At 72.0% G+C, this 56162-nt stretch carries 47 protein-coding genes and 1 tRNA gene (1 of these 48 running past the window's edge); 25 read left to right on the top strand and 23 right to left on the bottom strand.

The genetic code is table 11. The features are described from left to right. From queA to AC6H2I_RS23910, 3 genes are all read right to left on the bottom strand, one after another. Positions 1–965: the 5' portion of a tRNA preQ1(34) S-adenosylmethionine ribosyltransferase-isomerase QueA gene (gene queA / locus AC6H2I_RS23920; RefSeq protein WP_497503268.1), read on the bottom strand. The gene continues 67 nt to the left of window position 1, outside the view; only the first 965 of its 1032 coding nucleotides appear in the window; it begins with the start codon at positions 963–965; its stop codon lies beyond the left edge, outside the window. Positions 966–1204: 239 nt separating this feature from the next. After that, positions 1205–1951 carry a trypsin-like serine peptidase gene (locus AC6H2I_RS23915; protein ID WP_497503267.1) on the bottom strand — a complete coding sequence of 249 codons (747 nt, stop codon included), beginning with the start codon at positions 1949–1951 and terminating at the stop codon, positions 1205–1207. Then, a complete protein-coding gene (locus AC6H2I_RS23910) occupies positions 1926–3458 on the bottom strand; it encodes a helicase HerA domain-containing protein (protein ID WP_497503266.1) in 1533 nt (510 codons plus the stop codon). The genes AC6H2I_RS23915 and AC6H2I_RS23910 overlap by 26 nt, the downstream gene beginning before the upstream one ends. Positions 3459–3597: 139 nt before the next feature. On the opposite strand from AC6H2I_RS23910, the gene AC6H2I_RS23905 reads away from it, so the two are divergent. Together AC6H2I_RS23905 and AC6H2I_RS23900 are read left to right on the top strand one after the other, a co-directional pair. Then, positions 3598–4785 carry an ATP-binding protein gene (locus AC6H2I_RS23905; RefSeq protein WP_497503265.1) on the top strand — a complete coding sequence of 396 codons (1188 nt, stop codon included), beginning with the start codon at positions 3598–3600 and terminating at the stop codon, positions 4783–4785. Further along, positions 4782–5771, top strand: a complete 990-nt coding sequence (locus tag AC6H2I_RS23900) for a ParA family protein (protein ID WP_497503264.1) — start codon at positions 4782–4784, stop codon at positions 5769–5771. Before AC6H2I_RS23905 ends, AC6H2I_RS23900 begins: the two co-directional genes overlap by 4 nt. Before the next feature lie 19 nt (positions 5772–5790). Here the strand turns inward: AC6H2I_RS23900 and AC6H2I_RS23895 are convergent, their stop codons facing one another. The 6 genes from AC6H2I_RS23895 to AC6H2I_RS23870 form a co-directional block, all read right to left on the bottom strand. Beyond that, complete coding sequence (locus AC6H2I_RS23895; protein WP_497503263.1) at positions 5791–6006, bottom strand: formate dehydrogenase subunit delta; 216 nt, start codon at positions 6004–6006, stop codon at positions 5791–5793. A gap of 26 nt (positions 6007–6032) precedes the next feature. Further along, the gene (fdhD, locus tag AC6H2I_RS23890) at positions 6033–6824 is read right to left on the bottom strand and encodes a formate dehydrogenase accessory sulfurtransferase FdhD (protein WP_497503262.1); all 792 of its coding nucleotides are present in this window, start codon (positions 6822–6824) and stop codon (positions 6033–6035) included. Positions 6825–6828: 4 nt separating this feature from the next. Further along, entirely contained in the window at positions 6829–9654 is a 2826-nt protein-coding gene (gene fdhF, locus AC6H2I_RS23885; RefSeq protein ID WP_497503261.1) for a formate dehydrogenase subunit alpha, read from the bottom strand. A 20-nt stretch (positions 9655–9674) separates the two neighbouring features. Further along, on the bottom strand, positions 9675–11252 hold the full coding sequence (locus AC6H2I_RS23880; protein WP_497503260.1) for a formate dehydrogenase beta subunit: 1578 nt from the start codon (positions 11250–11252) through the stop codon (positions 9675–9677). Next, the gene (locus AC6H2I_RS23875) at positions 11249–11737 is read right to left on the bottom strand and encodes a formate dehydrogenase subunit gamma (protein ID WP_497503259.1); all 489 of its coding nucleotides are present in this window, start codon (positions 11735–11737) and stop codon (positions 11249–11251) included. The genes AC6H2I_RS23880 and AC6H2I_RS23875 overlap by 4 nt, the downstream gene beginning before the upstream one ends. Before the next feature lie 148 nt (positions 11738–11885). After that, entirely contained in the window at positions 11886–12824 is a 939-nt protein-coding gene (locus tag AC6H2I_RS23870) for a LysR family transcriptional regulator (RefSeq protein WP_497503258.1), read from the bottom strand. A gap of 191 nt (positions 12825–13015) precedes the next feature. Here AC6H2I_RS23870 and AC6H2I_RS23865 point away from each other — a divergent pair, with 191 nt between their 5' ends. From AC6H2I_RS23865 to AC6H2I_RS23855, 3 genes are read left to right on the top strand one after another with little or no spacing between them, the layout of a single operon-like run. Continuing rightward, positions 13016–13408 carry an NADH:ubiquinone oxidoreductase subunit NDUFA12 gene (locus tag AC6H2I_RS23865; protein ID WP_497503257.1) on the top strand — a complete coding sequence of 131 codons (393 nt, stop codon included), beginning with the start codon at positions 13016–13018 and terminating at the stop codon, positions 13406–13408. A gap of 25 nt (positions 13409–13433) precedes the next feature. Beyond that, positions 13434–13922, top strand: coding sequence for an outer membrane lipid asymmetry maintenance protein MlaD (gene mlaD / locus AC6H2I_RS23860; protein ID WP_497503256.1), 489 nt, complete (start codon positions 13434–13436; stop codon positions 13920–13922). A gap of 48 nt (positions 13923–13970) precedes the next feature. Continuing rightward, complete coding sequence (locus AC6H2I_RS23855) at positions 13971–14729, top strand: class I SAM-dependent methyltransferase (RefSeq protein ID WP_497503255.1); 759 nt, start codon at positions 13971–13973, stop codon at positions 14727–14729. Here the strand turns inward: AC6H2I_RS23855 and AC6H2I_RS23850 are convergent. Further along, a complete protein-coding gene (locus AC6H2I_RS23850) occupies positions 14716–18120 on the bottom strand; it encodes an SNF2-related protein (RefSeq protein ID WP_497503254.1) in 3405 nt (1134 codons plus the stop codon). The two genes, AC6H2I_RS23855 and AC6H2I_RS23850, sit on opposite strands and share 14 nt — an antisense overlap. Positions 18121–18272: 152 nt before the next feature. On the opposite strand from AC6H2I_RS23850, the gene AC6H2I_RS23845 reads away from it, so the two are divergent. Continuing rightward, positions 18273–20456, top strand: coding sequence for a DNA topoisomerase (locus AC6H2I_RS23845; RefSeq protein ID WP_497503253.1), 2184 nt, complete (start codon positions 18273–18275; stop codon positions 20454–20456). Positions 20457–20595: 139 nt separating this feature from the next. Continuing rightward, positions 20596–21297, top strand: coding sequence for a glutathione binding-like protein (locus AC6H2I_RS23840; RefSeq protein WP_497503252.1), 702 nt, complete (start codon positions 20596–20598; stop codon positions 21295–21297). A 32-nt stretch (positions 21298–21329) separates the two neighbouring features. Here the strand turns inward: AC6H2I_RS23840 and AC6H2I_RS23835 are convergent, their stop codons facing one another. The 10 genes from AC6H2I_RS23835 to AC6H2I_RS23790 all read right to left on the bottom strand — a co-directional run bounded on the left by AC6H2I_RS23835 (position 21330) and on the right by AC6H2I_RS23790 (position 33116). Further along, complete coding sequence (locus AC6H2I_RS23835) at positions 21330–22241, bottom strand: sugar kinase (protein WP_497503251.1); 912 nt, start codon at positions 22239–22241, stop codon at positions 21330–21332. A 10-nt stretch (positions 22242–22251) separates the two neighbouring features. Further along, positions 22252–24039 carry an IlvD/Edd family dehydratase gene (locus tag AC6H2I_RS23830; RefSeq protein WP_497503250.1) on the bottom strand — a complete coding sequence of 596 codons (1788 nt, stop codon included), beginning with the start codon at positions 24037–24039 and terminating at the stop codon, positions 22252–22254. Positions 24040–24148: 109 nt separating this feature from the next. Continuing rightward, entirely contained in the window at positions 24149–25963 is a 1815-nt protein-coding gene (locus AC6H2I_RS23825; protein ID WP_497503249.1) for a TRAP transporter permease, read from the bottom strand. Between the two features lie 49 nt (positions 25964–26012). Continuing rightward, the gene (locus AC6H2I_RS23820; protein ID WP_497503248.1) at positions 26013–26981 is read right to left on the bottom strand and encodes a TAXI family TRAP transporter solute-binding subunit; all 969 of its coding nucleotides are present in this window, start codon (positions 26979–26981) and stop codon (positions 26013–26015) included. 105 nt (positions 26982–27086) lie between these two features. Continuing rightward, positions 27087–27740, bottom strand: coding sequence for a LysE family translocator (locus AC6H2I_RS23815; RefSeq protein WP_497503247.1), 654 nt, complete (start codon positions 27738–27740; stop codon positions 27087–27089). 99 nt (positions 27741–27839) lie between these two features. Then, the gene (locus AC6H2I_RS23810; RefSeq protein ID WP_497503246.1) at positions 27840–28748 is read right to left on the bottom strand and encodes an LpxL/LpxP family acyltransferase; all 909 of its coding nucleotides are present in this window, start codon (positions 28746–28748) and stop codon (positions 27840–27842) included. Further along, positions 28748–29728: a tetraacyldisaccharide 4'-kinase gene (gene lpxK, locus AC6H2I_RS23805; protein ID WP_497503245.1), complete on the bottom strand. Its 981-nt coding sequence runs from the start codon at positions 29726–29728 to the stop codon at positions 28748–28750. Before lpxK ends, AC6H2I_RS23810 begins: the two co-directional genes overlap by 1 nt. Then, positions 29725–31011, bottom strand: a complete 1287-nt coding sequence (locus AC6H2I_RS23800) for a 3-deoxy-D-manno-octulosonic acid transferase (protein WP_497503244.1) — start codon at positions 31009–31011, stop codon at positions 29725–29727. The genes lpxK and AC6H2I_RS23800 overlap by 4 nt, the downstream gene beginning before the upstream one ends. A 309-nt stretch (positions 31012–31320) precedes the next feature. Beyond that, positions 31321–32334 (bottom strand): glycosyltransferase family 4 protein, encoded by a 1014-nt coding sequence (locus AC6H2I_RS23795; protein ID WP_497503243.1) that lies wholly within the window; start codon positions 32332–32334, stop codon positions 31321–31323. After that, positions 32331–33116: a UDP-2,3-diacylglucosamine diphosphatase gene (locus AC6H2I_RS23790; RefSeq protein ID WP_497503242.1), complete on the bottom strand. Its 786-nt coding sequence runs from the start codon at positions 33114–33116 to the stop codon at positions 32331–32333. Before AC6H2I_RS23790 ends, AC6H2I_RS23795 begins: the two co-directional genes overlap by 4 nt. Before the next feature lie 204 nt (positions 33117–33320). On the opposite strand from AC6H2I_RS23790, the gene AC6H2I_RS23785 reads away from it, so the two are divergent. Continuing rightward, positions 33321–34301, top strand: a complete 981-nt coding sequence (locus AC6H2I_RS23785) for a diacylglycerol/lipid kinase family protein (protein ID WP_497503241.1) — start codon at positions 33321–33323, stop codon at positions 34299–34301. A gap of 144 nt (positions 34302–34445) precedes the next feature. On the opposite strand, the gene uvrA is transcribed toward AC6H2I_RS23785, so the two are convergent. Beyond that, on the bottom strand, positions 34446–37298 hold the full coding sequence (gene uvrA, locus AC6H2I_RS23780) for an excinuclease ABC subunit UvrA (RefSeq protein ID WP_497503240.1): 2853 nt from the start codon (positions 37296–37298) through the stop codon (positions 34446–34448). 297 nt (positions 37299–37595) lie between these two features. Here uvrA and AC6H2I_RS23775 point away from each other — a divergent pair, with 297 nt between their 5' ends. The 9 genes from AC6H2I_RS23775 to AC6H2I_RS23735 all read left to right on the top strand — a co-directional run bounded on the left by AC6H2I_RS23775 (position 37596) and on the right by AC6H2I_RS23735 (position 45644). Next, positions 37596–38084 (top strand): single-stranded DNA-binding protein, encoded by a 489-nt coding sequence (locus tag AC6H2I_RS23775; RefSeq protein WP_497503239.1) that lies wholly within the window; start codon positions 37596–37598, stop codon positions 38082–38084. 80 nt (positions 38085–38164) lie between these two features. Continuing rightward, a complete protein-coding gene (locus AC6H2I_RS23770; RefSeq protein ID WP_497503238.1) occupies positions 38165–38653 on the top strand; it encodes a GNAT family N-acetyltransferase in 489 nt (162 codons plus the stop codon). 92 nt (positions 38654–38745) lie between these two features. Then, the gene (locus tag AC6H2I_RS23765) at positions 38746–38943 is read left to right on the top strand and encodes a hypothetical protein (protein ID WP_497503237.1); all 198 of its coding nucleotides are present in this window, start codon (positions 38746–38748) and stop codon (positions 38941–38943) included. A 64-nt stretch (positions 38944–39007) separates the two neighbouring features. Continuing rightward, a complete protein-coding gene (locus AC6H2I_RS23760; RefSeq protein ID WP_497503236.1) occupies positions 39008–40234 on the top strand; it encodes a YcaO-like family protein in 1227 nt (408 codons plus the stop codon). Next, a complete protein-coding gene (locus tag AC6H2I_RS23755) occupies positions 40231–40884 on the top strand; it encodes a TfuA-like protein (RefSeq protein WP_497503235.1) in 654 nt (217 codons plus the stop codon). Before AC6H2I_RS23760 ends, AC6H2I_RS23755 begins: the two co-directional genes overlap by 4 nt. After that, positions 40872–41651: a hypothetical protein gene (locus AC6H2I_RS23750; RefSeq protein WP_497503234.1), complete on the top strand. Its 780-nt coding sequence runs from the start codon at positions 40872–40874 to the stop codon at positions 41649–41651. Before AC6H2I_RS23755 ends, AC6H2I_RS23750 begins: the two co-directional genes overlap by 13 nt. Beyond that, complete coding sequence (locus tag AC6H2I_RS23745) at positions 41648–42886, top strand: cupin-like domain-containing protein (protein ID WP_497503233.1); 1239 nt, start codon at positions 41648–41650, stop codon at positions 42884–42886. The genes AC6H2I_RS23750 and AC6H2I_RS23745 overlap by 4 nt, the downstream gene beginning before the upstream one ends. Beyond that, positions 42883–43812 carry a class I SAM-dependent methyltransferase gene (locus AC6H2I_RS23740; RefSeq protein ID WP_497503232.1) on the top strand — a complete coding sequence of 310 codons (930 nt, stop codon included), beginning with the start codon at positions 42883–42885 and terminating at the stop codon, positions 43810–43812. Before AC6H2I_RS23745 ends, AC6H2I_RS23740 begins: the two co-directional genes overlap by 4 nt. Before the next feature lie 143 nt (positions 43813–43955). Then, complete coding sequence (locus AC6H2I_RS23735) at positions 43956–45644, top strand: methyl-accepting chemotaxis protein (protein ID WP_497503231.1); 1689 nt, start codon at positions 43956–43958, stop codon at positions 45642–45644. Between the two features lie 281 nt (positions 45645–45925). Here the strand turns inward: AC6H2I_RS23735 and AC6H2I_RS23730 are convergent, their stop codons facing one another. Next, complete coding sequence (locus tag AC6H2I_RS23730; RefSeq protein WP_497503230.1) at positions 45926–46078, bottom strand: entericidin A/B family lipoprotein; 153 nt, start codon at positions 46076–46078, stop codon at positions 45926–45928. Between the two features lie 214 nt (positions 46079–46292). On the opposite strand from AC6H2I_RS23730, the gene AC6H2I_RS23725 reads away from it, so the two are divergent. The 4 genes from AC6H2I_RS23725 to AC6H2I_RS23710 all read left to right on the top strand — a co-directional run bounded on the left by AC6H2I_RS23725 (position 46293) and on the right by AC6H2I_RS23710 (position 51377). After that, positions 46293–47675 (top strand): MATE family efflux transporter, encoded by a 1383-nt coding sequence (locus AC6H2I_RS23725; protein WP_497503229.1) that lies wholly within the window; start codon positions 46293–46295, stop codon positions 47673–47675. Between the two features lie 192 nt (positions 47676–47867). Further along, a complete protein-coding gene (gene gyrA, locus AC6H2I_RS23720) occupies positions 47868–50651 on the top strand; it encodes a DNA gyrase subunit A (RefSeq protein ID WP_497503290.1) in 2784 nt (927 codons plus the stop codon). Between the two features lie 21 nt (positions 50652–50672). Then, positions 50673–51218 carry a pantetheine-phosphate adenylyltransferase gene (gene coaD / locus AC6H2I_RS23715; protein WP_497503228.1) on the top strand — a complete coding sequence of 182 codons (546 nt, stop codon included), beginning with the start codon at positions 50673–50675 and terminating at the stop codon, positions 51216–51218. 83 nt (positions 51219–51301) lie between these two features. Next, positions 51302–51377, top strand: a tRNA-Lys gene (locus AC6H2I_RS23710). 310 nt (positions 51378–51687) lie between these two features. Here the strand turns inward: AC6H2I_RS23710 and AC6H2I_RS23705 are convergent. Continuing rightward, positions 51688–52341 (bottom strand): GNAT family N-acetyltransferase, encoded by a 654-nt coding sequence (locus AC6H2I_RS23705; RefSeq protein WP_497503227.1) that lies wholly within the window; start codon positions 52339–52341, stop codon positions 51688–51690. A 249-nt stretch (positions 52342–52590) separates the two neighbouring features. Here AC6H2I_RS23705 and AC6H2I_RS23700 point away from each other — a divergent pair, with 249 nt between their 5' ends. The 4 genes from AC6H2I_RS23700 (at position 52591) to AC6H2I_RS23685 (ending at position 56125) form a co-directional block, all read left to right on the top strand. Next, positions 52591–53637, top strand: coding sequence for a GlxA family transcriptional regulator (locus AC6H2I_RS23700; RefSeq protein WP_497503226.1), 1047 nt, complete (start codon positions 52591–52593; stop codon positions 53635–53637). 145 nt (positions 53638–53782) lie between these two features. After that, a complete protein-coding gene (locus AC6H2I_RS23695) occupies positions 53783–53941 on the top strand; it encodes a hypothetical protein (protein ID WP_497503225.1) in 159 nt (52 codons plus the stop codon). 188 nt (positions 53942–54129) lie between these two features. Then, on the top strand, positions 54130–55803 hold the full coding sequence (locus AC6H2I_RS23690; RefSeq protein WP_497503224.1) for a heparin lyase I family protein: 1674 nt from the start codon (positions 54130–54132) through the stop codon (positions 55801–55803). A 103-nt stretch (positions 55804–55906) separates the two neighbouring features. Further along, positions 55907–56125, top strand: coding sequence for a hypothetical protein (locus tag AC6H2I_RS23685; protein WP_497503223.1), 219 nt, complete (start codon positions 55907–55909; stop codon positions 56123–56125). Positions 56126–56162 lie beyond the last annotated feature (37 nt).

Here is a 56162-nt window from a genome sequence, read left to right as displayed (position 1 = left end):
TGGGCGTAGGCCGCGCGCATGCGGTCCATGCCGGCGAAGGCGCAGACCAGCATGAACAGGGTCGACCGCGGAAGATGGAAGTTGGTCAGCAGCAGGTCGACGACGCGGAAGCGGTGGCCGGGATAGATGAAGATGTCGGTCTCGCCGGCGAAGGGGGCCAGGGTGCCGTCTGGCGCGGCGGCCGATTCCAGCACGCGCAGCGAGGTGGTGCCCACCGACAGCACGCGGCCGCCGGCCGCGCGGGCGGCGTTGATGGCGTCCGCGGTCCCCGCCGGGATGACGCCGTATTCCGCGTGCATCCGGTGCTCGCGGATGTCCTCGACCTTCACCGGCAAGAAGGTGCCGGCGCCGACGTGCAGGGTCACCGGCACGCGGCGCACGCCGCGCGCCTCCAGCCGGTCCAGCAGGTCGGGGGTGAAGTGCAGGCCGGCGGTGGGGGCGGCCACCGCCCCTTCCTCGCGCGCGAAGACGGTCTGGTAATCTTCGCGGTCGCCGGCCTCCGCGCCCTGGTCGCGGCGGATGTAGGGCGGCAGGGGCACCGCGCCGTGGGCGTGCAGGCGCTCGAACAGCGCGGCACCGCCGACGTTGAAGCGCAGCAGCACCTCGCCGCCGTCGCGCTTGGCCTCCACCACCGCCTGGAAGCCCTCGGCGAAGACGACGGTGTCGCCGACACGCAGGCGCTTGCCGGGCCGGGCGAAGGCGGCCCAGGCGTCGGCGCCCTCGCGCTTGTGCAGCAGCGCCTCCACCCGCACGGCACCGCGCTGGCCGTGGAGCCGGGCGGGGATGACGCGGGTGTCGTTGTAGACCATGACATCGCCCGGGCGGAGCCGGTCGGGCAGGTCGCGGACGATGCGGTCGTGCAGCGTCCCGCCCACCTCCAGCAGGCGCGCGGCGTCGCGCGGCCGCACCGGATGGTCGGCGATGCGTTCGGGCGGCAGATGGAAGTCGAAATCGGCGGTTTTCATGGAAGGCGCTGATATAGGGCATCGCCGCGGCGAAGGGAAGCGGTGCGCACCGCGCGGCGTGGCCCGGCGCTGCAGGCCGGTACACCGCGTCACGCAGCGGGTGGTGATCGGGACGGTCCCGACACCGTTACCCTGAAGGAATGGGCGCGCCGCGCTTAATGTCTTGTTAACCATCCACTTAAGAAACGCTTAACATCAAAAGGGGAGGGCGTTGCGTGACCGGCTGTACCGGCCTTCCCTCAGCCGCCCAGCGCCGCCCGCCAGGCCGCGGCGGGAACCGCCAGATTGGCGCCGTGCGGCTGCCCGGAGACCGCGACGGCCACGCCGACCACCCGCCACTCCCCATCCTCGTGGATCAGGAGGGGGCCGCCGCTGACTCCCCGCGCCCCCGAGCAGTCGTGGCGCAGCAGCGCCCCGGCCGGGGCGGTGATCCGGCAGCCCTGGTCCGCCATCAGCCGGTGGGAGCGGTCCTGGCTGAACCCGGCCAGGGCCAGCGGCGTGCCCGGCGCGGGGGGAGCGGCGACGACCGCGAGGGGGGCGGCGGGGGGCGGCGGGCCGGCGGCCAGGTGGAGCACCGCCCAGTCGGCCGCGCGCGACGCGTCCGGCCGCGTGCCGTCGTAGCCCGCCCCGACGGTGATCCGGCGCACCGTGCGGTGAACGCGGTAGGCGCCGCCATCGTAGCCGAACAGGATGTGCAGCGAGGCCGGCCCGAGCGGGCGCCGGGTGCGCGGGTGGTCGAGGCAATGGGCGGCCGTCACGACCCGGTCCTGCGCCACCAGGGCGCCGGTGCAGCGCCCGCCCAGGCTGGTCTGCACCCGGGCCACCGACGCCCAGGGCGCGACAGTGACGTCCACCGGCGCCCGCCGGTCGTCGCCGGCCACCCCGGGCAGCAGCGGGTCTGCGGTGCCGCCGGCCACGGCCAGGGGGAGCGTCGCCGCCAGCGCCGCCGCCGCCAGCGCCCTACGCCAGCGCGAACAGGTCGCCATCGCCGGGGGAGCGGTGGTCGGCGGCCGCGGGATCGCCGGGCGCCGTTTCCCAGCCCAGGCCGGGCAGGGCGATAATCCGGCCGCCGCCATGCTGGGTGCGCAGCACGATCACCCCGCGCTGTTCCAGGTAGTCGAGCAGGCGTCGGGCGCGGCCGGGAGAGCGGCTGCCGCACACCCGCGCCAGCGCCGCGTCGGAGGGGCAGGGCCCCCCGTCCTGGGCGGCGCGGGCCAGCAGCAGGTAGAGGCCGTGCAGGTCTTCCGGGAGATCGGCGGCCACCGCCAGCGCCTTGTCCCAATCCGGCGCCTGGGCCGATTCGCCGGCGACCCCGGCGCGGGCGGCGGCGAGGCGGCGGCGGAACGCCGGCAGGTCCGGCGGCTTACCGCCGACGGTGCGGATGCGGCAGCGCACGAGGAAATCCTGATAGAGCACGGCGACCGAGCGGTAGGCGGCGCCGGGTTCGGCCAGCACCTCGCCGAGGATGGCGTCCAGCGTCGCCTCGCGCGCCGCCAGCTCCTCCTCGGTCGGCTCCGCCTCGGGCGGCGCGGCCGCGGCGGGACGGGCCTGGGCGAGCTGGGCCAGGAGGTCGGCGGTGGAGGGCACCGGCGCCGGGGGCGCCCGGCGCACCGGCGGCGGGAACGGCGGCGGCGGTGCCTCGCCCGGCGCGAACAGCAGGTCGTGGGCGTCCTCGGGCGGCGTCTCGGGCAGCGGCATCAGCAGCGGGCTGCCGGTGCGCCCGGCGGTCTCCACCGTGCCGATGCGGATCGGCAGCGGGCGGCGCGACAGGGCCGGACCCAGGGCCACGAAATGGCCGCGCTCCAGGTCGCGGAACATCTCGGCCTGGCGGCGCTCCATGCCCAGCAGGTCGGCGGCCCGGGCCATGTCGATGTCGAGGAAGGTGCGGCCCATCAGGAAGTTCGAGGCCTCGGCGGCGACGTTCTTGGCCAGCTTGGCCAGGCGCTGGGTGGCGATGATGCCGGCCAGCCCGCGCTTGCGGCCGCGGCACATCAGGTTGGTCATGGCGCCCAGCGACAGCTTGCGGGCCTCGTCCGACACCTCGCCGGCGGCCGCCGGGGCGAACAACTGGGCCTCGTCGACCACCACCAGCATGGGATACCAGAGGTCGCGGTCGGCGTCGAACAGGCCGCCGAGGAAGGCGGCGGCGTGGCGCATCTGCGCCTCGGTGTCCAGCCCCTCCAGGTTCACCACCACCGACACCCGGTGCTGGCGCACCCGCGCCGCGACCCGCTGCAGGGCGGCCTCGCCGTGGTCGGCCGCCTCCACCACCACATGGCCGAAGCGCTCGGCCAGGGTGACGAAATCGCCCTCGGGGTCGAGGATGGCCTGCTGCACCCAGGGCGCGCTCTGCTCCACCAGGCGGCGCAGCAGGTGCGACTTGCCGGACCCGGAGTTGCCCTGCACCAGCAGGCGCGTCGCCAGCAGCTCCTCCAGGTCGAGGGCCGCCGCACCTCCGGCCCCCGTCGTCCCCATGTCGATGCCGACCTTCATCCAACGCTCCCGTTGCCCGCGCCAGCCCCCCTATAGCGCAGGACGGGCGGCGAGGGGGAGTCGGATGGGGCCGAGGCGCTGGCGTCGATCCGGAGGGCGCGGTAATGATCACAGCGGCAAGGGGACGGAGGACGCGCCGGTGATCGACGCTGCGGACCTGGAACGGCGATTCGTCGAAGACGAAGGGGATCGGCTGGAACGCAAGCGGGACGCCTCGGACCGCGACGGGCTGCGGGAGGCGATCTGCGCCCTGTCCAACGATCTCGCGGGCACCGGGCGGACGGGGCTTCTGATCGTCGGCCAGAACGATGACAAGAGCTGCGCCGGCTTGCCGATCACCGACAGGCTGGTCGAGCAGCTCACCGAACTGCGCGGCGGCGGCCCGATACAGCCGTTTCCCATCATGAGCGTCGATGTGGTGACCGTCGCCGGATGCGAGTTGGTGGTCCTATCGGTTGCGCCCCACAGCAACCCTCCGGTCCGTGTGAACGGACGCACCTTCGTGCGCGTCGGTCGCAGCACACGCGTCGCGACGGCGGACGAGGAGCGCCGGCTGGTCGAAAAGCGGCGCTGGAACACGCTGCCGTTCGATGCCCAGGGCGTTGCCGGTGCGACGACGGACGACCTCGACCTCGTGCGCTTTGCCATCGAATACCTGCCGTCGTCCGTGGCGCCGGAGGTGCTGGCGACCAACGGGCGGACGCAGGAGGAGCAGCTTCGCGCCCTGCGTCTGATCGATCTGCAGGGCCGCCCCACGGTCACCGCCATGCTGGTGCTGGGAAAGGCGCCGACGGCTTGGCTTCCCGGTGCCTATGTCCAGGCCCTGCGCATCGCCGGCACGGCCTTGACGGATCCGATCCGTGACCAGAGACAGGTCGACGGGACGGTCCCGGACCAGATCCGGCAGCTCGACGAGATCGCCCATCTGTGGATCGAGAATCCGACCATCGTCGGGGGCCCGGTGCGCAAGACCGCACCGACCTATCCGGAGCCGGCGCTGCGCCAGTTGCTGCGCAACGCGCTCCTGCACCGGACCTACGAAGGCTCCAACGCGCCGGTCCGGGTGACGTGGTACGATGACCGGGTGGAAATCCTCAGCCCCGGAGGGCCGTACGGCCAGGTAACCTTGGAGAACTTCGGCACGCCCGGCATCACCGACTACCGCAACCCGACCCTGGCCGAGGCCCTTCGGAACCTCGACTACGTCGAAAAGTTCGGGGTGGGCATCCCCATCGCCCGGCAAACCTTGGCCGCCAACGGCAATCCGCCGCCCGAGTTCCGCAGCGAGCCGACCTACACCCTCGTCACGGTCCGACCTCGGCCATGAAGACCATCGCCTTCTTCAACAACAAGGGTGGCGTCGGCAAAACCTCGCTGGTCTACCACCTCGCCTGGATGATGGCGGATCGTGGGCTTCGGGTGCTGGCCGCCGATCTGGACCCCCAGGCCAACCTGACGAACATCTGCCTGGGGGAGGAGCGCCTGGAGGCCCTGTGGGCCGAGACGCCGCGGCCGACCCTCTATTCGGCGGTCGAACCGCTGCTCGTGTCCGGGACCTCGGACATCGTCGATGTCCGACCCCAGGAACTGACTGGCCGTCTGGCCCTGCTTCCCGGCGATCTCGGGCTGTCCCGGGTCGAAGACGAGCTGTCCCAGCAATGGCCGCATTGCCTGGATCGCAAGGTGCGCGCGTTCCGCGTGATCACGGCGTTCGACCGCGTCGTCCGGTCCACCGGCGAGCGCTTCGGGGCCGATATCGCCCTGATCGACGTCGGCCCGAACCTCGGCGCCATCAACCGGTGCGCGCTGATCGCGTCCGACCATGTCGTCATTCCCCTGGCCCCCGATCTGTTCTCCATCCAGGGGCTGGAGAACGTCGGGCCGGCGCTGCGCGAGTGGCGCGAGGCGTGGGACGACCGCAAGACCAAGGCACCGAGGATGGACATCGCCCTGCCGGCGGGGCGGATGGAACCCATCGGCTATGTCGTGTCCCGCCACACCGTTTTCGCGGGTGGCGCGGTCCGCGCGTATCAGCGGTGGATGGACCGCGCGCCGGCGGTCTATGCGGAGCAGGTGGTCGAGGAGGCGGCGCCGGAGCCGGAGGGCGAGGACCGCAACCGCCTGGCGCGCCTCAAGGACTACCGCTCGCTGATGGCGATGGCCCAGGAGGCACGCAAGCCGATGTTCCTCCTGAAGCCCGGCGACGGCGCCATTGGTGGACACCAAGGCGCCGTCCGCGACTGCTACGTCGATTTCCTCGCACTCGCCACGCGCATCGCCGGGCGGGTCGGCGTCCCGCTGCCGACCCCGTGACGCGGATCGGGGGGCCGGCTCAGGCCGGCGCGCGCAACTCCTGGGCGCCCTTCAGCACCAGGTCGTGCAGGCCGTGGCCGCCGTCGTCGACGTGCTCCAGCAGATGGTGGCGCATGCGCGGCTCCCAGAAGTCGCGGATGTGGGCGACGATCTCGGCCACCGCGTGGTCCTCGGGGTAGGAGGTGAAGTAGCTGGCGATCTGGTTCGCCATCCGGACCAGGTCCTTCTTGTGCATGGACGTCTCTCCCTTTTGGTTGGCTGTCAGAACAGGATGACCCCGTCGCCGGGTGCCCGGGCGGCCAGCGTCATGCCGGCGTCGCGGGCGAGGTCGAGGGCGAGGGCGGTGGGGGCGGACAGGGTGGCCAGCAGCGGCACGCCCAGCGCCGCCGCCTTCTGCACCAGTTCGAAGCTGCAGCGGCTGGACATGACGACGAAGCCGTCGGCCGGGTCGAGGCCGGCCCGGGCCAGCGCCCCGCCCAGCTTGTCCAGTGCGTTGTGGCGGCCGACGTCCTCGCGGGCCAGCCGGATGGTGCCGTCGGGCGCGCACCAGGCGGCGGCGTGGACCGAATGGTTGGCCCGCGTCATCGGCTGGTGGTCGCGCAGCCCCGCGAAGGCCGCCGCCACCGCCGGGGCGGACGGCGTGAAGTGCGCCTCCACCCGGCGCGGCGTGCGCACGGCGTTGGCGAGGCTCTCCACCCCGCACAGGCCGCAGCCGCTGCGCCCCTCCATGGAGCGGGTGCGCAGGTTGCCGCGCAGCAGCCGCATGGTGTCGGCGCGGATGTCGAGGACGATGCCGCCGCGCGACGGCCGCACCGACACCCGCTCGATGTCCTCGGCCGCGGCGACGATGCCCTCGCACAGGGAGAACCCCAGGGCGAAGTCCTCCAGGTCGGCCGGAGTGGCCATCATCACCGCGTGCGAGCGCCCGTTGTACTCGAACGCCACCGGGGTCTCCTCGGCGATCATCCAGGTCACCGCGCCGGACAGGCCGGTGCCGGTGACCGCGACCGATCCGGTCGCCGAGGGGACGTCGGTGCACGGCATGACGGCCATCCCCTTATTCCGCGGCCACGCCGACCTTGACGATGGGCGCGTGGCGCTGCGCCCAGTCGGTCGGCTGGTTGCTGAGGCGGATCTGCACCGCGGTCACCTTGTACTCCGGGCAATTCGTCGCCCAGTCCGAGGCGTCGGTTGTCACCACGTTGGCCCCGGTCACCGGGTGGTGGAAGGTGGTGTAGACCACCCCCGGCGGCATGCGGTCGGAGATCTCGGCGCGCAGGGTGGTGGCGCCGACGCGGCTGCCCACCGACACCAGGTCACCGTCGCGGATGCCCCGCTGCTCGGCGTCGTGGGCGTTGATCTCCAGGATGTCCTCGGGGTGCCAGGCGACGTTGGCGGTGCGCCGGGTCTGGGCGCCCACGTTGTAGTGGCTGAGGATGCGCCCGGTGGTGAGGATCAGCGGGTAGTCGCGCGACGGCCGCTCCTCGGTCGCGATGTACTCGGTGATCATGAAGCGGCCCTTGCCGCGCACGAAGCCGCTGGCGTGCATGATCGGGGTGCCGCCGGGGGCGGCCTCGGTCACCGGCCATTGCAGGCTGCCGGCCTCGTCCAGCCGCTTGAAGCTGACCCCGGCGAAGGTCGGGGTCAGGCGGGCGATCTCGTCCATGATCTCCGCCGCCGTGGCGTAGTGCATGGGGTAGCCCAGCGCCGTGGCCAGCTCGGACACGATCGCCCATTCCGACTTGCCGGTCTTCTCCGGCATCACCGGCCGGACGCGGTTGATGCGGCGCTCGGCGTTGGTGAAGGTGCCGTCCTTCTCCAGGAAAGAGGTGCCGGGGAAGAAGACGTGGGCGAAGGCGGCCGTCTCGTTGAGGAACAGGTCCTGGACGATCAGGCAATCCAGCGCCCCCAGGGCGGCCGAGACGTGGTGGGTGTTGGGGTCGGACTGGGCGATGTCCTCGCCCTGCACGAACAGGCCTTTGAAGGTGCCGCCGATGGCCGCGTCGAACATGTTGGGGATGCGCAGGCCGGGCTCGGGGTCCAGCTTGGCGCCCCACGCCGCCTCGAACTCCGAGCGCACGACGCTGTCGGAGACGTGGCGGTAGCCCGGCAGCTCGTGCGGGAAGGAGCCCATGTCGCACGAGCCCTGCACGTTGTTCTGCCCGCGCAAGGGGTTCACGCCGACGCCGTCACGGCCGATGTTGCCGGTGGCCATCGCGAGGTTGGCCATGGCCATGACGGTGGTCGAGCCCTGGGTGTGCTCGGTCACGCCCAGGCCGTAGTAGATGGCCGCGTTGCCGCCGGTGGCGTAGAGGCGGGCGGCGGCGCGGATCTCGGCCGCCGGCACGCCGGTCGAGGCCTCGGCGATCTCCGGGCTGTTGCGCGGCTCGGCGATGAACGATTCCCACCGGGCGAACTCGTCCGCCTCGCACCGCTCGGCCACGAAGGCACGGTCGACCAGCCCCTCGGTCACCACCACATGGGCGATGGCGTTGAGCAGGGCGACGTTGCTGCCCGGGCGGAGCTGCAGGTGATGGGAGGCCTCGACGTGCGGCGTGCGCACCAGGTCGATGCGCCGCGGGTCGGCGACGATCAGCTTGGCGCCGGCGCGGATGCGCTTCTTCATGCGCGACCCGAACACCGGGTGGCCGTCGGTCGGGTTGGCGCCGATCACCAGGATGACATCGGTGTTGTCGATCGAGCGGAAGTCCTGGGTGCCGGCCGAGGTGCCGAAGGTCTGCTTCAGCCCGTAGCCGGTGGGCGAGTGGCACACCCGGGCGCACGTGTCGACGTTGTTGGTGCCGAAGGCGGCGCGGATCATCTTCTGGACGACGTACACCTCCTCGTTGGTGCACCGCGACGAGGTGATGCCGCCGATGGCGTGGCGGCCGTACTTCTCCTGGACCGCCTTGAGGCGCCGCGCCGCGGTGGCGATGGCCTCCTCCCACGACACCACCCGCCACGGGTCGCCGGTGGTCTCGCGCACCATCGGGTGCATGACGCGGTCCTTGTGGGTGGCGTAGCCCCACGCGAAGCGGCCCTTGACGCAGGAATGGCCCTCGTTGGCACCACCGTCCTTGTGGGGAGTCATGCGGACCACCGTGGTGCCCTGCATCTCCGCCTTGAAGGAGCAGCCCACGCCGCAATAGGCGCAGGTGGTGACCACGCTGTGCTCGGGCTGGCCGTGGTGGATGATGGACTTCTCCATCAAGGTCGCGGTCGGGCAGGCCTGGACGCAGGCGCCGCACGACACGCACTCGGACTCCATGAAGTCCTCCTTGGCGCCCGGCGACACCATGGAGGCGAAGCCGCGGCTGTCGATGGTCAGGGCGAAGGTGCCCTGGACCTCCGAGCAGGCGCGCACGCAGCGCGAGCAGACGATGCACTTCGACGGGTCGAAGGTGAAGTACGGGTTGCTCTCGTCCTTGGCCTGGCCCAGGTGGTTGGCGCCGTCGTAGCCGTAGCGCACCTCGCGCAGGCCGACCGCGCCGGCCATGTCCTGGAGCTCGCAGTCGCCGTTGGCGGCACAGGTCAGGCAATCCAGCGGGTGGTCGGAGATGTAGAGCTCCATCACCCCCTTGCGCAGGCGGGCCAGGCGGTCGTTCTGGGTGGCCACCTTCATGCCCGGCGCCACCGGCGTCGTGCACGACGCCGGCGTCCCGCGGCGGCCCTCGATCTCCACCATGCACAGGCGGCAGGACCCGAAGGCCTCGAGGTGGTCGGTGGCGCACAGCTTGGGCACGGTGACACCGGCTTCCGCGGCGGCGCGCATCACCGAGGTGCCTTCCGGCACGGTGACGCTGCGGCCGTCGATCTCCAGGGTCACCATCGTCTGGGACGTCCGGGCGGGGGTGCCGTAGTCGATCTCGTGGGTCATGGACATGATGGATCGGTCCTCTTCGGTCACTCGGCCGCCATGGCGGCGGGGCCGCGGGCGAAGTCCTCGGGGAAATGCTTGACCGCGCTGCGCACGGGGATCGGCGTCATGCCGCCCATGGCGCACAGCGAGCCGTCGGTCATGACCTCGCAGAGGTCGCCGAGGATGGCCAGGTTGCGCTCGACGTTGTCGCCGGCGATGATCTTGTCGAGGGTCTCCATGCCGCGCTGCGAGCCGATGCGGCAGGGCGTGCACTTGCCGCAGCTCTCGGCGACGCAGAACTCCATGGCGAAGCGGGCCTGCCTGGCCATGTCGACGGTGTCGTCGAAGACGACGATGCCGCCATGACCGACCATCGCCTCGACCGCCGCGAACGCCTCGTAGTCCTTGGGCAGGTCGAACTGGTGCTCGGGCAGGTAGGCGCCCAGCGGGCCGCCGGCCTGCACGGCGCGGATCGGCCGGCCGCTGATGGTGCCGCCGCCGAACTCCTCCAGCAGGGTGCGCAGCGACACGCCGAAGGCCTTCTCGACGATGCCGCCGCGCCTGATGTTGCCGGCCAGCTGGAAGGCCAGGGTGCCGCGCGAGCGGCCGACGCCGAAGTCGCGGTAGTAGGCGCCGCCCTTGGCCAGGATCACCGGCACCGAGCACAGCGACAGCACGTTGTTGACCACCGTCGGCTTGCCGAACAGCCCCTCCAGCGCCGGCAGCGGCGGCTTGGCGCGGACCAGGCCGCGCTTGCCCTCCAGGCTTTCCAGCATGGAGGTCTCCTCGCCGCAGATGTAGGCGCCGGCGCCGACCCGGGTCTCCAGGTGGAAGGTGCGGTCGCTGCCGTGGATGGCCTCGCCCAGCCAGCCCTGTTCGTAGGCGCGCTTGATCGCCTCGTTCATGGTGGCGACGGCGTGCGGGTATTCGGAGCGGATGTAGATCATGCCGTGGGTGGCCTCGACGGCCAGCGCGGCGATGGTCATGCCCTCGATCAGGATGAACGGGTCGCCTTCCATGATCATACGGTCGGCGAAGGTGCCGCTGTCGCCCTCGTCGGCGTTGCAGCAGACGTATTTCTGGTCGGCCTTGGCGCCCAGCACGGTGTTCCACTTGATGCCCGTGGGGAAACCGGCGCCGCCGCGGCCGCGCAGGCCGGAGTCGGTGACCTCCTTGACGATGTCGGCCGGGGCCATGGCCAGGGCCTTCTCCAGCCCCTCGAAGCCGCCATGGGCGCGGTAGTCCTCGACCGACACCGGGTCGATGACGCCGCAGCGCGCGAAGGTCAGGCGCTCCTGCTCCTTGAAGTAGGGGATCTCCTCGGTCAGGCCGTGGCCCAGCGGGTGGGCGCCGCCGCTCAGGAAACCGGCGTCGAACAGGGCGGGCACGTCGGCGGCGGCGACCGGGCCGTAGGCGATGCGGCCCTCGGGGCGCACCACCTCGACCAGCGGCTCCAGCCACAGCATGCCGCGCGAGCCGTTGCGGACGATGCGCAGGTCCTGGCCCCGGCGGTGCGCCTCGGCGGCGATGGCGGCGGCGACCTCCTCGGCCCCGACCGACAGGGCGGCGGCGTCGCGCGGGACGTAGACGGTGAGGGGGGCGGGCACGGTGCCGGCGCTCATGGCGTACACTCCTGGGCGGCAAGGGCGCCGGTCAGCGCGTCGAAGCGGCCGGCGTCGACCCGGCCGTAGAGGCGGTCGTCGATCATCAGGGCCGGCGAGAGGGCGCAGTTGCCGAGGCAGAACACCGGCTCCAGGGTGAAGGTGTCGTCGGCGGTGGTGCCGTGGAAGTCGACCTGGAGTGTCGACTTGATGTGGTCGATCAGGCCGTCGCAGCCCATGGACTGGCAGGCCTCGGCGCGGCACACCTTGATGACGTGGCGGCCCGGCCGGGTGCGGCGGAACTCGTGGTAGAAGGAGATGACGCCGTGCACGTCGGCGCGCGACAGGTTCAGCGCGTCGGCCAGCAGCGGCACAGCGTCCTCGTCGACGCAGCCGAACTCCTCCTGCAGGGCGTGCAGGATCGGCATCAGCGCGCCGCGCAGGCTCTTGTGCTCATCGACGATGGCGCGGGCGCGTCCCGCGTCCCAGGGTGCTCGACCAGTCACGTTCCCTCCCCCGGCCGCCGTACGGGGCGGCCGTTGTCCTTAAAGCGATGCCCGGTGTGTGCCGGGCAGTCATGGGCGATGACGGTCAGCGTGATGGATCGTTGGCCAGACGGCAAATTTCATTTTCGGATGGCGTGATAGGGAATCCCTATCGGGTCTGGTTCCAGGCCGCCATGGTCTCGGCCAGGGTGGCGCCCAGGCGCTGCGCCACCGTCTTCTCCGCCGCCACATTGGCCAGGGCCTTGGCCAGCGGCGCCGGCGGGTCTCGGTCGGCGAAGACCAGGCCGACGGCGTAGGTGAGGTCGGGCTCGCACAGCGGCACCGCCACCAGGGCGCGGTGCACCGGCATCTGGGTGAGGAGCTGGCTCGGCACCACGCTCGACCCGACGCCGGTCAGCGCCAGGGTGTAGAGGGTGCTGATGGAGTTGGTCTCGACCATCGGCTCGACGCTGGTGTCGGCCATCCGGAAGGCGGCGTCGGCGATGCGGCGGTTCTGCATGTCCGGGGTCAGCAGGCACAGGCGGCGCTGCGCCGCCTCGCCCCAGGTGATGGCGGCGGTGCCGGCGGCCACGTCCTCGCGCCGGGTCAGCAGCAGGTAGCGCTCGGAATAGAGTGGCACCGTGCGCACGTGCTTGAGCGGCTCGTTGTCGAGGTAGGTGACGGCGGCGTCGAGATCGAAGGCGTCGAGGTCGCGCTGGATGTCGCGCGAGCTGGTCGAGCGGATCGACGCGCGGATCGCCGGATAGCGTTCGGCGAAGCTGGCGAGGAGGTGGGGCACCGCGGGAAGGGCCGTGGGGATCGCGGCGATTCGCAGGTTTCCGGACACGCCCTCGGCCATGGCCTGCAATTCCTGGTGCAGGCCGTCGCGCTCGGCGAGGATGCGCCGGGCGTAGTCCAGAACCTTGCGGCCCTCGGGCGTGAAGCCGGCGAACTTCTGGCCGCGCTCGACGATCGGGACCTGCAAGTACTCCTCGAGCTGGCGGATCGCGTTGGACAGGGTGGGCTGGGAGACATGGCACGACTCCGCGGCCCGCCCGAAATGCCCCTCGCGTTCCAGCGCCAGCAGGTAAACGAACTTGCGGAACAACGGGTTGCCTCGCACCGGTGGTGACGACGGTCGGCCAGGATACGGAAATCCTGCAGGTTTGTGCAGGAAAACGACGGGCGCGTCACCGGCCTCCCCGAGACAGTGGACGGAGCCGACCCGCGGTGTCATAGTGCCGCCGCATTTTCCCGGGGCCCCGTGACGGGGCCGGAACCCCCCGAGTACGGCCGACGATGAGCGAAAAGATCTCCCTCATTTCCCGGATGGCCAACATCCACATCAATTTCGTAACCTGGCGCCGGGGAGTGCTGGTCGGCACCGACCGCTTCGGCAACAAGTACTATCGCGGCAAGAAGGCCGGCCCGACCGGGCGCGAGCGCCGTTGGGTCATCTACGAGGGCGAGCCGGAGGCCTCCAAGGTTCCGCCGGAATGGCACGCCTGGCTCCACCACACGGTGAAGGAGCCGCTGCCCGAGCGCGACAGCGCCTACCACAAGCCATGGCAGCAGGAGCACGAGCCGAACGCGTCGGGCTCGCTGCACGCCTACCGCCCGCCCGGTCACGTGCTGGAAGGCGGCGAGCGCAGCCCGGCCAGCGGCGACTACGAGCCCTGGACTCCGGCCTGAGGCCGGGCCCGCACAGGAGCGTACGATGCGCCGCAATGTGATCGAAACCGTGCTGGGCGGCGTCGTGCTGGTCGTCGCCGCCTTCTTCCTGGTGTTCGCCTACACCAGCGCCGACCTGCGCCGGGTCGACGGCTACGACGTGTCGGCCCACTTTTCCAGCATCACCGGCCTGCAGAGCGGGGCCGACGTGCGGATCAGCGGCGTCAAGGTCGGCACGGTGACCGGGCTGACCCTGGACCCCACCACCTATCAGGCGGTGGTCCACATGTCGGTCGACCCGGACATCGCGCTGCCCGCCGACACCGCCGCGGTGGTGGCCAGCGAGAGCCTGCTGGGCGGCAAGTTCATGTCGCTCGAGCCGGGTGGCGAAGAGGACAGGATCGCGCCCGGCGGGCGAATCCAGTACACCCAGAGCACGCCGGGCCTGGAACAGCTGCTGGGCCAGGTGATCTTCAGCCTGCAAAGCGGCGGCGGCAACAACCGGGACGGGGGCGGCGGGGCGCCTCCCATGTGAGCGCCTGCCATGGGAGCGTCTTCCGGGAGCGCCGATGACCGACCGCCGATGACCGACCGCCGGCAGACCTGGGACGCCGACGGCTACCGCCGTCACGCCGGCTTCGTCGCCGAACTCGGCCTGCCGGTGGTGGAGATGCTGGCGCCCCGGCCCGGCGAGCGGGTGCTGGACCTGGGGTGCGGCGACGGCCGCCTGACGGAACGCCTCGCCGGCCTCGGCTGCCACGTGGTGGGGGTCGACGCCGCCCCCGGGTTCGTGGCGGCGACCCGCGCCCGCGGCCTCGACGCCCGCCTGGCCGACGGCCAGGCCCTGGACTTCGACTCCGAGTTCGATGCGGTGTTCTCCAACGCCGCGCTGCACTGGATGCCGGACGCCGACGCCGTCCTCGCCGGCGTCCGCCGCGCCCTGAAGCCCGGCGGGCGGTTCGTCGCCGAGTTCGGCGGGGCCGGCAACGTGGCCGCCATCGTCGCCGGCCTGGAGGCGGCGCTGGCCCGGCGCGGTGTCGACGCCGCCGCCCTCAACCCCTGGTTCTTTCCCACCCCCGAGGACTACCGGGCGCGCCTGGCGTCGGCCGGCTTCGTGGTGACGGCGCTGGAGCATTTCGACCGGCCCACGCCGCTCCCCACGGACATGGCGGGTTGGCTCGCCACCTTCGCCCAGCCGTTCCTCGCCGCCGTGCCGGACGGCGAGCGCGGCGCCGTGAGGGACGAGGCGATGGCGGCGATGGCGCCGGCCCTGCGCGGCGCGGACGGGGGCTGGACCGCCGATTACGTCCGCCTGCGTGTCGCGGCCGTCACGCCCGGCTGACTCTCCTCGGCGGGGCGTCGCGGCCGCTCTCCGGCCCGTCCTCGTCCTCGGCCTTGAACAGGAAGTCGATGTCGTCGCCGGCCAGGGCGCCGGCCAGGCCGGCGCCCTCCACCATGGCCGCCGACAGGTTGCCCTTGCGCCGCTGCAGCTCGAGGATGCGCTCCTCCACCGTGCCCGCGGCGATCAGCTTGTAGACGAAGACCGGCTTGTCCTGGCCGATGCGGTAGGCGCGGTCGGTGGCCTGGTCCTCGGCCGCCGGGTTCCACCAGGGGTCGTAGTGGATCACCGTGTCCGCGGCCGTGAGGTTGAGGCCGCGCCCGCCGGCCTTGAGGCTGATCAGGAACACCGGCACCTCGCCGGCCTGGAAACGGGCCACGGGGGTGGCGCGATCGGCGGTCTGGCCGGTCAGCTCCACATAGGCGATCCCGGCCGCCTGGAGTTCGCCCTTGATGCGGTCGAGCATCGCGGTGAACTGGGAGAACACCAGGATGCGCCGGCCCTCCGGCACCATCTCCGCCAGCATGGCCGTCAGGCTTTCCAGCTTGGCGCTTTCCTGGACGCTGCGCGCCGCCGGGATCTTCACCAGCCGGGGATCGCAGCACACCTGGCGCAGCTTGAGCAGCGCGTCGATCACCGTGATGGCGCTGCGCGACAGGCCGCTGGCGGTGATGGCGGCCCGCACCTTCTCATGCACCGACAGGCGGATGGTCTCGTAGAGGTCGCGCTGCGCCCGGTCGAGCTCGATGCGCAGCACGATCTCGGTCTTCGGTGGCAGCTCCTTGGCCACCTCGGCCTTGGTCCGGCGCAGCAGGAACGGGCGGATGCGGCGCAGCAGCAGCTTGGCCCGGGTGCCGTCGCCACGCTTCTCGATGGGGGTGCGGAAGCGCTTCTGGAAGCCCTTGCGGTCCCCCAGCAGGCCGGGCATCAGAAAGGCGAACTGGCTCCACAGCTCGCCCAGGTTGTTCTCCACCGGGGTACCGGACAGGCACAGGCGGTGGCGGGCGCGCAGGGTGCTGACCGCACGGGTCGCCTTGGAGTCCGGATTCTTGATGGCCTGCGCCTCGTCGAGGACGACGAGATGCCAGGCGCGGCCCTGCATCACCTCGGTGTCGCGGGCCACCACGCCGTAGGTGGTGACGACGATGTGGGCGTCGTCGATCTCGCCGCGGCGTTCGTGGCGCTCCAGCCCGTGCAGCACCAGCACCCGCAGGTGCGGCGTGAAGCGGCGCGCCTCGTCGACCCAGTTGGGGACCAGGCTGGTCGGCACGACGATGAGGCAGGGGTCGGTGAGCCGGCCCTCGGCGTGCTCCAGCGCCACGTGGGCCAGGGTCTGGGCCGTCTTGCCCAGCCCCATGTCGTCGGCGAGGATGCCGGCCACGTTGCCGGCGCGCAGGCTTTGCAGCCAGGCCAGCCCGTCCCGCTGGTAGTCCCGCAGGGTGCCCTGGAAATCCGCGGGCACCGCCACCGGCGGCAGCGCCCCGGTGTCGTGGATGCGGCGGAGATAGGCGTCGATCTGGGGCGATTCGTCGGGCCGGCGGGCGATCAGGTCATCGATGTCGACCAGGGCGTCGGCTTCGGCGAGCGGCATGCGCAGGCCGCCGTCGGTGCGCCGTCCCGCCGCCAGCATCGCCTCCAGCACGCTCAGCAGCCGCTCGACCCGGTCCGCGGGCAGGGCCAGCACCGTCCCGTCGTCGAGCACGATGTGGGCCCGGCCATCGACGACGCGCGCCGCGTCCATGCCGCCGCGGTCCACCAGCAGCGCCAGGATCGGCAGCAGCGGCCGCCGCTCGCCGTCGACCTCGACCCCGACGTCGAGATCGAACCAGCCATCGCCGGCGTCGCGCACGGCGACGGCGACGGTGTCGCCGGCGTCGACCACCCGGGCCCCGAAGCCCTCGTCCGCCTCGACGCTCCAGCCGTCGGCGCGCAGGGCGGCGACGTGGACCGCCAGGAAGTCGCGCCAGCGCTCCGCCGCGTCCCGTCCGGTCATCCAGTGAACCCGCGTGCCGCGGGCGTTGAGGGCGCCGCGCGGCGGGTCGATCCGTCCCTGGGTGAAGCCCAGGGCGGCCAGCCGCGCCAGGGCGGCGCGCTCCGCCGCCATGTCGCGGCGCACGAACAGGACCTCGCCCTCGGCCTCGACACGGGCGAACTGGCGCTGGTCGTCGCCTTCCACCATGGCCGGCGCGCCGTCGGCGCCATAGTCGAAGGTCAGGCGCAGGGCGTCGATCAGCCCGTCGCTCGGCGAGACCACCCGGCCCAGGCGCACCATCATGGCGGGGGTGCGCTCGACGATGGTCGGCTCGCCGCCGGACGCCGGACGAGGCGCCGGCCGCGGCGCCGGCCGCGGCGCCGCCTTCGGCGGGTCGGCGCGCCGTGGCGGCTCCGCCGGCTTGGCCCGCGGGGGCTCCACCACCTGGAGGTCGACGGGGCAGAGCTGCCCCGCCTTGGGATCGACGCACCAGGTGGCGAAGCCGCGGATCAGGGCGCCGCCCTCGGGCAGGCCGGTGGCGCGCAGCTTGCGCGAGCCGGGGTCGCGGAAGGCCCGCAGCGTGCGCACCGGCCCCTCGGTGAGGGACACCCCGGTGCGCCAGCGCAGCCGCCCGGTCTCCAGCAGGCGGCGCAGGATGCGGTCGACCACCTCGCCCCGGGACTTGGCGACGGGGGTGCGCACCACGCCGCCGCTGCCCAGCAGCCGTGCCACGGCGCGGTCGGCGTCGCCGGCGGCGTCGCGCCCGGCGCGGGCGATGACGTCGCGCGGCGCCGCGGGCAGGGGCGGAGACTCCTCCTCGCCCTCGGCGAGCAGCCCGGCCGAAACGAACATGGCGATGTCGTCGCGCCCCGCCTCCAGGGTCCAGCGGGCCCGGTAGACCGGGGCGGGGCGGGGCGCCGGCGGCGGGGGCAGGCCGCCCGCCGCGGGGCGGGCCTGCGGAGCCGGCGGGGTGGCGGCGGCGGGCGCCGTGCGGACGGGTGCCGTGCGGGCGGGCGGGCCGTCCGGGACCGCCTCGCGACCGGGCGGGGCCATCAGGTCCAGCAGCGACGGCTCGCGCCACGCCGGCCGGGTGTCGAGCGCCTGCAGGGCGGCGGCGGCCATGTGGGCGCAGGCCGAGCGGCCACAGCCGCAGGCCCGCTCGAACCCGACCCGCCGGCCGCGGGCGACCGGGGTCAGGGTGACGGTCAGGGTGCGGCCGAGGTCCTCCACCGCCGCGACGATGCGACCCTCGGCGTCGCCGAGCCGCACCGCCCCGGCGAGGATCAGGGTGCGGCCGCGCTGGATGGCGCGGGCGTCGAACACGCGGGTCAGGTCGTCGTGGGTGAAGGTGACGCGGCCGGGCGCGGCGGGCTCCGGCTCCGCAGGGGATGAAGACAACTTGTGATTGGACCAGGACGGCATGCGGAACCCTGCCCCGTCAGGGGGCGGCTGGGTGCGGGGCGACGGGGGGCCGCTGTAGCGCACTCCGCCCCGTCGCGTCAAACGTTCTTGCTACGTTCACGGTTTCATGGTTAGGATGATCGGGCCGCTCGGACGGCACCACGGGGTGTGAGATGGCGACCCTCATCATCACTGAAAAGAGCAGCCAGGCCAAGGACGTGCGTGCGGCGCTGGGAAACCGCCATGGCGCCGTGCTGCCGGCGGAAGGGCATCTGCTGCGCCTGGCCGAGCCGGAGGAGGTCGACCCCGCCTGGAAGCGGTGGATGCCGGTCCTGCTGAAGCCGGACGGTCTCTATCCCACGCGTCCCGACGGCCATGGCGGCAAGACGGCCAAGCTGAAGGCCATCGCCGCCGCGCTGAAGGGCTGCGAGGAGGTGATCCTGGCCACCGACTGCGACCGCGAAGGCCAGCTCATCGGCCAGGAGATCCTGGAGCATCTCGGGTTCCGCGGCCGCGTGCGGCGCGCCCTGTTCACCGCCCAGGATGCCAAGACGATTCGGGACTCCTTCGCCCGGCTGAAGCCGAACGAGGAGATGCGGCCGCTCTACGAGGCGGCGGTGGCGCGCCAGCAGGCCGACCAGATATTCAATCTCACGTTGACGCGGACGGCGACCAAGACGCTGTTGGCGCCGGGTGCCCGCGGCGTGATCGGCATCGGCCGGGTGAAGACGCCAACGCTGGCGGTGGTCTGCCTGCGCGAGCTGGAAATCCGCGATTTCGTCCCGGAGGATTATTTCGAGGTGTTGGCGACCGCCACCGTCGCCGCCGGGGCCTTCCCGATGCGCCACGCCCCACCGCCCAAGGACCGCATCAAGGACCGCGCCCGTGCCGAGGCGGTGGCCGCCGCCGCCGCCGCCCACGCCGGCCCGCTGGCGGTCCGCGTGGAGGAGCGCCGCCAGGCGCCGCCCCGGCTGTTCGATCTGCCTGCGCTTCAGAAGACCTGCGGCCAGCGCTGGGGATGGACCGCCGAGCGCACCCTGGCGGTGGCGCAGGAGCTCTACGACGGCGCCGGCAAGAAGCTCATCACCTATCCCCGCGCCGAGGCCCGCCACCTCGCCGAGTCGCAGATCGCCGACGTGCCGGCCATCGTCGGCGCCCTGACCCGGCTGCGCGGCTTCGCCCATCTGGACATCGCCCGGCCGGTGATCCGCCGCGGCAAGTCCGGCCACTTCTGCGACCGCGCCCTGGCCGGCGTGTCGCACCACGCGGTGGTTCCCAACGTCAACGTGCTGGACGATCTGGAGCCGCGCCTGGCCCGCCTGTCGGAGGACGAGAAGCGGCTGTTCGCGCTGGTCTGCCGCTCTTACCTCGCCGCCGTGATGCCGGATTTCGAGTACCGCCAGACCACCGCGACGCTGGAGGTCCCGGTTCCCGGCGGCGCCCCGGCGCTCTTCCGGGCGAGCGGCCGCATCCCGCTGCGCCTGGGCTGGAAGGCGGTCTACACGGCGGCCGAGCAGCAGGACGGCCCGCCGGCCCCCGACGACGAGCAGGAGCTGCCGGCGCTCAGCGACGGGGAGGCGGCGGCGCTGAGCGATCCCCGGGTCGAGGCCAAGCGCACCCAGCCGCCGCCGCGTTACAACGAGGGCACCCTGATCGACGCCATGCAGAACGCCTGGCGCTTCGTCGAGGACCCGGCGCTGCGCGAGCGCCTGAAGGAGGCCAAGGGCATCGGCACCCCGGCGACCCGGGGCGAGGTCATCAAGGGGCTGAAGCGGCAGAGCCTGCTGGACTCCGAGGGCAAGTGGCTGATGCCGACGGCGGCCGGGCTGGCGCTGTTCGAGAGATTGCGCGCGGCGGCCCCGGCGCTGGTGGATCCCGGCACCACGGCGGTGTGGGAGATGCGCCTGGACGAGGTGGTGACCGGCCGCGCCGACTACCGTGCGGTGATCGACGCCATCGCCGCCGAGGCCGAGCGGCTGATCGGCACGCTGCAGGGCGGGGCGGGGCGCGCCATCGACCTGGGCGCGCCGGCGGTCCCGGGGCGCGGCCGGCGCCGCGGCCCCGGGACCGGCGTCGCGAGGGGCGCCGCCAAAGGAGCGGCCAAAGGCGCGACCAAGGGGGCCGCAAGGGGCACCGCCAAGGCCGCCGCCCGGAGCGGCGGCAAGGGCGGGCGGGGTGGCGGGGTGGCGGCGGCCGGTCCGCCGCGCCGCGCCGGACCGACCGACAAGATGCTGGCCTTCGCACGCACCCTGGCCGAGCGGTCGGGGGTGGCGCTGCCGGCGGACGCCGCGGCCGACTTCGAGGCCTGCCGCCGCTTTCTCGACGCCCACGCGAATGGCCGGCGCCCGCCGGCCTGACCTCCGGGGCCGGCGCCCGCCGGCCTGACCCCCGCGCCGGCGCCCGCCGGCCTGACCCCGGGCCGCCCACGGAGGGGCGCTTTCCCGCGGCGCGCGGCGCCCTAGGTTTCTGGCGACACACCGCAACCGGAGTTCCCGGATGATCGATCTCCACTACTGGCCGACACCCAACGGCCACAAGGTCACCATGTTCCTGGAGGAGGCGGGTCTCGACTACCGCATCCAGCCCGTCGACATCTCCGCCGGCGAGCAGTTCAAGCCGGCGTTCCTGGCGCTGTCGCCCAACAACCGCATGCCGGCCATCGTCGACCACGCCCCGGCCGACGGCGGCGAGCCGGTGTCGGTGTTCGAATCCGGCGCCATCCTGGTCTACCTCGCCGAGAAGACCGGGCGCTTCCTGCCCGGCGCGCTGCGGGCCCGCAAGACGGTGCTGGAGTGGCTGTTCTGGCAGGTCGGCGGCCTCGGGCCCATGGCCGGGCAGAACCACCACTTCGTCCAGTACGCGCCCGAGCGCATCCCCTATGCCATGGAGCGCTACGTCAAGGAGACCAACCGGCTCTACGGCGTGCTCGACGGCCGCTTGAAGGGCCGCGCCTTCATCGCCGGCGACGACTACTCCATCGCCGACATGGCCTGCTATCCCTGGATCGTCCCCTGGGAGCGCCAGCAGCAGGACCTGGAGTCGTTCCCCGACCTGAAGCGCTGGTTCGAGGCGGTGCGGGCCCGCCCGGGGACCGAGCGGGCCTACGCGGCGGGCGAGCCGTGGCGCAGCCGCACCACGGTCACCGAGGAGAGCAAGAAGATCCTGTTCGGCCAGACCGCCCAGGGCCCGGCGCGCTAGGGGGGTGGGCCCCCGCGCGGGGGCCCCACCCGTCAGGCCGAGATGATCGCGCCGCGGAACTGCACCACCCGCCCCGCCATGGCGTGACCCTGGGCCGCCGCGGCGTCCGGGTCCAGCCCGGCGAGGCGCCCGGCGAGGTAGGCGCCGTTGAAGGAATCGCCGGCCGCGGTGGTGTCCACCACCGTCGCGACCGGCGGCGGCGCCACCCAGGCCCGCGCGCCGGACGCCGAGACCAGCGCCGCCTCCGGCCCGCGCTTCACCACCACCTCCGCCACCCCCAGGGCGTGCAGGCGCTCGGCCGTCGCCGTGGCGTCGTCGTCGCCGAACAGCGCCCGCTCGTCGTCCAGGGTGGGCAGGGCGATGGTGGTCCGGCGCAGGGCGTCGGTCAGGGCCTGCTGGGCCTCGTCGCGTGACGCCCACAGGCGGGGCCGGTAATTGCCGTCGAAGGCGACCACCCCGCCGTTGCCGCGCACCCGGTCGAGCAGGTCCATCAGCCGCTGCCGTGCCGTGGCGTCGAGAATGGCCAGGGTGATGCCGGACAGATAGACCAGGTCGTAGCGTTCCAGCGGCGCCAGGCGCTGCAGCGCCGCCGGTCCGTCCAGCATGCGCCGCGCGGCGGCGGCGTTGCGCCAGTAGTGGAAGGTGCGTTCCCCCCGTTCGTCCAGCACGATGACATAGAGGCCGGGCGTCTCGCCGGGCAGCCGGGCGACCAGGGCGGTGTCGAGGCCCTGCTCGGCGAACCACCGGGCCATGTGGTCGCTGAAGGGATCGTCGCCCAGGGCGGTGACGTAGCCGACGCGGCCCGTCCCGACGGGCAGGGCGCGGTGCAGGTAGACGGCGGCGTTCAGCGTGTCGCCGCCGAAGGCCTGGCTGTAGAGCCCGCTGCCGGGCCCCGTCTCCTGCAGCTCCACCATGCATTCGCCGATGGCGGCGATTCGCTTCATGGCCTCGGCCTCAATGGGAATGGCGCGGCGGGCCCCGCCGCTCCAGCACCTGGAGGAACGCGGTCGCCGGCTCCAGGCAGGCCCCGGTGGAAAGCTGTCCGGTCATGCTGCGGTAGATCTCCTGCCATGGCGTGGAATGGGTGAGGGCGGGCAGAGTGAGGGCGTCGCGGCGCCGTTGCAACTCCGCATCCTCGACCAGTGCGTCGACGCGGTTGCGCGTCAGGTCGAGGCGCACCGTGTCGCCGGTGCGCAGCAACGCCAGCCCGCCGCCAACCACCGATTCCGGGGAGGCGTTGAGGATCGACGGGCTGGCCGACGTGCCGCTCTGGCGGCCGTCGCCCATGGTCGGCAGCTCGGTCACGCCGGCGCGGATCAGCGCGTCGGGAGGCTGCATGTTCACGACCTCGCCGGATCCCGGAAAGCCGATGACGCCGCAGCCGCGGATGACCAGGATGCAGTCGGCGTCGACGGCGAGGTCCGGGTCGTTGATCCGCGCCCGGTAGTCCTCGGGGCCGTCGAACACCACCGCGCGCAGCTCCGCCACCTCCTCCTGGCCGGGGCGGGCGAGGTAGCGGGCGCGGAACGCGTCGGAGATCACCGACACCTTCATCACCGCGGCGTCGAACAGGTTGCCGGACAGCACGACGAAGCCCGCCTTCTCGCGCAGCGGCCGGTCGAACGGCCGGACCACCCGGCGGTCGGGTTCGGGCCGGCCCGCCAGGATGTCGGCCACGGCGGCCCCCGACACGGAGCGGCAGGCGCCGTCGAGGCGCCCGGCCCCGAGCAGTTCGGCCATCACCGCGGGCACGCCGCCGGCGCGGTGGAACGCCTCCCCCAGATAGGCGCCGGCGGGCTGGCAGTCGACCAGCAGCGGCAGGTCGGCACCGACCCGTTGCCAGTCGTCCAGCGTCAGGTCGACGCCCATGTGCCGGGCGATGGCGATGAGGTGGGGCGGGCAGTTGCTGGAGGCGCCGATGGCCGAGGCGACGGCGATGGCGTTCTCGAACGCCGGCCGGGTCAGGATGGCCGAGGGGCGCAGGTCCTCGTGGACCATGGCGACGGCGCGCCGGCCGGTGGCGTAGGCCATCTGCGCCCGCTCGCGGTACGGTGCGGGGATCGCCGCGCAGCCCGGCAGGGACATGCCCAGCGCCTCGGCCAGGCAGTTCATGGACAGCGCGGTGCCCATGGTGTTGCAGTGGCCCACCGACGGCGCGGACTCCGCGGCGATGTCCATGAACTCGGCGTAGTCGATCTCGCCGGCGGCGTGGCGCCGCCGGCCGTCCCAGATCGCCGCCCCGGCGCCGACCAGCCGGCCCTTGTGGTGGCCGTCCAGCATCGGCCCGCCCGACAGCACGATGGCCGGGATGTCGACCGTGGCCGCGGCCATCAGGCAGGCCGGCGTGGTCTTGTCGCAGCCGGTGGTCAGCACCACGCCGTCCAGCGGGTAGCCGTAGAGCGTCTCCACCAGCCCGAGATAGGCGAGGTTGCGGTCGAGCGCCGCGGTCGGGCGCCGCCCCGTCTCCTGGATCGGGTGGACCGGGAACTCCAGCGGGATGCCGCCGGCGTCGCGGATGCCGTCCTTGACCCGCTGCGCCAGGTCCAGGTGATGGCGGTTGCAGGGGGTGAGGTCGCTGCCGGTCTGGGCGATGCCGATGATCGGCCGGCCCGACTGCAGTTCGCCCCGGGTCAAGCCGAAGTTCAGATAGCGCTCCAGATAGAGCGCCGTCATGTCGGGGTCGTGGGTGTCGTCGAACCACTGCTGGCTGCGCAGGCGCCGCGTCGTGCCGTTCGTTGCCATTGTCCCATCGCCGTTGCGTGTGTCGTCCCTCGCGGGGCTTCGCAAGAGATATTGGTGCGGATCGCCGCGGTGTCCCGTCACGCCCCGCCAAAGGGGGTGTGACGGCGCGTCAGATGCCGAACAGGAACAGCACCGCCACGCCGCCGGCGAAGGCGGCGACGCCGGCCACGGGATGGCGGGCGCCGCCGATGGTGGCGTAGCTGACCAGCGTCGTGCCGGCCAGCACCTTGGCCCCCGCCGCCAGCGCCGCGACCGGTGCCGTGCCCAGCAGCAGCAGCGACGGGTTGGCGACCATGGCGAGCGGCACGATGTAGAGGCCGATGCCGATGCGCATGGCCTGGACGGCCACCGACAGCCACGGCGCTCCGGCGATGCCCGCGGCGACGAAGACGGTGCCGCACACCGGCGGGGTGATGGTGCACAGCAGCGCGTACCAGAACACGAACATGTGCCCGTGCAGCTCCGGCAGGCCCAGCTCCACCAGCGCCGGCCCGGCCACCGCGATGCAGATCAGGTAGGCGGCGGTGGTCGGCAGCTCCATCCCCAGCACCATGCAGGCCGCCGCGGTCAGCAGCAGCGCCACCCACAGCCGGTCGCCCGACAGGCTGACGATCAGCGAGGTGACCTTGACCCCCAGGCCGGTCGCGTTGAACACGCCGACGATCACCCCGGCGCAGATCAGGATGGCGGCGATGAAGGCGATCTGCCGGGCGGCGTCGACCACCGCCGTTTCGGTGCGCGCCCACCACCGCCGCGCGCTGAAGCGCAGGCGGTCGTCGAAGCCGAGGAACACCGTCGTGACCGCTGCCGCCCCCATGGCCGCGTAGGCCGGGGAGTAGTCCAGCACCATCATCATGGTGACGAGGATGACCAGGGGCAGCAGGAAGAACGGGGCGGCCACGCCAACCCGCGCCCAGCCCGGCAGCTCGTCGCGCGGGACGCCGGACAGGCGGTAGCGGATGGCGAAGAAATGGATGCCGATCCACGAGGCGGCGAAGAACAGCACCGCCGGCAGGACGGCGGCGACCGCCACCTCGGTGTAGCGGATGCGCAGCAGTTCGGCCATGATGAAGGCGCCGGCCCCCATCACCGGCGGCATGATCTGCCCGCCGGTGGAGGCCACCGCCTCGGTCGCCGCGGCGAAGGCCGGGGGATAGCCCATGCGCTTCATCGCCGGGATGGTGATGGTGCCGACCGAGGCGACGTTGGCCGAGGCCGAGCCCGAGATGGTGCCGTAGAGCGCCGAGCCGAGCACCGCCACCTTGGCCGCACCCGCCTTGAAACGCCCGGCGAGCTGGGTGGCCAGCGCCATGAATCCGGTTCCCGCCTCGCCGGCCGAGACCATGGCGCCGAGGATCAGGAAGGGCACGATCAGGTCGATGGAGGTGCCGGTCATCAACCCCCACAGGCCGCCCTCGGCGACCACGAGGTTGCCGAGGAAATAGTCCAGCGGGATGCCGCCGTGGCCCAGGGTGCCCGGCAGCAGCTCGCCGAACAGGCCGTAGGCCAGCACCACCAGCGCCACCGCCGGCAGCACCGGCTGCACGGCGCGCCGGGCCATCTCCAGCACCACCAGGATCAGCACCACCGCCAGCGCGTACTGGAACAGGCTGCCGTCGAGCGAGCCGTACTGCTCGACGATGGTCTCGCGGCTGGCGATGATGTAGAGGCAGCCGGCGACGCCGAGGGCGCAGGCCACGTAGCCCGTCGCCCGGGAGATCCGGCCCCGCGCCGCGGCGAAGACGAAGATCCAGGGCAGCGACACCATGAGGTGCAGCGGCCGGGCGATCAGGTTGGGCACCAGGCCCGAGAAGATCAGCCAGACGTGGACGCCCACGGTGGCGGCCGCGGCGCCGACCAGCAGCAGGCGTTCCAGGGAGGTGCCGTGCGGCGCGGCGGCGGCCGCGGCGGTGGTATCGGTCATGATCGGTGCTTTTTCGTCGAAGGAGCCAGCCGCGGCCGCCGGGACAGGGTTACTGGAGCGCCGCGTCGATGGCGACGCCGGCTTCCTTGTAGTAGCGCAGGGCGCCGGGGTGGATGGGGGTGCCGAGCTGGTTCACCTGCTCCGGCGCGATCGCCTTCCACCACGGGTTCTTCTCGGCCATCGCGTCGCGCTTGGACCAGAAGGTCTTGGTGATGGTGTAGGCGGTGTCGTCGGTCATGGCGGTGGTGGTGAAGCCGCCGACCGGCACGCCGACGGTCTGGACGTCGCCCTCCAGGCCCTTGTACGTGTCCTGGGCGATGGTCACCGGACCGGACGCGGAGTCCAGCTCCAGCACGGTGGCGAGCTGCTGCGGCGTCAGCGACAGCACCCGGATCGGCGTGTTGGTCGCCAGCTCGGTCACGCCGGGCGTGGGATGGGACGAGCAGGTGGTGTAGCCCACGACCTTGCGGTTGCGCACGGCGTTGTCGGCCGAGGCCAGCTCGACGTCGACGATGTTGACCTTGCCGTCCAGCCCCAGGGCCTTGAGGATGGCGGTGGTGCGTCCCTCGCAGAAGGTGCCCTTGCCGCCGCCGATGTAGTCCTGGCCCGCGAGGCCGGTGATGTCGGTGATGCCGGAATCGGCGCGCACCACGAAGTGCACCGTGACCGGCGGCATGACGAAGAGGGTGCGGATGCGGTCGTAGCCGCTCTCCCCCTCGAACGGCTTCTTGCCGGCGCGGGCGTTGGCCAGCAGGTTGGGCGGCGAGGTGAAGACGAAGTTGCCGGGGCGCTTGCCCGCCTCCTTGACGTTCTGGACGGAGCCCTGGCTCTCCTCCACCGTCGGCTGGATGGCGCCGTCGGTGGCGACCTTCAGGGCCTCGCCGATCTGCACGACCATGACGTAGTAGGACGAGGACGAGGTCGCCGATTTCAGGGTCACGCGCTCCTGCGCCGCCGCCGGGACGGCCGCCGTCAGCGACAGCGCGGCCAGCGCGGCCGCGAACAGGTGTGTCTTCATGGGGGTCTCCATCCTCCCTGGCCGGGTCGGCCGGGGTGTTTTGCTTGGTTGTCCCGGACGATAGGGGGGGCGCGGCGGCGCTGTCAATTCACAGGCGGACTGCGCTCAGGCGACGCGCCGCTCGGTCAGCAGAAGGCGTACGGCGAACCCCAGGAACAGCACCCCGCACACCCCGTCGAGCGCGCCTTGCAGGCGCCGGCTGGTCAGCACGGCGCGGGCGGCCCCGGCCCCCGAGGCGGCGACCGCCAGCAGGAACAGGCAGCCCCCCAGGCCGAGAATCAGGCCCAGCAGGAAGATCTGAAGCGCCACCGCGCCGCGTTCGGGCGCCACGAACTGGGGCACGAAGGCGAGATAGAAGAGGATCACCTTCGGGTTGAGCAGGTTGGTCAGCAGCGCGGTGACGAACACCCGGCGGGGTGACGCGGCGGCGACGGCGGGCAGGGTGGCGCGGTCGGCGCCGCGCGCCGTCACCGCGGCCCACAGCGCGCGGCCGCCGATCCACGCGAGATAGGCGCCGCCGCCCCAGCGCAGCAGGTCGAACAGCAGGGGCGAGGCGGCGACCAGCGCGGACACCCCGGCCGCCGCCAGCACCGCCTGGATCACGTTGCCGGCGGTGATGCCGGCGGTGGCGACGAAGCCGGCCGCACGCCCCTCAGTCAGGCTGCGCGACAGCACCAGCAGCAGGTCCGGCCCCGGGGCCACGATCAGCAGCGCCGCGGCGACCAGGTAGAGCTGCAGGAGATGGGGGTCGAGGGGCATGGACCGGGACTCCGGCGGGCAGGTGGACGGACGATGGGCGCAGCCTACCGTTGGCGGCATCGCCTGACCCGTGCAGCCTGCGCAGGGGTGTCCCCAGGGTCAGTCCGGCCAGCGGCGGTGCAGCCACAGCCACTGTTCCGGCCGTTCGCGGATCCACGTCTCCAGCAGGGCGTTGAGCTGGACCATGACCGTGCAGGTGTCGGCGGTGCGGTCGCCGCTGGCCGGCAGGTCGAGCGCGGGCAGGACGGTGATGCGGAAACGGGCGCCACCCAGGCGCTCGACGCGCACGGGGTGAAGGGGCAGGCCGAAGCGCAGCGCCAGTTGGGCGGCCGCCGGCGCGGTCATGGCGTCGCGGCCGAAGAAGGGGACGGGAATGCCGTCGTTCATCTTCTGGTCGATCAGCAGCCCCGCATGCCCGCCCCGGGACAGCACGCGGACGAGGCCGCGGGCGCCCTCCGCGCCCTTGCGCAGCAGGGTGTTGGCGGCGGGGCCGCGCAGCCGGACCAGCAGGCGGTCGACGATGGGGTTGTTGGGTGCGCGGTAGATCACCGCCAGTTCCAGTCCCAGGGCGTGGGACACCGCCGGCAGCACCTCCCAGTTGGCGAGGTGGCCGGACACCAGCAGGCCGGCGCGCCCGTCGTCGCGCAGGGCGACCGCGTGCTCCCCGCCCACCAGCTCGGTGCGCCCACCCGGCCCGGTGTCGGCCAGGGCGGCGAGGTGCGGGTATTCCGCCATGGTGCGGCCGAGGTTGTCCCACATGCCGCGGACGATCGCCTCGATCTCCGCCGGTCCCTTCTCCGGGAAGGCGCGGGCGAGGTTGCGGCGGGCGCGGGCGCTGCCCGGCAGGCGGGCCCCGACGGTGCGGCCGATCCAGCCGCCCAGGGCCGACGCCGCGTCGAGCGGCAGCGCGCCGAACACGGCGCAGGCGGCGTAGGCCAGGGCGGCCTCCACCGGGTGGGCGACGCGCCGCGTCAGCCAGCGCGCCAGCGCGCCGCGGGGCCGGGCCATCAGCCCCGCCCCCGCGGTGCCAGGCGGTCGAGGACGGCGTCGACGGCGTCGGGGCGGTCCCACACCACGCGCACCGGGACGACCCGCACCCGGGCGCGGGCGGTCTCCGGCAGGCGCACGGCATCCTTGGCGGTGGTGACGGCAACGGCGCCGCGGGCGGCGGCGCGCTCCAGCAGCCGGCCGATCTCGCCCGCCGCGTAGGGATGGTGGTCCGGGAAGGGCACGGCCTCGACGAGATCGGCGCCGAGGTCGCGCAGGGTGGTGAAGAACTTCTCGGGCCGCCCGATGCCGGCGAAGGCGAGGACCGGCCGGCCGGCGAGGTCCGCGGCCTCCCGGTCGGGCGCGAGGCGGGCGTGGAGGACCGGCAGCGCGCCGGCGAGCCCGGCCAGCCCCGCCCGGTCCTCGCCAACCACGACCAGGGCGTCGGCCCGGGCGAGCCCGCGGGCCACCGGCTCGCGCAGGGGGCCGGCGGGCACCAGGCGGCCGTTGCCGAAGCCGACGGAGCCGTCGGCGACCACCAGCGCCAGGTCCTTGTGGAGGTGGGGATTCTGGAAACCGTCGTCCATGACCAGCGCGGCGGCCCCCGCGGCGGCGGCGGCGCGCGCCCCGGCGACGCGGTCGCGGGCCACCCAGGTCGGCGCGTGGGCGGCCAGCAGGAGGGCCTCGTCGCCGACATCCGCGGCGCCGTGGCGGGCGGGGTCGCCCGCCAGCGGTCCCGCCTCGCGGCCGCCGTGGCCGCGGGTCAGCATGTGCGGCATCAGCCCCCGCGCCGCCAGCGCGCCGGCCACGGCGATGGCGACCGGCGTCTTGCCGGCCCCGCCGGCCACCAGGTTGCCGACGCAGAGCACCGGAACCGGCGCCGTCCAAGGGGTCGCGGCGGCGGCGCGCAGCCGCCCGGCCAGGCCGTAGAGGGCGCCGGCCGGCGCCAGCAGGCGGGCGGCGAGACCGGCCGGCCGGTACCAGAACGCCGGGGTTCTCATGGTGCCGCGGTGGCGCCGCCGAGCGGCACCAGCAGGGGGGCCAGCACCGCCAGCGCGCGGTCGACGATGCGGGCGTTCTCTGTGGTCACCCGGGTCGCCCCCGCCACCAGGGCGGCGCGGGCCGCCGGGTCGGTCAGCAGGGCGGCCACCGCGCCGGGCAGCGCGTCGGCGTCGGCGACGGCGCGGGCGCCGCCGGCGTGCTCGAGCCGGTCGGTGATCTCGGCGAAGTTCCACATGTGCGGCCCGTACAGCACGGCGCAGCCGAGCTGGGCCGGCTCGACCGGGTTCTGGCCACCGTGCGGCACGAAGGACCCCCCCATGCACACGGCCGGGGCGACGCGGTAGAGCACGCCCAGCTCGCCCAGCGTGTCGGCGACGTACACCGCGTCGCCGGGGCCGGGCAGGGCGCCGGCGGCGCGGCGGGCCACGGCGAGGCCGCGCGCCGTCACCGCCTCCGCCACGGCGCCGCCGCGGTGGGGGTGGCGCGGCGCGATCACCGTCAGCAGGCCGGGCAGGCGCGCCGCCAGCGCGGTGTGGACGGCGGCGGCGATGTCCTCCTCGCCCTGGTGGGTGCTGGCCATCAGCCACACCGGCCGGCCGGTGACGGCGCTGTTCAGCGCCGCCAGGGCGGTCGGGTCGGCGGGGGGCGGAGCAGCGGAGAATTTCAGGTTGCCGACGCAGGACACCGCCGGCGCGCCCAGCGCCCGCAACCGTCCGGCGTCGGTCTCCGTCTGCGCCAGCGTGATGCGGAACGTCGCCAACAGGCCGGCGGCGAAGCCGGGCAGGCGCTGCCAGCGGGCGAAGGAACGGGCCGACAGGCGGGCGTTGACCAGGGCCGCGGGAATGGCGCGGCGGCGGATGCCGCCCAGCAGGTTCGGCCAGATCTCGGATTCGACCCACAGCACCAGGTCGGGCCGCCAATGGTCGAGGAAGCGGTCGACGGCGCCCGGCAGGTCGACCGGGACGTACTGGTGCAGGGCCCGGGAAGGCAGGCGGTCGGCCATCAGCCGGGCCGAGGAGACGGTGCCCGTGGTCATCAGCACATGGAGGCCGGGCTGCTCGGCCAGCAGCCGCTCGATCAGCACGAGCACCGAATTGGCCTCGCCGACGCTGGCCGCGTGCACCCACACCAGGGGCCCCGCCGGGCGCGGCAGGGCCGGCCGGCCGAGGCGCTCGTCCTGGCGGGCGGGGTCCTCCTTGCCGGCGGCGCGGCGGCGGGCGAGGTACAGGCGGACCGCCGGCCCGGCGATCGACGTCAGGCCGTGGTACAGGAGGTGAAGCATATGCGGTTCAAGAGGTTCTGGATGCACGCGCCGCCAGGCATGCCCAGGGCGGCGCGGACCTTACCACGCCGTCCCCCGGAAACCGAAGCGCCGGGATGCGCGGCGGATGTGGCACGTCCGGTCCGTCGCACGGCGCGACCCGGGCGTCGCCAACCCGTCGGCCAGGGGCCGGCGCGGCGGTCGTGGACCGGGACCGAGTCGTGGACACCGACCCGCCGCGTGTCGGCCACGGCCCGCGCCGGACGGCGCGGTCCCGGGAATGCCCCTGATCCTTGAAACCCTGCGGTCTTCCGGGGTCTGGATCGGCATTCAGGTGAAGGGCCGGAGATTGGCCAGGAACTGTTCGGCCGACTTGCGCCAGGAGAAGGTCAGGGCGTATTCGCGGCAGCGCTCGCGCGGCACCGTCAACGCCGTCTCGATGGCGCGCTTGAGGTCGTCGTTGAGGCAGCCGACCGGTGTGCCGTTCAGGACGTCGACCGGACCCGGAACGGGATAGGCGGCGACCGGCACGCCCGAGGCCAGGGCCTCCAGCAGCACCAGGCCGAAGGTGTCGGTGCGCGACGGGAACACGAAGACGTCGGCGGCGGCGTAGTGCTGCGCCAGCTCCACCCCGTGCTTGGCCCCGCACCACACCACGCCCGGGTACTTGGCCTGCAGGTCGGCGCGCGCCGGGCCGTCGCCGACCACCACCTTGGTGCCGGGCAGGCCGGCGATCTTGAGGAACTCCTCCAGGTTCTTCTCCACGGCGACGCGGCCGACGTACATCAGCAGCGGCCGCGGCAGGCCGGCCAGCATGTCCGGGAGGCCCTGGTCGCCGGGGTGGAACAGCTCGGTGTCGACGCCACGGGTCCAGCGCCGGATGTTGGTGAAGCCGCGGGCCCTCAGGTCCTGCTCGATGGACGCGGTGGCCACCATCACCGCCGCCGCCGGCTTGTGGAAGCGGCGCACCACGGCGTAGCTCCACGCCAGCGGCACCGGCACGCGGTCGCGGACGTATTCGGGAAACCGGGTGTGGTAGGCGGTGGTGAAGGGAATCGCGCGCTTCAGGCAGTAGCGCCGGGCGGCGTGGCCTAGCGGCCCCTCGGTGGCGATGTGGATGCAGTCGGGCCGCAGCGCGTCGATCATCGGCGGCAGCCGGCGCCCGGCGCCGAGGGCCAGGCGGATTTCCGGGTAGGTGGGCATCGGCAGGGTGCGGAAGCGGTCGGGGCCGATCACCTCCACCACATGCCCCATCTGCTCCAGCTCGGCGCGCACGGTCGCGATGGTCCGCACGACGCCGTTCACCTGGGGGTGCCAGGCGTCGCTGACGATGAGGATGTTCACGCGGCCGCCTTGACCGAGTCCCGGCGACGCAAGACTTCCGCCCAGTTGATGATTTCCAGCTCGCCGGTTTCGTGCTCGACCAAGGCGGTGCAGGATTCGACCCAATCGCCGTCGTTGCAATAGAGTACGCCTTCCATGTCCCGCATCTCTGCGTTGTGGATGTGTCCGCAGATGATGCCGTCAACCTCGCGTCGCCGCGCCTCCTCGGCCAGAGCCTCTTCGTATTTGCCGATATACTCGACGGCGCTCTTGGCCTTGTGCTTGAGATAGGCGGATACGGACCAGTAGGTAAAGCCCAATTTGCGACGGGCCCAATTCAGGGCGGTGTTGACGTTGAGGAGGACGACGTAGGCCTGGTCGCCGATCAGCGCCAGCCATTTCGCGTATTTCACGACGGCGTCGAACTGGTCGCCGTGGATGATGAGATAGCGGCGGCCGTCGGCGCCGGTGTGGATGGCCTCCTCCATCACCTGGACGCCACCGAACTGCAGGCCCACGTACTCGCGGGCGGCCTCGTCGTGGTTGCCCGGGATGTAGACGACCTGGGTGCCCTTGCGCGCCCGGCGCAGGATCTTCTGGACCACGTCGTTGTGGGCTTGCGGCCAATACCAGCTCTTGCGCAGCCGCCAGCCGTCGACGATGTCGCCGACGAGATAGAGGAAGTCCGATTCGTTGTGCTTGAGGAAGTCGAGCAGCAGGTCGGCCTTGCAGCCCCGCGTTCCCAAGTGGACATCGGAGATCCAAATGCTGCGATATCGTTTCACGCCGGAGATCCCGTCCATAATCCGCACTCCGTCCCTGGTGCGACAAGGGATAGTCAAGTCACAGCCCCTATACATCCAAATGTGGCCCTTGACAATCCTGTCGATAAGGACGAACTAACCCCGTCGTCAATTTGACACATCGCCGTGTCGTAGTAACAGTACAGTATTTTTACTGTCATAATGCGGTAACACTCGCGCGGGCTTGCCCGGGAAGGACCGACGTTGAAGGCTCTCATCTCTGAACCGGCGTCCACGGCGGTCTCCTTGCCGCGCCGCCGCATCCTGGTGATCCACAACCCTGTCGCCGGCGGGCGGCGGACCCGGCGGCTGCGGGTCGCGGTCGAGGCGCTGGCCCAGCGCTACGGGGCCAGCGTGACGGTGCACGCCACGACCGGGCGTGGCGACGCCGAATCGCTGGCGCGCAGCCTGGCCCCGGGAGCCTTCGATGCGGTGGCGGTGGCCGGCGGCGACGGCACCATCAACGAGGCGATCAACGGCCTGGCGGCGCGCGGCGGCGGCGCGGTCGCACCGATTCCCATGGGCGTGGTCGCGCTCGGCACGGCGAACGTCCTGGCCCACGAGCTGGCCTTGCCGCTCGACCCGGTGGCGGCGGCCGGCGTGCTGGCGATGGGCGCCGAGCGCCCGATCCACCTCGGCGTCGCCAACGGCCGCTGCTTCGCCATGATGGCCGGGGTCGGCCTCGACGCCCAGGTGGTGGAGCGCGTGGACTCGGGCGTGAAGCGGCTGATCGGCAAGGGCGCCTACGTGCTGGAGACGCTGGGCCAACTGGCCGCGGACCGGGAGCGGCGCTACCGCGTGACCGTCGACGGGGTGGTCCACGAGGTGGCGTCGGTGATCGTTGCCAACGGCCATTTCTACGGCGGCACCTTCGTGTGCGCGCCGGACGCCTGCCTCAGCGACCCGCGCCTGCACGTCTGCCTGTTCCCCGGCCGGGGGCGCTGGAACGCCTTGCGGTACGTCTGGGGTGTGACGGCGGGGCGCCTCCGGCACTTCCGCGACTACCGGGTGGTGCCGGCCAGCCGGATCGTCATCGAGGGGCCGGACGGCGACGCCGTGCAGGGCGACGGCGACGTCATCGCCCGCGTGCCGGCGGAGATCGCCGTCTCCCCCTGGACCCTCCCGGTCCTGGTGGGGCAGGGCGTGCGGATCACGAACGACAGGACTGAACGATCAGACGCATGACGGGGCCTTCACGCGCCTGATCGTCGTGCCGCGATCCGGTACGGCAGCGGCCTGGGATGGGCCGGTGGCGACGGTGCCCCGGCCCGGCACCGCCGCGACACGATGCCGCCGCGACGGTGCCCGTCGTGCCAAGGCCGGGGAGCCCTACGCCCGCTTCTTCTTTTTGGAGCGGGCCTGCAAATAGGGGGCGAGGTAGCGGCCGGTGTAGCTGCGTTCGACCCGGGCGACGTCCTCGGGGGTGCCGGCCGCGACGATCTCGCCGCCGCCGGTGCCGCCCTCGGGGCCGAGGTCGATGACCCAGTCCGCGGTCTTGATGACCTCGAGGTTGTGCTCGATCACCAGCACCGTGTTGCCCTGGTCGACCAGGGCGTGGAGCACCTCCAGCAGCTTCTCCACGTCGGCGAAGTGCAGGCCGGTGGTCGGCTCGTCGAGGATGTAGAGGGTGCGCCCGGTGGCGCGCCGGCTCAGCTCCTTCGACAGCTTGACCCGCTGCGCCTCGCCGCCCGACAGGGTGGTGGCGGGCTGGCCGACGTGGATGTAGCCCAGCCCCACCCGGTCCAGGGTCTCCAGCTTGTCGCGGATCGACGGCACCGCCTTGAAGAACTCCTTGCCCTCCACCACCGTCATGTCGAGCACGTCGGCGATGCTCTTGTCGCGGTAGAGGATCTCCAGCGTCTCGCGGTTGTAGCGCTTGCCGTGGCAGACGTCGCAGGTGACGTAGACGTCGGGCAGGAAGTGCATCTCGATCTTGATGACGCCGTCGCCCTGGCACGCCTCGCAGCGCCCGCCCTTGACGTTGAACGAGAAGCGGCCGGGGCCGTAACCGCGGGCCTTGGCCTCGGGCAGGCCGGCGAACCAGTCGCGGATCGGCGTGAAGGCGCCGGTGTAGGTCGCGGGGTTGGAGCGCGGGGTGCGCCCGATCGGCGACTGGTCGATGTCGATGACCTTGTCCAGGTGCTCCAGCCCGTTCAGCGCGTCGTGCTCGGCCGGATGCTCGCGCGCCCCCATCAGCCGGCGCGCCACCGCCCGGTACAGGGTCTCGACCACCAGGGTCGACTTGCCGCCGCCCGACACCCCGGTGACGCAGGTGAAGGTGCCCAGCGGCACCCGTGCGGCGACGTCCTGCAGGTTGTTGGCGCGCGCCCCCGTCACCTCCAGAACCTGGCCGGGGTGGCCGGGACGGCGCGCCGCCGGCACCGGGATGCCGCGCGTCCCGTTGAGGAACTGGGCGGTCAGGCTGGCCGGGTTCTGCTGCACCTCGGCCGGGGTGCCGTGCGCCACCACCGTGCCGCCATGGGCGCCGGCGCCCGGGCCCATGTCGACGAGGTAGTCGGCGCTGCGGATGGCGTCCTCGTCGTGCTCCACCACCAGCACCGTGTTGCCGAGGTCGCGCAGCCGCTTCAAGGTCGCCAGCAGGCGGTCGTTGTCGCGCTGGTGCAGACCGATCGACGGCTCGTCGAGCACGTAGAGCACGCCGGTGAGGCCGGAGCCGATCTGCGAGGCCAGGCGGATGCGCTGGCTCTCGCCGCCCGACAGCGAGCCGGAGCCGCGGCCGAGCGTCAGGTACTCCAGCCCGACCGCGTTGAGGAAGCCCAGGCGCTCGTTGATCTCCTTGAGGATGCGGTGGGCGATCTCGCGGTCCTTGGGGCGCAGGTGCTCCGACAGCGCGGCGAACCACGCCCCCGCCTCGGCGATGGACATGGCGGCGGCGTCGGAGATGTGGTGGCCGCGCACCTTCACCGCCAGCGCCTCCGGCTTCAGCCGGGCGCCCTTGCAGGTCTCGCAGGGCTGGGAGGACTGGAATTTCGACAGCTCGTCGCGCACCCAGGCGCTGTCGGTCTCGCGGAAGCGGCGCTCCAGGTTGTTGACGATTCCCTCGAAGGCCTTGTGGGTCTGGTAGTTCCGCAGCCCGTCGTCGTAGGTCATGGTGATCGGCGCGCCGTCGGAACCGAACAGGATGGTGCGGCGCACCTCCTCGGGCAGGCCCTCCCACGGCGTGGTCATCGCCACGTCGAAATGGCGGCACAGGCTTTCCAGCGTCTGGTCGTAGTACTTGGACGAGGAGTTGGCCCAGGGCGCGATCGCCCCCTTGGCCAGGGAGCGGCCCTCGTCGGGCACCACCAGCAGGGGGTCGAAGTAGATCTTCGAGCCCAGGCCGTCGCAGGCCGGGCAGGCGCCGAAGGGGTTGTTGAAGGAGAACAGGCGCGGCTCGATCTCGGGGATGGTGAAGCCGGACACCGGGCAGGCGAACTTCTGGGAGAACACCGCCTGCTCGCCCGAATCGGCGTTCTCCACGAAGACGATGCCGTCGGCCAGCGCCAGCGCGGTCTCCAGGGAATCGGCCAGGCGGTTGCCCAGGCCCTCGCGCACCACCAGGCGGTCGACCACCACCTCGATGTCGTGCTTGAGCTTCTTGTTGAGCGCCGGCACCTCGTCGATCTCGTGCATGGTGCCGTCGACCCGCACGCGCTGGAAGCCGCGCTTGCGCAGCTCCTGGATCTCCTTGCGGTACTCGCCCTTGCGGCCGCGCACGAAGGGGGCCAGCAGCAGCAGCCGGGTGCCCTCGGCCATCTCCTGGATGCGGTCGACCATCTGGCTGACGGTCTGGCTCTCGATGGGCAGGCCGGTGGCGGGCGAGTAGGGGATGCCGACGCGCGCCCACAGCAGGCGCATGTAATCGTAGATCTCCGTCACCGTGCCCACGGTCGAGCGCGGGTTCCGGGAGGTCGTCTTCTGCTCGATGGAGATCGCCGGGGACAGCCCCTCAATGGAGTCGACGTCCGGCTTCTGCATCAGCTCGAGGAACTGGCGGGCGTAGGCCGACAGGCTCTCGACGTAGCGGCGCTGGCCCTCGGCGTAGATGGTGTCGAAGGCCAGCGACGACTTGCCCGACCCGCTGAGCCCGGTGATGACGATCAGCCGGTCGCGCGGCAGGTCGACGTCGACGTTCTTCAGGTTGTGTTCCCGCGCGCCGCGGACGCTGATGGTCTTGTTCATGGAGTGTTCTTAGCCGAAAGCCATGCCGAAAGAAAGAGGGCGAGCGGGCGCCGGAGCAGAGCCCGCACAGATATGGACGGCACGCCCGCCGATTGCCACCAGCGCGATGCCGCGTTGCGGCGGGCGCACGAAACCGCTTCCCCCGACGCCGCCGCGCGCGGTATACGTTCTTGGTATGTTCCAGTGAGGGCGTGCCATCATCGTCCGTTGACCCGGCGGGGCCCGGCGTGCTTCGTTGCGCGACGGAGGGACGGCACCGGGAACGCCCTGGTCACCCGCAGGAGGAGAGACAGTGCCATGAACGTGTGGACCTTTACCGGGCGGCTCGGCGCGGACGCGGAACTGCGCAGCGTCCAGAGCGGCGAGAAGGTGCTCGGGTTCCGCGTCGCCAACGACGTGGGCTTCGGCGAACGCAAGACGACGCAGTGGGTCGACTGCTCCATCTGGGGCCGCCGCGCCGAGGCGCTGGCGCCCCACCTCACCAAGGGCAAGGCCGTGGTGGTGTCCGGCGAGGTCACGATCCGCGAGTACGAGAAGCGTGACGGCACCCGCGGCGCCGGCCTGTCGGTGCGCGTGGCCGAGATCGACTTCACCGGCGGCGCCCGCGAAGAGGGCGGCGGGGGCGGCTACGGCGGCGGTGGCGGCGGCCAGGGCGGCTACGGCGGGGGTGGCGGTGGCCAGGGCGGCTATGGCGGCGGCGGCGGTGGCGGCGGCCAGGGTGGCGGCCAGGGCGGCGGCGGCCGCGCGCCGGCCCACAACGACCTGGACGACGAAATCCCGTTCTGACACGGGGCCCCGGCTGGTCGGGGCGGCCAGTCGGGGCTTCCGGTGGCCGGGGCGACGCGCCCGGTGGCGGAGGTGCCGGGATGATTCGGTTGGACGAGGTGCGGATCCGGGAGGTCGACCTGATCCGCCACGCCGACGTCTGCATCACGTTCCTGCGGGATAGCTTCGACTGCAGTTTCCTGGGTCCCGCGGCGTGGGACGGGACCTTCGGCCGCGACGGCGAGGGCTATCGGGCGTGGCTGCGCGCGTACCGGGGCACCATGCTCCATGCCTGGTACGGCGCGCGCATCGTTGGCGAACTGATGGCGGATGCCGATGCCGCCTACCTGCAGCACATCTACGTCGTTCCGGACCTGCGGCGAACCGGTCTCGGCGCGCTTTTGCACGCCCGGTTCCTCGACATGCTCAACGGCAGCGGTCCGAGCAGGGCGACCCTCAAAGTGTCGAAGCGCAACCTCCCGGCCGTCCGCTTCTATGAGCGGATGGGCTGGCGCCGTGTCTCCACCGACCTTCGCGATGAAAAGCTCGACCTATACGAATTGGCGCCCGCGGCACCCACCAGGTGCTGAAAAATTGTTTGACGCACCATTTGACATCGTGATGGTGGTGGGTAACACTCATCCGGTCTCGAGCAATGTCATAAATCCCGGAGATGACCGCCATGGCGAGCAAAAAAGACGAGGAGTCGCTTCATCGTGTGACCGGATTCTCCCTGTCGCTCAACGAGGAGGAGACGGAGCGCTTCCTGAAGGTGCTGAACGAAGAGGGGCTCATGCGGGCCGGCTTCGTCATCCACGAGTCCAACAACGCCAGCGTCACGGTCGAGCTGATGCCGAAACCTCCCGGAAAGGGCAAGTAGCGGCGGTTTGATCCGGTCCGGCACCCTGACGGGGGGCGGGATGGTGGTGTGCTCGGGTCGTCCGATGGACATGCAGTGGCTGAGTTCCAGTCTGCGCGCGATGCCGCTCGACGTGACCCTCACCCGCGCCAAGGTCCTGGCGGAGGCGTACGGGATTGTCAGGATCACCGACACCACGCGTCTGGACCGGATCGGCATCCCGGTGTTCGCGAGCATTCGCCCCGGCGCGGAACCGAATTCGCTGTGCGTGAATGCGGGAAAGGGTGTCACCGTCGACGAAGCGCGGGTTGGCGCGTACATGGAGGCGATCGAATTCGCGGCCGCGGAGTTCCGCCGCCGCCAGGTGGCTGTGTGGGACTGGACGCCACGCGCCATCGCCGGCCAGAGCGCATTCCCCCACGCGTTCGTCGACCTCTGCCCGCTGCTGGGCGTTCCCGTCGAACCGGACGGGCCCATCACCTGTGTGGAGGCGGAGGACGCAGCCACCGGTGGGCGGGTGGCGGTCCCGGCGGAACTGGTGTTCTTTCCATTCAACGAGAATCCCGGCCAGCGGGTGTTCGGCACCAGCACCAACGGCCTGTGCTCGGGAAACACGACCGACGAGGCCACGGTCCACGGGATCTGCGAGGTCCTCGAGCGCGACGTCCAGGCCTTCAACTTCATCCATGACCGTTCGCTGTTCGTTGACCCGCCCGACGACCACGTGGTGCGCCGCTTGATGGACGCGACGGCCGCGGCCGGTGTCGAATGCGCCCTGCGCTGGACACCCAACGTCCATGGCCTGCCCTACTTCCAGGCCTTCATCCTGGAACCGGACGACGAAGCGCCCATCGCCATCTCCCACGGCACCGGGTGCCACCCGGTCCGCGACATCGCCGCGGTGCGGGCCCTGACGGAGGCGGCACAGAGCCGTCTCAGCTACATTCATGGCGGCCGCGACGACCTCGTCGAGCGCGCCCGCTTCTTCGCCGCCCAGGGGGAGGCCGCGGAACGCCATGCCACCGCGTCCATGCGGGCTCGGGTCACCTCCGCGAGCCGGAGAGTCGCCTACCACGAGACACCGGACTGCAGCGATGCCTTGCGCGTTCACGGAGGGGGCGTGGCGGGGACGCTGCAATGGCTGCTGACCCATCTGGCCGGTCGCGGCTTTCCACAGGTGCTCCGTGTGGTCCTCACGCCGGACGAGACCTTGAAGGTCGTACGCGTGATCGTGCCGCGGCTTGAATCCTTCGAACCGTCACTCAAGCGCGCCGGACCGCGCCTGAAGGCCCAAGTGAACACCTGGAAATGACATCCTCGCCCATCCTCTTCGCCGGCCCCAGCCTGGCCGGCATCGATCCGGCGCTCCTGACGGGGATCGATCTGCTCCCGCCGGTGCGACGCGGTGACGTGGAGCGCGCGGTGACCGCCCGGCCCCGGCCCGGCACCCTCATCGTGGCGGATGGGGTCTTCCATCACTGCCCCTCGGTGGGGCATGCCGAACTCCGGCGGGCCATCGACGCTGGCTGGGAGGTTTGGGGCGTCTCGTCCATGGGGGCGATCCGCGCGGCTGAGATGCAGCGTTTCGGGATGCGCGGGTTCGGTACCGTGTTCTCCCGGTTCGTCGCCGATCCCGATTTCACGGACGACGAGGTCGCCCTGCTGCACCTCGGCGAGCCTCCCTACACGTCCGTCACGGAACCGCTGATCCATGTCCGGCTCTTTCTCGACGCCCTGTGCCGCCGGGGCCGTCTCGGCCACCCGCAGGCCGCGGCCGTTGTCGCCAGACTGCAGGGGGTGTGGTTCGGACACCGTGACGCCATCTGGCTCGCGACGCTGCTGCGGGAGGTCGGCGGCCTGCCCGCCGACGAGGTTCCCATCGCCATGAGGTCGCTTCACGACCATCGCGTGAAGAACGCGGATCTCCGTGTGTTGCTGGCGGAGCGGCCATGGACGCTGTAGCGGGGGGAATCAGGGGGATCTTTGCCGAGATGGGCGGCGTCGCCTTCGTCGACGACCGGTTCATCCCGGGCGTTCTCCTGTCGATCGTGGCGGCCGTCCGCCGGCGGTTCGATCCGGCGGCGCACCCCGCCCTCGTCGACTACCTCGATCCGGACAACGCACGGTGCCTGTTCGACCGGTTCGCCCGCTCGCGCGCGGACGTGCCGGAGTCCGTGCCTCTCGACGAGGACGACCGCGCCCGCCTGTCCCGGGCCTATGATGAGGTTCTGGACGTGAGGCCGGACTGGCGGGGGCTACTCGACATTCCGGTTCGCCATCGGAAGCTGGTCGACGATCGCATCAGCGTCACCAGCGCCCTCACGCCCCAGGTGATTTTCATCGGGCGCGCGGCGCTGGGTGATGCCGACCTCCTTGCGGAGGTCGTGGTTCATGAGCACGCCCATCTCTGGCTGAATTTCCTCGCCGAGGCGGCGGATCTTCAAACGGCCGAGGCGACCGAGACCTACACGCTTCCTTCGGGAACCCCTGGAAAATCCGTGCGGGGCGTTCTTCTGGCCGCCCATTTTGCGGCAGCGACCCACGGCTTCCACACCCGCAGCGGGCGCCATCCGGCGCGGGCGGCCTACCTCTCCTCCTACCTCACCGGCTGTTTGGACATGCTTCGCGGCGCGACGGGCATCAGCACGATGGGGGGGTGCGTGCTGGACCGCCTCGACGCCTACGCCAGGACGGCGGCCGTCGGGAAACCGCGGCAGGAGGGGCAATGACCGGGGACCCGCTGGCGCGCTTCTGGGAGGATTTCGAACACCGCTCGGTGGGGGGAACGGAACCGGCCGTCCTCGATGCGACCCTGCTCCCGGAGCCCGTCTTTCGCCCGGAGGACGGCATCGCGCTGGCCGGCCCGATCTTCCGAGCGGGCGACCTGTCGGTGAACATCGGTGGTGAACTGCGCCAGGATGCCGTGCTGTTGCCGCCGCCGGACGATCCGGCTGATTACGGGGCGTTCGTCGACCGGCTGGCCGCCGCAAACGGCACCGACACCATCACCTTCACGCGGGACTATTGCTTGAAGCACTCGCCGGCTCTCGCCCGCCGGCTTCGGGCGTTCATCCATCCCTACATCCGCGACCGCGGTGTTCCGACCTCCGGGATCAATGGGGTGTTCATCGGCGGACGGTACCGGGCGACGTGGATCGGCCTTCACAACGACTTCTGTGACACGTTCTTGATCCCGGCGGTGGGGCGCAAGCGCATGCTGCTCTGGCCGCCGTCGTTCTTCCAGGATTCCCCGCTGATCGCGTCGCCAGCCCTCAACGGCATCTGCTACGGGCACGTCGACGTCGAGCCTTTCCGCCCCGCGGCACAGGTGGCGGCGCTCGGGCCGGGCGAGATCCTCTTCATCCCGGCCCGGTGGTGGCACTACAACAGCCTGCCCGAGCCCGATCTCACGATGACGCTCTCGGTCGGGCTGTTCAACACGACGACGGTTGAGGAGCGTGTCCTTCGGGCGGTGACCGCCTGCGGGCGGGACGACCGGCAGGGGGGCCGCGGCACCCCTCCGGCTCCGGGCGGCGTGCTGTCGGCGGACCTCGGAGAGGTGGCCGACGATGCCGACGCCGAGCATCTCATCGCGCGCGCGCGGCACATGCTTCGCCTGCAGAGGCTCGTGGCGTCGTCCTGCGGCGCCGTCCTCGGCAGCGGTCCGTTTCGCGACCCGCCGTCGGGTCTGATGAGCGAACGACTGCGGGGATGCGCGGATTCGCCGGTGTATGTCGTGTCGGGCGAACCGAGCCTGGTGATCGCCGGCGGTGGTGTCCGGGCCGTGGCGGAGGATGACGCCGTGCGCCGGCTCGTGGAGGCCGTCAGCACCCGCGAGGTCTTCCGCCCCGATGATCTTTCGGGCCGCGGGCCACCGGCGCCGTCGACTCTTCCTGCGCTCGTGGCGTGGCTCTATTCCCTGGGGTGCGTCGACCTCGTGGCCGCGAACGAGTCGTCGGAATGACCACCGCCCCACGCGCGTCGGGCGACACAGGAGCGTTCTACGACAACGTCTACCGCCGTCTCGACCGCACGGACTGCTTCGACCGGCTGCTGCGGGATGCGTTGGCCGGACTGGCGCCCCCGCCGCTCCGGCAACTGTCGTTCCTCAAGGCGTCGGAACTGGACCACATCCGTCTGGCGGCGGCAATGGGCGGACGAGCCGTGCGCGGCCTTGAGGTCGGGTGCGGATTGGGCGGCCTGACCGGATTTCTGACGCGCAGCTCCGACGCGCCTTGGGCGGGTCTGGACCGCTCGGCCATCGCCGTGACCGCCGCCAGCCGGCGCCACGGAACGGCGGACTGCCGCTTCGTATGCGGCGATATGGAAGCCCTGCCGTTCCCCGACCGGGCGTTCACGTGCGTCGTCGCGGTCGATGCCATCCAGCACGCCGCGTCCTACACGCGATGCGCCAAGGAAATCGCCCGGGTGCTGGCGCCACGCGGCACGTTCGTCTTCACCAACTGGATGGCCGCCACGGGATTCGACGCGCTCGTCGCCACCGATCCGCTGCTCCTGTCGCTCGCCGGGGCGGGCTTCGCGGTGTCGACGATCCACCAGACCGATCCCGGGCTCGCGCTGCAGACCGCCGTCTACCGCCGGATACTCGAACGCCGCCAGGAGATCGAGGTGGCGCTCGGCGGGGCGTTCCTCGCCTCGATGTTCGCCGAGTGCGACCATCTGCTCCGCCGACGCGATGCGGTGACTCGTCATCTGACGGTCGCGGTGCTCGTCCGGGACGGCAACGGGCGGGCGCGTGACGAGGTGCCCCCGCCGGCGTCGACACCGGCGATGGAACGGCGCGCCGGCACCCCCGCGCAAGGGTGGATCGACGGCGCGGTCGACGTCCGGGACGCGGCGATCGGGACGGGACCCGTCGGCCCTCCCTGACCACGGGAAATCATACTGGAGTATGTCATCCGCGTGCCGGCTATCGCGGCCGCGGCCGGACTCATCATGATCGCCCGATTTTTGCGGCTGTCCGGATCCGTGGCACCCCCGGCACGCGGCGGCGCGCGCATGAGGAGGGTCCGATGGCGTTTTCCCTGGCCAACGCGAAGCTGCGGTGGCGATTCATCATCATGGTCGCCGTGCTGGTGGCGGCGGTTGCGGCGCTTGGCGCCGTGTCGGCCCGGCTGCTCCATCAGCAGATGGTCGACGACCGCGTAACCGCCCTTCGGTCGATCGTCCAGGGCATGGGCGGCATCGCGACGCAGCTGGAGAAGGAGGTCGCCGCCGGCACCATCACCCGCGCCGAGGCGTTGGAGCGGTTCGGCCGGACCGCCCAGGGCTTCGTCTACGGCGAGAACGACTACATCTTCGCCTACGACCGCGACGGGGTGACCGTCGCCCACGCCAAGGCGGCGATGATCGGCACGCCGCGCATCGACGTGCAGACCGGGGGACGGGCGCTGGTCCGGGAAATGCTGGACGGGGCGAAGGCGACGGGCGAGGTGGTGATCCACTACGACTATCCCCGCGTCGGCAGCGACGTGCCCTCGCCGAAGATGAGCTACGCCGCCTTCCACACCGGCCTGGGCGTGTTGATCGGCACCGGAGTCTACATCGACGACATCGACGCCACGTTCCGGGACATCGGATGGACGCTGGGGCTGGCGGTGCTCGCCACGGCGGTGCTGGGAACCGCGCTGGCGACGCTGGTCGGGCTCAGCATCACCCGGCCGCTCGGCACCCTGGAACGGCGGATGTACCGGGTCGTCGAAGGCGACCTCGACGCCGACATTCCCGAGGCGTCGCGCGGCGACGAGATCGGGCGCATGGCCGGCGCGGTCCAGGTGTTCCGGGACAACATGCTGCGCACCCGCGCCCTGGAGCGCGAGGCCAAGGAGATGGAGCAGCGGGCGGCGCAGGAGCGGCGGGACGCCACCGCGCGCCTCGCCGACCAGTTCGAGGCCAGCGTCGGCGGTGTCGTCCACGCCGTCTCGTCGGCCGCCACCGAGCTGCAGACCAACGCCCGCAGCATGTCGACGACCGCCGAGGAGACGGCGCGCCGGACCATGTCGGTGGTGTCCTCCACGGAACGGGCCTCGTCGGACCTGCAGACCGTCGCCGCGGCGGCGGAGGAGATGAACACCTCGATCAGCGAGATCAGCCGCCAGGTGTCCCAGGCCTCGCGGATCTCCCAGGAGGCCGTGGGCGAGGCCGAGCGCACCAACGGCATCGTCGAATCCCTGGCCGGGGCCACCGCGCGCATCGGCGCCGTCGTCGACCTGATCAACAACATCGCCAGCCAGACCAACCTGCTGGCGCTGAACGCCACGATCGAGGCGGCGCGCGCCGGCGAGGCCGGCAAGGGCTTCGCCGTCGTCGCCAGCGAGGTCAAGACGCTGGCCACCCAGACCGCCAAGGCGACCGAGGACATCGCCGCCCAGATCGCCGAGATCCAGGGCCAGACCGGCGGCGCGGTGGACGCCATCCGCGGCATCTCCCGGACCATCGGGCAGGTGAACGAGATCGCCACGTCGATCGCCGCGGCGGTCGAGGAGCAGAGCGCCGCCACCGCCGAGATCGGCCGCAGCGTGCAGCAGGTGGCCGAAAACGCCGGGCAGGTGAACGGGGTCATCGACAGCGTGAACAAGGACGCCAGGCAGACCGGCGCGGCGGCCAATCACGTGCTCTCGGCGGCCGACCAGCTGTCGCGGGAATCGGAGCGCCTGCGCAGCGAACTCGCCACCTTCCTCGGCCGCGTCCGGGCCTCGTGAGAGTGCCCCGCACACCGGGTCGGGTGTGCGGGGTTCGGCGGGATCGGCGGGTTCACGGGGGGCTGGCGGAGGTGCGGCGCGGTCAGGACCGCGTCGGCGTCGGCTCACCCGGCATCGGGTCGGTGGCCGGCGGCGGCACCTCGGGCGGCACCCCGGGGTTGGGCGGAATGCGCGGCTCCGGCGCCGGGGGCGGCGTCGTCCCAGGCTCCGGAGTGGTCGGCCCCGGCGGGGGGGGAATTTCGCCGGGGCCACCCATCGTCGGTGCGCTCAAGGGAGGCCGCTCAGTTGGCTTCGTCTTCGATGGCCTCACCGCCGGCCTGCATGTCCTCACCGAATCCTTCCATGGTGTTGCAGGCGCCGAGCACGGCGGTGACCGACAGAAGGGCGCCGATCAGGACGGCCGGACGGATCATTTCCCAAACGCTGCGAGACATGGCCGCTGACTCCTTCGATGATGGGGGAAAGTGCCTGGTCAACGCTGGCCAGAGCGCCGCGGTTCCACGGGGGCGCGACGCGACGGCGGGGTACCCATTGGGGGCAGGCGGCCGGGGCGGACGGGTGTGCAATGCGCCCGGCGCGGACGCTGGGCGCTTGACGCCCGGGCGGGCGCCGCCAAGATGGCCGCGTCGCAGCCGAGGTGCCCATCCGATGTCCGCCGAAACCCGGACCCTGCCCGCCGATCCCGCGACCGCCCCGGCCGGTGCCGCCGCGGCGGGGGTGCGCGCGCACGTGGTCGACACGGTCCGCCTGGCCGGCCCGGTCATCGTCTCGCGCCTCGGGCTGGTCGTCATGATGGCCGTCGACACCGCCGTCGTCGGACGCTTCAGCGCCGACGAACTCGCCCATTTCGGCCTGGCCCTGCTGCCGGCCAACCTGATGATCCAGTCCGGGGTCGGCCTGTTGCTGGGCACCATCGCCATGACCGCCCACGCGCTGGGCGCCGGCCGGGCCGGCACGGCGGGGGCGGTGTGGCGCCGCGCCGTGCCCTACGCCCTGCTGCTGGGGCTGGGCATGGCGGCGCTGGCCTTCCTGGTGGAGCCGGTCTACCGCGCCGCCGGCCAGACGCCGGCGGTCGCCGCCGGCGGCGCCGCGGTCACCGCGATCCTCGGCCTGGGCACCCCGGGCATGCTGCTGTTCGTCGTCACCGGCTTCTTCCTGGAAGGGTTGCAGCGCCCGCTGCCGGTGATGGTCGCGATGCTGGCCGGCAACCTCGCCAACGGGGCGCTCGCCTACGCCCTGGTGTGGGGGGCCGGCGGGTTGCCCGCGCTGGGCGCGGAGGGCGCCGCGTGGGCCACCGCGGCGACGCGCTGGGCCATGGGGCTGGGGCTGGCCGCCTATGTCTGGTGGATGCCCGACCGTGCCCGCTGGGGGGTGCGCGGCGGGCTGGCCGGCTGGTGGCGGGACGGCCGGCGCCAGCGCACCCTGGGCTACGCCGCCGGCCTCAGCCTGTCGGTGGAGAGCCTGGCCTTCACCTCGATGGGCTTCTTCGCCGGGATGATCTCGCCGCTGGCGTTGGGCGCCTTCACCATCGCCCTCAACCTGGTGGCGCTGCCGTTCATGGCGGCGGTCGGCTTCGCCGCGGCCACCGCCGTGCGGGTCGGCGTCGCCTACGGGCGGGGTGACCGCCGTGGCATGGCGCTGGCGGGTTGGGTCGGGCTGGCGGTGACCAGCCTGTTCCTCGCCGGGGTGGGAATTGTCTACCGCATCGCCCCGGCCGTCATGGCGTCGGTCTACACCGCCGATCCGGACCTGCTGGCCGTCGTCTCCCCGCTGGTGGCCTTCATCGCCTGGATCCTCGTTGCCGACGGCGGGCAGACGGTGATGGGCAACGCCCTGCGCGGGCGCAACGACGCGTGGGTGCCCACCATGCTCCATTTCGTGTCCTACGCCGTGGTGATGATCCCCGTTTCCGCGCTCCTCGCCTTCGGCCTGGGGCACGGGGTGCGCGGACTTTTAGAGGGCATTCTCATCGCGAGTGTGGTATCCGTGGGCGTCCTTTCGTTGCGCTTCGCGCTGTTGTGTCGACGCTGAGGCGTGCCATGGCGGACGGCGTTGTGTGCACATGCGAAGAGTGATAAAATCCCTAATCTTGGGTAGGTGGCGCGGCCCGGGGGCAGCCCCGGATCGACGGCCGTTCTGTCCCCTTCAGACGAGTTTGGTTGCTTGAGCACGACACCGCCCCCTCCCGCCTCCGACATCGCGCCGGTCACCATCGAAGACGAGATGCGGCGTTCGTACCTCGATTACGCCATGAGCGTGATCGTGAGCCGGGCGCTTCCGGACGTGCGCGACGGCCTCAAGCCGGTGCACCGCCGCATCCTCTACGCGATGAAGGAGGGCGGTTACGATTCGACCAAGCCCTACAAGAAGTCGGCGCGCATCGTCGGCGACGTCATGGGTAAGTACCACCCCCACGGCGACAGCGCGATCTACGACGCCATGGTCCGCATGGCCCAGGACTTCTCGATGCGCCTGCCGCTGGTCGACGGCCAGGGCAATTTCGGCTCGATGGACGGCGACCCGCCGGCGGCCATGCGCTACACCGAGGCGCGGCTGGCCAAGGCCGCCGAGGCCCTGCTCGACGACATCGACAAGGACACCGTCGACTTCGGCCCGAACTACGACGAGTCCAGCCGCGAGCCGCTGGTGGTCCCGGCGCGCTTCCCCAACCTGCTGGTCAACGGCGCCGGCGGCATCGCCGTGGGCATGGCGACGAACATCCCGACCCACAACCTGGGCGAGGTGATCGACGCCTGCTGCGCCTACATCGACAACAACGCCGTCACCGACGACGAGCTGATCGAGCTGGTGCCCGGCCCCGACTTCCCGACCGGGGCGCTGATCCTCGGCCGGGCCGGCATCCGCTCGGCCTACCACACCGGCCGCGGCTCCGTGATCATGCGCGCGCGCAGCGAGATCGAGGAGGTGCGCAAGGACCGCCTGGCGATCATCGTCTCCGAGGTGCCCTACCAGGTCAACAAGGCCAAGCTGATGGAGCGCATCGGCGAGGTCGTGAACGACAAGGTGGTGGAGGGCATCTCCGACCTGCGCGACGAGTCCGACCGCGACGGCGTGCGGGTGGTGATCGAGCTGAAGCGCGACGCCGTGCCCGACGTGGTGCTGAACCAGCTCTACCGCCACACCCAGCTGCAGACCTCGTTCGGCGTCAACATGCTGGCGCTGAACGGCGGCCGGCCGGAGATGATGGGGCTGAAGGCGATCATCGCCGCCTTCGTGGAGTTCCGCGAGCGGGTCATCACCCGGCGCACCGAGTTCCTGCTGGGCAAGGCGCGCGAGCGCGCCCACACCCTGGTCGGCCTGGCCGTCGCGGTGGCCAACCTGGACGAGATGATCGCCCTGATCCGCCGCGCCCCCGACCCCGCCCAGGCGCGCGAGGAGATGGTGACGCGCGAGTGGCCGGCCGAGGACGTGGCGCCGCTGATCCGCCTGATCGACGAGCCCGGGCGCGACGTCAGCGCGGCCGGGACCTATCGCCTGTCCGAGGAGCAGGCGCGCGCCATCCTCGACCTGCGCCTGCACCGCCTCACCGGGCTGGAGCGCGACCGCATCGGCAACGAGCTGAAGGACGTCACCGACCAGATCGCCGACTACCTGGAGACCCTGGCCGACCGCGCCAAGCTGCTGGGCATCCTGCGCGACGAGCTGGTGGAGATGAAGGAGCGGTTCGGCACGCCGCGCCGCACCGAGATCCTCGACGTGGAGTTCGAGTCCGACATCGAGGACCTGATCCAGCGCGAGGACATGGTCGTGACCGTCAGCCAGTCCGGCTACGTCAAGCGCACGCCGCTGTCCACCTACCGCGCCCAGCGGCGCGGCGGCAAGGGCCGCTCCGGCATGAGCATGAAGGCGGAGGACGCGGTCTCCGACCTGTTCGTCGCCTCCACCCACACGCCCCTTCTGGTGTTCTCGTCCCGCGGCATGGTGTACCGCCTCAAGGTCTACCGCCTGCCGCTGGGCACCCCGCAGAGCCGGGGCAAGGCCTTCGTCAACCTGCTGCCGCTCGAGGACGGGGAGACCATCTCCACCGTCCTGGCGCTGCCCGAGGACGAGGCCACCTGGGGCGACCTGCACGTGATGTTCGCCACCTCGCAGGGCAACGTGCGACGCAACCGCCTGTCGGACTTCGCCAACATCCGCTCCAACGGCCTGATCGCCATGAAGCTGGAGGAGGAGGGCGAGCGGCTGATCGCCGTGCGCACCTGCTCCGAGGCCGACGACGACGTGCTGCTGGCGACACGGGCCGGCAAGTGCATCCGCTTCCCGGTGCCCGACGTGCGCGTGTTCTCCGGCCGCACCTCCACCGGGGTGCGGGGCATCCGCCTGGGCAAGGGCGACGAGGTCATTTCCATGTCCATGCTGCGCCACGTCGAGGCGACGCCGGAGGAGCGCGCCGGCTACCTGCGGATGCGCCGGGAGAAGGGGCTGGACATCGTCGGCGAGTCGGCGCCCGAGGGCGAGGGCGAGGGCGAGGCGACCGGGACCGAGACCCTGGCGCCCGAGCGCTACGACGAGCTGGAGCGGCTGGAGCAGTTCGTGCTGACGGTGTCGGACCGCGGCTTCGGCAAGCGCACCTCGTCCTACGAGTACCGCACCGCCGGGCGCGGCGGCCAGGGCATCTGGAACATGGAGATGGGCGAGCGCAACGGCGCCATCGTCGCCTCCTTCCCGGTGACCGAGGCGCAGCAGATCATGATGGTCAGCAACGGTGGCCAGGTCATCCGCATGCCGATCCACGACGTCCGTCTGGCCGGACGCAAGACCCTGGGCGTCACCCTGTTCCGGGTCGACCGCGAGGAGCGGGTGGTGTCCATCGCCCTGATCGAGGACGAGGCCGATGACGCGGAGACCGGCATCGCGGAGACCGGCATCGCGGAGGCCGGTGTCCCGGAAGCCGGTGCCCCGGATGCCGGCGGCGCCAACGACAAGACGCCCGGCGATGGGACCGGGACCGCCGAGGACAACGCCCCGGATGCCCCCCAGGACTGAGACCAGGCGGAAGGATCCACCATGGACAAGCGCCGCATCGGGGTCTACCCCGGCACCTTCGACCCCATCACGAACGGTCATCTGGACATCATCCAGCGGGCATCGCGGCTGGTCGACCACCTCATCGTCGGCGTCGCCCGGAACGCCGGGAAGGGGCCGCTCTATTCCACCGACGAACGGGTGTCGATGGTGCGCGAGGATGTGGCGGCGCTGAACGGCGGCGCCAGCATCGAGGTGCGCGCCTTCGACACGCTGCTGATGCACTTCGCCGTGGAGATGGACGCCTGCGTCATCATCCGCGGCCTGCGCGCCGTCTCCGACTTCGAGTACGAGTTCCAGATGGCCGGCATGAACGCCCGCCTGAACCCGAAGGTGGAGACCATGTTCCTGATGGCGTCGGAGAAGCACCAGTTCATCTCGTCGCGCTTCGTCAAGGAGATCGGCCGGCTGGGCGGCGACATCGGCCATTTCGTGAGCCCTCGGGTGGCCGCGCATCTGCGCGAGCGGTTCGCCATCGAGGCCGGCAACGGCGACGAGGCCAAGCGCATGCAGACGCTCAAGGAATAGGGCTGACGCGGTTCCGCGGCCGGTGCGGAACGGTTGACCGCGGCGCTGCACCGACCTATGGTGCCGCCCGCCCACGCTGTTGGGAGCGCGTAGCTCAGCCGGTAGAGCAACTGACTTTTAATCAGTAGGTCCTGGGTTCGAGCCCCAGCGCGCTCACCATTCAAGCCCCTGGAACGCTTGGCGTTCCGGGGGCTTTCCCGTTTGGGGGTGTCAGACCCGTTTGGGGGTGTCGGAGTGTGTCGCGCTCTGACATCAGCGGTCAGCGGGGCATCGACGCCGCCGGGTCTCCTGGCCAAGTTAGCCGCTTGGACGGGGATACCGGCCCGGCGCCTTCGGATCGGCGGGCGGGCGGCCGGCGTGCGTCGACACCCCGGACTCTAATGCGCCGTTCCACCCAAGGCAACGCCGCGCGGCGTTCGACCGGACCGGCCGCATCGCCGGTCGGGTGGGCGCGCCGGGGAGCGGCGTGTCAGGCGTCCCGCATCAGCAGCAGCACGCGGTCGTCGTAGGCGTAGCAGGGGTGCGCCACGATCGCCCGTTCGGCCACATCCGCGTAGCCGTGGCGCCGGTAGAGGCGCTCGGCCCCGCGGTTCTGGTTGAACACCTGCACCGACACCCGACGGCAGCCGGCGGCGCGCGCCTTGTCCCCGGCCAGGGCGAGGAGGCGGCTGCCGATGCCGGCATCGCGGTGCTCCCGGAACACCGCCAGGGCGTTGATGTAGTAGCTGCCCGCCGCCACCCGCTCCAGGGCCACCAGCGGGCGCAGCAGGGCCGGCAGGGAGTCGAGGCCGGCGTCGGCGTCCTCGGTGGCCTCGCCGGCTGCCCGGGGCAGCGGATAGGCCAGCAGCATGGCGACGACGGCCCCGTCGCGCTCGACCACGTCGGCGTTGCGGTACGAGAAGCCGCCGCTGTCGCGCCGGGCCCGCTCCTCGCCGACCTCCAGGGGCGTCTGGCCGGGCCCGGCCATGGCCGACCACAGGTGCATGGGGATACCCTCGCCGGCGATGGCGATGAGGGCGGCCAGCGCCGGGGCGTCGCTCGGGCGGGCGGGGCGGATGCGCAGGTCGGCGGTGGCGGCCGTGGTGGGGGCCGTGGTGGCAGTGTCGGTGCGTGGCGCGGTCATGGTGGTGGTCTCCGGTGGCTCAGCCCCAGCGGGGCTGGACGTCGATGGGCAGGCCGAGGACCGTCTTGCCGACGAGCACCGCGTCCTCGATGCGCCGGGCTTCCGTCGGCCGGGGCGTCGCGTGATGGCTGTCCAAGATCGATCCCTCCTGTCGTGTCGCGGGTGGCACCGTAGATCGGCCGCGACGCTTCCGTTAGGCTGGGATCGGACGAAACCGGTCCGTTTCGGACGGTGACACGCCGGTGCGCCATGACCGATCCCGCTGCCAGAGGCCTCGTCACCGCCATCGTCGCCACCCCCGACGCCGCGGCGTCGGGGCTCTACATGCTGGTCGACGTTCTGTCTTCGGTGGGCCGCGACTGGGAGATGCTGCACGGCCGGGAGCCGCGGCCGCCCCGCTTCCTGACCCGCGTGGTGTCGGTCGATGGGCAGGCGCTGCGCGCGCCCAACGACGTCCTCATACAGCCCCACGCCGCCATCGGCGACATGCCGGCCCCCGACGTGGTGCTGGTGCCGGACCTGCTGGTCATGCCCGACCAGCCGCTGCCGCCGTCCTACGACGCCCTGGCGGAGTGGCTCCGCCGGGTCAGTGACGGCGGCGCCATCGTCGCCTCGGTGTGCTCCGGGGCGTTGCTGCTGGCCCGCAGCGGCCTGCTCGACGGCGGCGAGGCGACAACCCACTGGGCCTATTGCGACGCACTGGCGCGGCGCTTCCCCGGCGTCACGGTGCGCCGCGAGCGCATCCTGGTCCCGGCCGGGCGCGAGCACCGCGTCATCACCGCGGGCGGCACCTCGTCGTGGAACGACCTGCTGCTCTACCTCGTCGCCCGCCTGGCCGGACCGGAGGAGGCGGTGCGGATCGCCAAGCTCTACCTTCTGCAGTGGCACGGCGAGGGCCAGCTCCCCTTCACGGCCTTCCCCGCCGGGCGCCAGCACGAGGACCGGCTGGTCGCCCAGTGCCAGCGCTGGATCGCCGACCACTACGCCGCCGCCAACCCGGTGGCGGCCATGGTCGCGATGAGCGGCCTGTCCGAGCGCCGCTTCCACGCGCGCTTCCGCCGCGTCACCGGCGTGGCGCCCCTGGCCTACGTCCAGTCGCTGCGGGTCGAGGAGGCCAAGCACCTGCTGGAAACCACGGACATGGCGGTCGACGCCATCGCCGCCGAGGTCGGCTACATCGAACCGGCGAGCTTCCGCCACCTGTTCCGGCGCACCGTCGGCATTCCCCCCTTGGCCTACCGCCGGCGCTTCCAGCCCCTGTTCCGCATGGCCGGCCCGGCCCCGGCCGGGCTGTGAACGGCCCGGCGGCCGGTCCGACGGCCCGTGGTACTCCCGACGTTCCGTCTCAATCTACGGCACGGAAAGCGGAAAACATGGATTTTCCATAGAAACTATGCTATCTCACAGCCGCATTTTAGACGAACGTGAATGTGGAGGAAATATGAACGTCGAAGATCGTAAGGATATCCTTACCAGCATCAGCGATGACGACGCGAAGTCTTCCGAAGCGAAAGCGATCGAAAGCAGCGAAGCCAAGTCGCCCAGCGACGAAGACTACCACAATGCAGCGGCATTGGCGCATCGTTCGTCGGCCCATTGATTTGCTGATCCGCCGCGGGCCAGCGCCCGCGGCGATGTCCCAACTTTGCCGCAAATCTGTCCGGCCATCGCCCCAGAGCTAAGCCTACGGTGGACGGGTGACCGCAAGCGGGACCGCTGCGCCGGAGACCACACCGGCGGCCAACGGCCCGTCCGCGGTTCCTCCCCGTCCCACCTGGAGGCTTCCCGATGACGACCGACCGCACCGGCCTGCTGTTCGAGGCCGACTTCGACAGCGGCTCGTCGATCACCTCGATGGGTTTCAAATATTCCGGCAACCCGTCCTCCATCGTCTCGATGGACGGCGAGCGCGGGGTCAAGCTGACCCTCGACCACTACGGCGCCAACAGCTACGCGTACCGCACCGAGATCCAGCCCAACGCGCTGCCGTCCTCGGACTTCACCAGCGGCATGTTCGCCAAGATGGGCGGCGAGTTCTGGTACGGGTTGAGCACGTACATGCCCGACAGCTGGTCGCAGGTCGACACGTCCGACACCATCATCACGCAATGGCATGCCCAGCCCGACGCCGGCAACCCGCCGGTGGCGCTGCAGACCAAGTACGTGAACGGTGAGCAGCACTACAACCTGATCATCCGCTCCCACCCCTCCGCCGATGGCACCAGCGGCTTCAAGTACATAACCCAGTTCGACCTCGGCAAGATCGACGGCGACATCGGCGCATGGGTCGACTGGGCCTGGCACATCAAGTGGTCGCCGAGCGGCGACGGCTTCCTGGAGCTGTACAAGAACGGCGAGAAGGTCGTCGATTTCGACGGTGGCACCTGCTACGTCGACGACGCCGGCCCCTACCTGAAGGTCGGCCTCTACAAGTACGACTGGCATTCCGGCAGCGACACCGGCCCGGACAGCCGCACCCTCTACGTCGACAACGTTCGCGTCGGCGACGAGACGGCGAGCCTGGCGACGGTGGTGGCGGACGACACCGTGGCGTCCGGCGACGCCGGATCGGGGGGCGCCGGATCGGGGGACACCGGATCGGGGGACACCGGATCGGGGGACACCGGATCGGGGGACGGCAGCGACGCGGTGGCGTCCGGCACCACCGAGTCGGGCACCGCCGACACGACGGCGTCGGGTGGCGGCTCCGGCGGGACGTCCGGGGCGGGCGGCTCGGCGACCTCGGGGGCGGCGGCCGTGCCGCCGGCCCCGCAGCCGTCCAGCGCCGCGGCGACCGCCGGCGACGACGCCCTGGCCGGCAGCGCCGCCGCCGACGTGATGAGCGGCGGCACCGGGCAGGACACCCTCTCCGCCGGGCTCGGCGACGACGCCCTCTACGGCAACCACGGGTCGGACATGCTGTTCGGCAACCAGGGGGCCGACACCCTGTTCGGCGGCCAGGACGCCGACGTGGCGTTCGGTGGGCAGGACGCCGACGCGGTGTTCGGCAACCTCGGCGACGACGCGCTCTACGGCAACCTCGGCGACGACGCCCTGTTCGGCGGGCAGGGCGACGACCGGATGTTCGGCGGGCAGGGCGACGACCTGATGGCCGGCAACCTCGGTGCCGACACCATGGCCGGGGGGCTGGGCGCCGACCGCTTCATCGTCGGCCAGGTCGGCACCGGCGTCGACCGCGTGCTCGACTTCGCGGCCGGCGAGGACCGGCTGGACCTGTCGGCCGCCCGGGCGGCGTTCGAGGCGGCCACCGGACAGGCGCTGACGGCCGAGTACCTCGCCTTCGTCCAGGCCGGGGCGGCCACCGAGGTGCGGATCGACGCCGACGGCGCCGGTGCCGGCGGCTTCGCCACCGTCTGCGTGCTCGACGGGGTCGCCGCCGGTGACCTCACCCTTGGCGGCAACGTGGTGCTGCACGACGACGGGACCGACGGTCTGGTGTGAGCGCGCCGGCGGTGTGGACGAAACACCGCGGATCGGACATCGGGGTGTAACACGGCGGCGCTATGGTGCCGCCCGACCGCCCCTGACGAGACCGAGACCGGCCATGAGCCGCACCGCACCGATCGACCGACCCCTCTACTGCGCCTGCTGCGGGCGCCCCTTCCAGCGCCCCAGCCTGCGCGGTCCGGCCCCCCTCTACTGCTCCAAGGACTGCCGCGACCAGATCCGGGTGCGCGCCCGGGCGTGGCGCGGCCATGCCGCCGCATCGGGCGGCGCCGTCGCCGCGCCACGCCGGCCCCGCGGCGAGCGGCGGCGGGCCTAAGCCCCGGCGCCGGGCGGAGCGGCCGGCCCGGCCGCGG

The sequence above is a fragment of the Azospirillum sp. NS33 genome, from assembly GCF_059703765.1.
The sequence above is the reverse complement of the archived record's forward strand: the minus strand, read 5'-3'. Positions and strand labels throughout refer to the sequence as shown.

What these genes read in the sequence shown, in the direction of transcription:
- AC6H2I_RS23915 (WP_497503267.1), bottom strand. Translation starts at nt 1,951, where the DNA reads ATGGCGACCTGTTCGCGCTGGCGTAGGGCGCTGGCGGCGGCGGCGCTG.
- AC6H2I_RS23910 (WP_497503266.1), bottom strand. Translation starts at nt 3,458, where the DNA reads ATGAAGGTCGGCATCGACATGGGGACGACGGGGGCCGGAGGTGCGGCG.
- AC6H2I_RS23900 (WP_497503264.1), top strand. Translation starts at nt 4,782, where the DNA reads ATGAAGACCATCGCCTTCTTCAACAACAAGGGTGGCGTCGGCAAAACC.
- AC6H2I_RS23895 (WP_497503263.1), bottom strand. Translation starts at nt 6,006, where the DNA reads ATGCACAAGAAGGACCTGGTCCGGATGGCGAACCAGATCGCCAGCTAC.
- fdhD (WP_497503262.1), bottom strand. Translation starts at nt 6,824, where the DNA reads ATGGCCGTCATGCCGTGCACCGACGTCCCCTCGGCGACCGGATCGGTC.
- fdhF (WP_497503261.1), bottom strand. Translation starts at nt 9,654, where the DNA reads ATGTCCATGACCCACGAGATCGACTACGGCACCCCCGCCCGGACGTCC.
- AC6H2I_RS23880 (WP_497503260.1), bottom strand. Translation starts at nt 11,252, where the DNA reads ATGAGCGCCGGCACCGTGCCCGCCCCCCTCACCGTCTACGTCCCGCGC.
- AC6H2I_RS23865 (WP_497503257.1), top strand. Translation starts at nt 13,016, where the DNA reads ATGAGCGAAAAGATCTCCCTCATTTCCCGGATGGCCAACATCCACATC.
- mlaD (WP_497503256.1), top strand. Translation starts at nt 13,434, where the DNA reads ATGCGCCGCAATGTGATCGAAACCGTGCTGGGCGGCGTCGTGCTGGTC.
- AC6H2I_RS23855 (WP_497503255.1), top strand. Translation starts at nt 13,971, where the DNA reads ATGACCGACCGCCGGCAGACCTGGGACGCCGACGGCTACCGCCGTCAC.
- AC6H2I_RS23850 (WP_497503254.1), bottom strand. Translation starts at nt 18,120, where the DNA reads ATGCCGTCCTGGTCCAATCACAAGTTGTCTTCATCCCCTGCGGAGCCG.
- AC6H2I_RS23845 (WP_497503253.1), top strand. Translation starts at nt 18,273, where the DNA reads ATGGCGACCCTCATCATCACTGAAAAGAGCAGCCAGGCCAAGGACGTG.
- AC6H2I_RS23840 (WP_497503252.1), top strand. Translation starts at nt 20,596, where the DNA reads ATGATCGATCTCCACTACTGGCCGACACCCAACGGCCACAAGGTCACC.
- AC6H2I_RS23835 (WP_497503251.1), bottom strand. Translation starts at nt 22,241, where the DNA reads ATGAAGCGAATCGCCGCCATCGGCGAATGCATGGTGGAGCTGCAGGAG.
- AC6H2I_RS23830 (WP_497503250.1), bottom strand. Translation starts at nt 24,039, where the DNA reads ATGGCAACGAACGGCACGACGCGGCGCCTGCGCAGCCAGCAGTGGTTC.
- AC6H2I_RS23825 (WP_497503249.1), bottom strand. Translation starts at nt 25,963, where the DNA reads ATGACCGATACCACCGCCGCGGCCGCCGCCGCGCCGCACGGCACCTCC.
- AC6H2I_RS23820 (WP_497503248.1), bottom strand. Translation starts at nt 26,981, where the DNA reads ATGAAGACACACCTGTTCGCGGCCGCGCTGGCCGCGCTGTCGCTGACG.
- AC6H2I_RS23815 (WP_497503247.1), bottom strand. Translation starts at nt 27,740, where the DNA reads ATGCCCCTCGACCCCCATCTCCTGCAGCTCTACCTGGTCGCCGCGGCG.
- AC6H2I_RS23810 (WP_497503246.1), bottom strand. Translation starts at nt 28,748, where the DNA reads ATGGCCCGGCCCCGCGGCGCGCTGGCGCGCTGGCTGACGCGGCGCGTC.
- lpxK (WP_497503245.1), bottom strand. Translation starts at nt 29,728, where the DNA reads ATGAGAACCCCGGCGTTCTGGTACCGGCCGGCCGGTCTCGCCGCCCGC.
- AC6H2I_RS23800 (WP_497503244.1), bottom strand. Translation starts at nt 31,011, where the DNA reads ATGCTTCACCTCCTGTACCACGGCCTGACGTCGATCGCCGGGCCGGCG.
- AC6H2I_RS23790 (WP_497503242.1), bottom strand. Translation starts at nt 33,116, where the DNA reads ATGGACGGGATCTCCGGCGTGAAACGATATCGCAGCATTTGGATCTCC.
- uvrA (WP_497503240.1), bottom strand. Translation starts at nt 37,298, where the DNA reads ATGAACAAGACCATCAGCGTCCGCGGCGCGCGGGAACACAACCTGAAG.
- AC6H2I_RS23775 (WP_497503239.1), top strand. Translation starts at nt 37,596, where the DNA reads ATGAACGTGTGGACCTTTACCGGGCGGCTCGGCGCGGACGCGGAACTG.
- AC6H2I_RS23770 (WP_497503238.1), top strand. Translation starts at nt 38,165, where the DNA reads ATGATTCGGTTGGACGAGGTGCGGATCCGGGAGGTCGACCTGATCCGC.
- AC6H2I_RS23765 (WP_497503237.1), top strand. Translation starts at nt 38,746, where the DNA reads ATGGCGAGCAAAAAAGACGAGGAGTCGCTTCATCGTGTGACCGGATTC.
- AC6H2I_RS23760 (WP_497503236.1), top strand. Translation starts at nt 39,008, where the DNA reads ATGGACATGCAGTGGCTGAGTTCCAGTCTGCGCGCGATGCCGCTCGAC.
- AC6H2I_RS23755 (WP_497503235.1), top strand. Translation starts at nt 40,231, where the DNA reads ATGACATCCTCGCCCATCCTCTTCGCCGGCCCCAGCCTGGCCGGCATC.
- AC6H2I_RS23750 (WP_497503234.1), top strand. Translation starts at nt 40,872, where the DNA reads ATGGACGCTGTAGCGGGGGGAATCAGGGGGATCTTTGCCGAGATGGGC.
- AC6H2I_RS23745 (WP_497503233.1), top strand. Translation starts at nt 41,648, where the DNA reads ATGACCGGGGACCCGCTGGCGCGCTTCTGGGAGGATTTCGAACACCGC.
- AC6H2I_RS23740 (WP_497503232.1), top strand. Translation starts at nt 42,883, where the DNA reads ATGACCACCGCCCCACGCGCGTCGGGCGACACAGGAGCGTTCTACGAC.
- AC6H2I_RS23735 (WP_497503231.1), top strand. Translation starts at nt 43,956, where the DNA reads ATGGCGTTTTCCCTGGCCAACGCGAAGCTGCGGTGGCGATTCATCATC.
- AC6H2I_RS23730 (WP_497503230.1), bottom strand. Translation starts at nt 46,078, where the DNA reads ATGTCTCGCAGCGTTTGGGAAATGATCCGTCCGGCCGTCCTGATCGGC.
- AC6H2I_RS23725 (WP_497503229.1), top strand. Translation starts at nt 46,293, where the DNA reads ATGTCCGCCGAAACCCGGACCCTGCCCGCCGATCCCGCGACCGCCCCG.
- gyrA (WP_497503290.1), top strand. Translation starts at nt 47,868, where the DNA reads ATGCGGCGTTCGTACCTCGATTACGCCATGAGCGTGATCGTGAGCCGG.
- coaD (WP_497503228.1), top strand. Translation starts at nt 50,673, where the DNA reads ATGGACAAGCGCCGCATCGGGGTCTACCCCGGCACCTTCGACCCCATC.
- AC6H2I_RS23705 (WP_497503227.1), bottom strand. Translation starts at nt 52,341, where the DNA reads ATGACCGCGCCACGCACCGACACTGCCACCACGGCCCCCACCACGGCC.
- AC6H2I_RS23700 (WP_497503226.1), top strand. Translation starts at nt 52,591, where the DNA reads ATGACCGATCCCGCTGCCAGAGGCCTCGTCACCGCCATCGTCGCCACC.
- AC6H2I_RS23695 (WP_497503225.1), top strand. Translation starts at nt 53,783, where the DNA reads ATGAACGTCGAAGATCGTAAGGATATCCTTACCAGCATCAGCGATGAC.
- AC6H2I_RS23690 (WP_497503224.1), top strand. Translation starts at nt 54,130, where the DNA reads ATGACGACCGACCGCACCGGCCTGCTGTTCGAGGCCGACTTCGACAGC.
- AC6H2I_RS23685 (WP_497503223.1), top strand. Translation starts at nt 55,907, where the DNA reads ATGAGCCGCACCGCACCGATCGACCGACCCCTCTACTGCGCCTGCTGC.